This window comes from Gordonia sp. CPCC 206044 (assembly GCF_048537895.1).
GTDB lineage: Bacteria > Actinomycetota > Actinomycetes > Mycobacteriales > Mycobacteriaceae > Gordonia.
On sequence record NZ_JBCLVL010000023.1, the window covers coordinates 1 to 57,671 of the forward strand.

The following is a 57,671-nucleotide window of genomic DNA, read 5'->3' on the forward strand; positions in this document are numbered from 1 at the left end:
GCCGTCACTGGCGCTCGCCACACCGCGGCGAACACCTGACCTCATTCTCACAGTCTCGATACGCGTCGGGCTCGCTGCGCTCGCGCGGCGCTACTCGACCGGCGGGTGGTGGCGGTGTTTGTTGGTGGTGGGTTGGGCGGGTCTCGATACGCGTCGGGCTCGCTGCGCTCGCGCGGCGCTACTCGACCGGCGAGAGATGGCAGTGTCTGCTGCTGATCGGCGAGTGGTGGCAGTGTCTGCTGCTGATCGAGTAGCCCGGAGCGCCAGCGGAGGGCGTATCGAGATCCGGTGACCCTCTGCTGATCGAGTAGCCCGGAGCGCCAGCGGAGGGCGTATCGAGATCCGGTGACCCGACTCAGAACAACGTGTCCGGCCGCACGTAGTTGGCCAGATCGACGAGCATGAACCGATGGTCGCGGTTGGTGCGGGTCTGGCGCGCCAGCGCTCGCAGGGAACGCTCGGTGCCGACACGGAGACCCTTTTCGGTGAACGGGTAACCGAGCAGTGTCGTCGGCGTCAGCGTCGCGTCGGCGTCGGGGTGACTGTGCACCCAACCGAGCGCGCTGCCGAGCACGATGAGCAGGAGGCGCTGCTTGCGGGGTTCGCTGTCGGGCATCGCCTCGATGCGCCGCGCGGCCTCCACGACCTGCTCGCGGGTGACGTCGGCCAGGGGGCGGCCGTGCACCAGGGCGATCACCGCCGTCGCCCGGGCGGTGTTGAAATGCCTACTGGTCGGCGGCACCTCGTCGAGCGGCGCGATCGCCGCCGCCACATTGCCGTCGGCCACATGTAGACGGGCCAGACCGAACGCGGCGGTGACGATGCCGTGGTCGGTCAGCCACAGATCGTGGTAATGGTGTGCGGCGATGTCGAACAACGCGGTGATCCGCTCGTGGTGTTCGTCGGAAGACGGCTGTTCGTCGGACAGCCAGCGGCCGATCAGCTCCGCGGTTCCGGCGACGGCGAGCTTCGGCGCCACCTCACCGGGCATGGCCTGCAGGACGTCGCTGAACCGCTCGTAGGCGAGTTCGGGTTCGTCGTTCATCAGGGCGCAGATGGCCATGTACCACTGCACGCGCCACGAATCCCCGTGGTGCACCGACACATCGCGCAGCAACGTCAGCGCGGTGTCCACGTCGTCGAGTTCCAGATGCGCCCGCGCCTCGGCCAGATCGATCTCCAACGACGGGTGTTGGTCGGGAGTGGACTTGCCCAGCAGCGAGATGAACCCCTCGGCCCGGGCGGCGTGAATGGAATCCAGCGTTTGCCGTGGATCCGACAATGCGGCCGAGGTCAGCAGTCGCGCCGCCGGATCCTGCGGATTGACCAGCGGCAGTGGCAATGCGCGTGCGATGTCCACCGGATCGTAGAACGCGGCCTGTTCCGGGTCGAAGAATCCGTCGACCGGTGCCAGCATGAGATCCGTGCCGAAGGTGGACCGTTGGGGCGTGAACACCGTCGACATCGACGGACGTGGAACGCCGGTGTGCACCGCGACGATCTCACGCAGGACGTTGAGGACCTGGGTGGTCATCTCGTCCGTCGAGGCGAACCGATCCGCCGGATTCGGGGCGGTGGCCCGTTGCAGCAGAAGGTAATACGACGGATTGTCGCGGAACACCGGTGTGGTCTCCGGGTCCGGGAGGCCCTCGACGTAACGGCCGTCCTTCTTGGGCATGTCGACCGTGAGCGCGGCCAGTGTCCGGCCGATGCTGTAGATGTCGGTGACGATCTGAGGGCCGGTTCGGACGATCTCGGGAGCCTGGAATCCCGGGGTGCCGTACAGGTGGCCGTACCCGTTGATCGACGAGACGGCCCCGAGGTCGATGAGCTTCACCTCGTCGCTGCCGACCATGATGTTGTCCGGTTTGACATCGTTGTAGACCAACCCCACCGAATGCAGATAACCCACGGCGGGAAGAACTTCCAGCATGTAGGCCATCGCGTGTTCGACGGGCAGCAGGCCGGTGCCGGAGGTGTCGTCGGCGGTGATCTGTTTGAGTGTCCGGCCGCCGATGTACTCCATCACGATGTATCCGAACCGGTCGTCGTACTCGGTGACGTGTTCGACGAAGTTGTAGATCTTGACGATGCCGGGATGGTTCACCGAGGCGAGGAACTGGCGCTCGGCGACGGCGACGGCCTGTGCCTCCGCGTCCGACGAGTTGAGCAACCCTTTGAGAACCACCGGACGGTCGGAGACGTTGCGGTCGATGGCCAGGTAGATCCACCCCAGGCCGCCGTGTGCGATGGCGCCCGCGATCTCGTACTGGTCGGCGACCAGGGTTCCGCGCTTGAGGCCCGGCACAAACGAATACCGCGCACCACAGTTGGCGCACTCGCCGGTCAGGTCACCGTGTCCGGGGCCGACCGAGCGACCGACGGGCTTTCCGCACCGCCAGCAGTTCCGTTTGCCCTCGGGGATGATCGGATGTTCGAGTACGGCGTCGGCAGGCTCGATGTCGGTGATCTTGGGCAGTTCGACGAGACCGCTGCCGAGTCGACGATCGTGCACCATCGGTCGATTCCGCGGTACGAGCCGCCGTGACGTACCCAGCGATGCCATCGGATCGTTCGGGATCGTCGGGCCTGTCCTACCCGAGACATGATCGGTCGGTGCATCTCGATCGTCGGGTACGGCTGCCTGGGTGCCGATCTCGAGCTGGTCGAGGTCGGCTGCCTGGGTGCCGAGGTCGAGTTCGTCGCGGACAGCCGCTTGGGTGCCGAGGTCGAGTTCGTCGCGGCTGGCCGCTTGGGTGCCGACGTCGAGATCGTCCCGACTGTCCGCTCTCGTCGCGTCGGCGGGATCGTCACCGCACAGTTCGTCCCGGCTCACCGCCTCGGTGCCCACGTCGACCCCGCCTCGGTCAGTGGCCGGAGGCGTTGCGTCTGGGTCGTTCTCGTGATCGGTCATAGCTCGTCAATCGCGGTAGATCGGTTGCGGTGGTCCGTTGCCGGGGCCCAGGATCGAGAGCCACCGATCGTACATCTGCTGCCAGCCGCCGTCGGCTCGCAACTGTTCCAACACCCCGTTGACGAAGCGCACCATGTCGTCTTGGCCCTTCGGGAGCCCGACACCGTAGTACTCCTCGCCGAGGCCGGGACCGACGAGTTGCACCCACGGGTCCTGTTCGGCGAGACCGGCGAGGATCGCGTCGTCGGTGCTGACCACATCGACCTGGCCCTGCTGCATCATCACGAGGCAGTCCGCCCAGGTGGTCGTGGTGACGAGTCTGGCCCGGGGCGCGATGGACTGGAGACGTCCGATCGAGGTGGATCCGCGGGCGGCGCAGACCCGTTTGCCCGCCAGATCGTCGACGCCGTCGATGGACGAGTTGCGGGTCGCGAGAATGCGTTGGTAGGCCGTGTAATACGGGCTGGAGAAGGCCACGTCACGCAGCCGGTCGCAGGTGATGCTCATGGTCTTGATGACGACGTCGACCGAGTGGTCGCGGAGGGCCTGGGTGCGCTCGGCCGAGCTCAGCACCCGATACTCGATGCTGCTGGCGTCGTCGAAGAGCGCCTTGGCGATCGCCCGGGCGAGGTCGACGTCGAAACCCTGGATGTCGCCGGTGATCGGATCGCGGAAGCTGAACAGATTGCTGCCGATGTCCAGGCCGACGATCAATCGTCCTCGGTCGATGATGTCTGCCATCGTCGATCGGATCGGCATCTGGCCCGGGACCGGCATCGGGCCCGGCCGCAGACTCTGCGTCGCATTGCACGACTGCGAGTCCGGTACCGGTTCGCGGGGCACGTTGGTCTGTGCGCCCGGCGGGGTCGGGTTGGCGGCGAAGGCGATCGGCGGTGGCGATTCGGGTGCGGGGAAGCGGACGCATCCTGCACAGCAGATCACGATCAGTGCCGACAGCAGCGCGATGACCGGGCGGCGGCGTGGGCCGGTCGGGCGAGGATGCCTTCGCATGATGTGGTGGCCGCTCATCGGTACTCCCGGATTCGTGGGATCAACCCGATCACGACCGCCACACCCGCGAACACCGTCAACAGCAGGATGCCGGTCCCCGTGTAGCCGAGCACGCGTTGGGCGGTGTTGATGTCGTCGCGGAAGGACGCTCGCGTGGTGGTGATGGTGTCGGTGAGCGCCCGGTCGAGGTCTTCGTAGGCCTGCGCGGTCGATTCGTCGGCGTCGTCGCCGACGGTGAGGGTGCGCGCCGTGAGGAAGTCGCCCGCGGTCATCAGGTCGCGGACCCGCGCATCACGTTCCTTCCACCGCTCGAGAACGTAGTTGGCGTTGTAGAGCTGCGATTCCGACACGGCACTCGAGTCGGCCCGGTCGTCCCGGACCTGGTCGAGGATGGCGCCGATCTGGTTGGTGGTGTCGGCGAAGGTGCGGTCCAGGTCGCTCTGGTCTCCGCGGCGGGCCAGCGACAGGGTCTCGGCCGAGCGGGCCTGCTGGGTCAGGATGCGGGCCGTGGTCAGCGCCCGCAGCGGATCGGCGCCGTTGGTGCGGGCATCGGAGGTGGCGGCCACCGACAACAGACCGGAGGCCAGCAGCCACACCGTGCCGCCGACGACGGCCACCAGCGCCGCCAGGACACCGATGTTGAATCGGCGGCGCGTGCGTCGAGCGAGGTATCGCGTGGCCAGCGCCAATCCGATGATCAGCACGACCAGTGCCGTGTAGACACCCCAGGGCGGCACCGTGAGGGTGCGTTGGGGATCGGCGATGGCCGACGACCGGCGCTCGTAGAGGCGTTGCGCCGCCGGCAGGATGGTGTCCTGCATCAGCGCCGACGCCTGGCCCAGATACGCGGAGGCGACCGGGTTGCCGAGTCGATTGTTGGTGCGCGCCGTCTCCACCTGGCCGCTGTACACCGGAATGCTGGTCGCCAACGTGCGTAGGTCCTTGGCGACCTCGCGGGCCTCCGCCTGGGTCTCTTCGGATTCCTCGGAGTTGCCGGCGGCGATGATCAACGACGCGGACGCGGTGGCCAACGCGTCGGAGTACCGGGTGCGCAGATCGGACGACTCGAGTCCGCCGGAGATGAACGCTGAGTTCGCGGTCGCGTCGGCGATGGACAGCGAACTATAGAGGACCTGCGATGCCTCGGCGAGTGGCTCGGTGCGGTCGATCATCGCCCGCAGGGACTCGGTACGCCGTTCCAGCGTCGTCGACGCGTACAGACCGGTCGCCAGGCAGGCCGCCATCAGGGCGATGAGGATCAGAACCAGCTTGCCGGGGCTCGTGGTGGCATAGTGCCGCAGCGTCGACAGCGGAGACTGCGCGCGTTGACGCGCCGTGGTCATCAGGTCACGCCGGTCGGCGAGCACCTGCCGGATGGGCGGTGCCGAGGGACTGGAACGGAAGGTCCGGCCCGCGCGGTTGAGCGCGGTGCGCATGGGCGATACGTCGCCGGTCACCTCAGGATCCTTCCGAGTTCTCCATGGTGCCGACGTCACTTCCCTTGGTGGTCCTGCCATTCGTGGTGCAGCGTGGTGCCGGCTGTCACCGGCATCGATTTCACGTCCTCCACCTAGTCTGTCGCCGAGCGCGACTCGCCCGTTTCACCCGTCGCGGGATCACGCCGTCGGCGATCGCATCCCCGCGTTCGGCGGCTGCCGTGCCGGGTGGATCACCTACGGTCAACCCTAGTCCTCGGGGCCTCGAGGAGCGCGACTTGTGAAGGCCGTGTCCCCAGGTCGTCGTGAGGCTCTCGAAGGTGTGGAGAGCACAGCTATGAGTCGTCGTGGCCTGGCCACAGTGGCGTGACTCACCTACCGTGGAGGACGTTCGGGGCATTTTCGGGGTGGGAATGAGCTGCAGGAGGCAGTGTGCGCGGAGACGGTGACGGCTGGGTGATCGATCCGGATGGTTCGCGCTACTGGGGGCGCAACGGTGCAGCCGGTCTCCTGCTGCGGGCGCCGCTGCCCGACGACGACACCACCGCGATCCTGCTGCAGCACCGTGCGATCTGGTCGCATCAGGGTGGCACCTGGGGCCTGCCGGGCGGTGCACGCGATTCGCATGAGAGTGCCATCGACACCGCACTGCGGGAGGCCGACGAGGAGGCCGGGATCGGTGGCGAGGCAGTGCGGGTCATCGCCGCGCTGGTGACGCATCAGGCACCGAGCGGTTGGACCTACACGACCGTGATCGCCGAGGTCGACCAGCCGATCCGCACCATCGCCAACGGCGAATCCGCCGAATTGCGATGGGTACCCGAGTCCGAGGTGGCGACCCTGCCGTTGCATCCGGCATTCGAACGCGCCTGGCCGGGGTTGCGGGAACGGATCACGACGCTCGACCTGCAGACGGATCGCTGACGACCGGGCTCGTCGCTCGGGAGACCGTCAGCAGCTCAACAGCCGGTTGGCTCCCGCGATCAAGGCGTTGATGCCTGCCTCGTCTCCCGTCTGCCCATCGCCACACGCCCAACGTTGACGGCCGTCGCGCTCGCAGAGCAGGAACGTGGTGATCGTCCCGTCGACCTCGCGCTGATGAAGGCTGACGATCTGCACCGGTGCGCCGAGGTCGTGGAGCATCGATGTCATCGCACCGATCGGGCCGGCAGCCTGCGCCTGCAACGACATGACGCGGCCGGCGAACGCGATGGTCGCGTGACAGACGACCATGTCCTGGCGGCCGGGCGCGACGCTCCAGGAACCCAGACGGATGGAGCCGGCGGGCGCGTAGGTGTCGGTGAAGCCCTGCCAGGTCATGCCTGCGGCTTCGGCGCGCATGCCCTTCGGCAGGGCACACCCGAAACGGGTGGCGAAGGGATCACGGGGGCGGCCCGACGACGTCGTGTCACCGGGGCGTGGATTCGGAGAATGGTGAAGGCGGTGCATCTCGAGTCTTCTTCGGTCGAAAGGATTGCGACCGACGAGACGAGAACGCGACGACCCCGCAGCGGGGGGTCGGTCAGATCAGACCCCGCTGCGGCGGGTTACGAGCGCGCTCTGCATGCACAACATGATGGCGACCAGGATAGACCCGCCTCCAGCGCGTCGGCAAACGGATTTCCGTGCCGACCCGGCCGACAGTGTTCGGCCGACTCTCCGGCCGATCGAATCGGTGTTACCCCGCCAGTCGAGTTACGTCGAGTTCAGCGAGCCGTCGTATCGAGATCAGCTGTGGTGCACCAGGTCTCGATACGCCTCGCCTAGCGGCTCGGCTACTCGACCGGCAGGGGGTCGTCGGCGGCTCGGCTACTCGACCGGCGGGGGGTCGTCGGCGGTTCGGCTACTCGACCGGCGGGGGACCGTCGGCGGTTCGGCTACTCGACCGGCGGGGGACCGTCGGCGGTTCGGCTACTCGACCGGCAGGGGGCGTCGGCGGTTCGGCTACGCGACCGGCGCGGCGGGGCCCTTACCCGGCGGCGGACGCCAGAGGCTCGCGCAATGCGTTCGCCGCGGCGGCGGGATCGTCGGCGGCGGTGACCGCGCGCACCACGACCACGCGCTGCGCGCCGGCGGACTGCACCTGCGGCAGCCGCTCGGCGTCGATGCCGCCGATCGCGAACCACGGCTTGCCCGGGGCGGCCGCCGCGGCCGCTCGCACCAGGTCGAGTCCGGGAGCGGTGCGGCCGGGTTTGGTCGGGGTCGGCCAGCATGGCCCGGTGCAGAAATAGTCGACGTCGTCGTCTGCGACCGCGGCCCGCATCTGCGACTCGTCGTGCGTGGACATCCCGACAATGACGTCCGGGCCGGCGATCCGTCGTGCCAGGTGTGCAGGCAGATCACCCTGCCCGACGTGCAGTACGTCCGCGTCGGCGAGCACCGCGATGTCGGCGCGGTCGTTCACCGACAGCAGGGCACCGTGGCGTGCGGTGAGCTCGCGCAGCCGGCCGAGTATCTCGAGTTCCTCACGCGCCTCCAGCACTCCGAAGGTCGCTTCGCCCGGTGAACCCTTGTCTCGTAGCTGCACGATGTCGACGCCACCGGCGAGCGCCGCGTCCACGAACTCGACGAGATCGCCGCGTTCACGGCGAGCATCCGTGCACAGGTACAGCCGTGCTGATGACAGACGGGCGATTCGCGGGGCACGCAACTCGGTCACGACGGCAACGGTAGGCTAGGCGGCACGACACGGGAGCCCGGGGTACGCCGGGCTGAGAGTGCGGGTGGAGCCCCCGCTGACCGTTTGACCTGATCCGGGTAATGCCGGCGAAGGAAGGATGTCATCGATGGGTGATCCGATCAAACAGCAGACGAGTCGACCGACGCTGGCCGTCGTCGGCGGCGGTGTCATCGGCCTGACCTGCGCCTTGGCCGCGGCGGATGCCGGCCGACGGGTGCAGGTGTTCGACGCCGGTGCGCGGGATCGTGCCGCCTGGGTGGCCGCTGGGATGCTCGGATCACTCGGAGAGGGACATCCCGGCGAAGACGAACTGCTGCGGCGCACCGTCGAGTCCGTGCGTCGGTGGCCCGCACTCGTCGAACGGCTCGCCGACCCGTCGATCATGGCCGCCCACGATTCGCTTTTCGTCGCGGCGTCGTCGGCAGACGCCGAGCACCTGAGGAACCTTGCCGACTTCGTGTGGTCGCAACAGCCACGCGTCGCCGACGATCTGCGGCCGGTGAACGCGGGTGACATCAGACGCCTGGAACCGGTCCTCGGGTCCCGCCTGCACAGCGGATACCTCGTCCGCGGAGAGGGCGCCGTGGACAACCGGCGGCTACTGGATCGTCTGCGCGAGGCGTTGCTGGCGGCGGGCGGTTCGGTCGTCGATCGCCGGGTCGGCGACCTCAGCGAGGTCGACGCCGACGACGTCGTGGTGGCCGCGGGCCTCGGCACGCGTGCGTTGCTGCCCGACATCGGGTTGCACGCCGCGAAGGGAGAGATCCTGCGACTGCGACGTACCCGGTGGTCGGTGCCGCCGCCGACCCACGTGGTCCGGGCACGGATGCGCGCCCGCTCGGTCTACCTGGTGCCACGTGACGACGGAATCGTCGTCGGTGCAACACAATACGAGCCTTTCGAGGAGTCGAGTGCGGCTCCGGAGGTGGGTGGCGTGGCGGATCTGCTCGCCGATGCCGTCGACCTGATGCCCGGTCTGCGAACGTACGAACTCGTCGAGGCCGGTGCGGGTATGCGTCCGTGCTCGGCCGATGGGCTGCCGATCATCGATCGCGTCGACGAGCGTGTCGTCGTGGCGACCGGACACGGGCGCAACGGAATCCTGTTGGCGCCCTACACCGCCGAACGGGTCATGGAACTGCTGGACGAACAACGACCGACCGCGTCTGCGAGTGCGTCGGCCGGAGGGGAGAACCGATGCTGACCGTCCTCGTCAACGGTGAGACGACCACCGTGCGACCGCAGTCGTCGGTGGGTGATCTCGTGGCGCAGATGGGCCTGCCGGACCGTGGTATCGCGGTGGCCGTCGACGGTGAGGTGGTGCCCAGGGGTGGCTGGGATCGTCTGTTGCGCAGTGATGCCCAGATCGAGATCGTCACGGCGGTGCAGGGTGGCTAGCCCCGTCGAATCAGACCTGGACGCTCCGCTGCGGATCGCGGACCGGGAGTTGACTTCCCGGTTGATCATGGGTACCGGCGGCGCGAGCAATCTGGCCGTTCTCGAACGTGCGCTGAGGGCGTCGGGGACCGAGTTGACCACGGTCGCACTGCGTCGGGTCAGCCCGGAGTCCAGGACCGGCCTCGTCGAGCTCCTGCGCCGCCTCGACATCGCGATCCTGCCCAACACGGCCGGTTGCCACACGACCGCCGAGGCGGTCCTCACCGCGCAGCTGGCGCGCGAGGCCGTCGAAACGCACTGGGTGAAACTGGAAGTCGTGGCCGACGAGCGCACCCTACTGCCCGACCCGATCGAATTGGTCGAGGCGGCAAGAGCATTGGTCGACGACGGGTTCGCGGTCCTGGCCTACACGAACGACGACCCGGTGCTGGCAGCGCGTCTGCAGGACCTCGGTGTCGCAGCGGTGATGCCGCTCGGGTCGCCGATCGGCACCGGCCTGGGAATCGCGAATCCGCACAACATCGAGATGATCGTCGCCGATGCGCACGTGCCGGTGGTGCTCGACGCCGGCATCGGGACTGCCAGCGACGCCGCGCTCGCCATGGAACTCGGCTGCGACGCAGTCCTTCTCGCATCTGCTGTTACACGGGCCGACGATCCGGAACGGATGGCGGCGGCGATGCGCCACGCGGTGACGGCCGGGCGGTACGCTGCCGGGGCGGGGCGGATTCCCAAGCGGTTCTGGGCCCAGGCGTCGTCGCCCGCGAGGTGAATGGCGCATACCGTGGTCGCGCCCCAGGCCTCAGACCCGCCCCCAACTCGTCTCAGCTCACCGCCGCCGGAGCGTTGTCCACCAGTTCGTGCGACACACCGTAGGCGCGCCGCATCCGGTCCATCTCGTGATCGCGTGACCGATAGCCGCGCCGCGACAATCGATCCCGGCCGCCGACGATGATGCGGGCGCGGCCTGCCGCGGCCATTACCGGGGCGGCCAGGCGCAGCACGTGTTTGGTCCGGCCGTCGGGGATGTGCAGTGCGTCTGCGTCGTCGTCGCTCAGAAAGACCCGCTGCAGGCCGTGGATTGCGCGGCCGGCCACCGCCCGGCGTACACGTCGTGGCCCGGGCAGGGCATCGGCCAGTTCTGGGATCAGATAGTCATCGGTCAGCGCGACGACGAACTCGCGGTCGGCGTCGTCGGGGCCGGGGGAGGTGAGTCGATACAGCTCCTCGATGCGAATGTGGTCGGCGGCGCAGGTCGGATTCAGCCGCGGGTCCATCCCGACGACGTGTCCGACGTAGCGCCACAGGTGGTAGATCGCCGTGAGTTCGTCGTCGTCGAATCGCACGCCGAGGTCGTACATGCCGTCGAGGGCGATGTGCCCGAACTCTGCCATCGTGAACGCCATGTAGGGCTGGGGAATCGGGACGCCCCAGGCGGTTTCGTCCCAGGTGCCGAGGCGATACATCGCTCGGCGGACGTGAGCGTGGATCAGCCGGACCCGCACCGTGTACGCGAAACCGTCGCCGTCGCGGCGCATCCCGCCCGGAGCGATCACGTGGCGCAGCCACTCGCCGACCTCCACCGAACGCACGGCGGGCATGGTCGCGTATCTCCCGGTGAGCACTAGAGGCTTTCCGGCGATGCTGTTGCCGGCGCCGCGCAGCAACGATGCCGCGCCCAACACGATGCCGAGGGCCGCGGTGTGCCGGACGAGGGCGTCGGCAGCACGGTCGAGCCGGTCGTGGTCCACCCATGCCGGTTCGGCGTCGAGTGCGGTGAACAGTGCGCGCAGTGAATCCGGGGCGTCGTCGACGGTGTCGATACCGCCCTCGAGCGCCTTTCGCACGGCGTCGGTCGCCGACGATCCTCCGAACTCGTCGCTCACCACCGCATCGGCGAGCGGGTCGGCCGACCACATGCTGTCCAACCAGATCCGGCCGGCATCGCCGTATCGGTCGACCGCGACGTCGGTGTTCACCAGTGCTTGGGGCGGCTGTCGATCCACGAGATCAGTCAAACACGAGGAATCCTCACTTACTATTCACTTTGTGGCAGCTACCGGAAAGCGTCCCGCACGAGGGTCCGCGCGGGCACGACCTCAGCAGGATCGCAGTGCTGGCATGCGGCGACGACTCCTCGACGGCACCGTGTCGCTGCTGAGGAATCACCCCGGGCGGCGACCGACGACCCAGCAGCTGGCCGACCACGCTCACGTCAGCATCGGCACCGTGTATCGCTACTTCGCCGACATCGACGCAATCATCGAGGAACTGCGCGCCACCGCGATCGGGGACATCACGATGTCGCTCGCCGCCGGCGTCGGCCGGGCGATGGACGCCGATCCGATGGCGGCGATGGTGACCATCGTGGAGACCCTGACCGCGGCGTTCGAGAAACACGACGCGGTGTTGCGCGTGTCCTACTCGTCGGCCGAGGCCGAGTTCGGACAGGCGTGGGCCGAGGTGGAGGAACCACTCCTACCGCTGGCCCGCATCCTGCCCAACCGGCTGCGGCCGGATCTCGACGCCGACGCCCTCGACGATCTCGTCTTCTTGACCATGGGTGCGACCGCCAACCTGTGCCTGCGCATCGCATTGCTCCGCCCGCCGCAGGCGGATCGCGCCGCACTGATCGCCACCGCGGCCCGCATGTTGCTGGCCGCCTTCGACGTGTGACTGCTCGGAAAGCGGAGTCCTAGGCGGTCTCGACCCGCCACAACCGGGTGCGGGAGATGCAGGCGTCCCGACGATCGGCCATCGCCACCCGCCGCGGATCGGACATGTACGCGTCGAAGGCTGATTCGTCGGCGAACTCGATGATCTGGGTCTCGGACGGATCGTCGGAGTCGGTGTCCACTCGGCGCACCCGGGAGACGATCCGACCGCGATGTTCGGCGACGAGCCGCAGCACGTCGTCCTCGTAGGAGTGCAATTGCGCGTCCCGTCCGTCGACGGACCACAGCAGTACGGCACAGGTGATCGACACGCTGTGCAGCGTACGACGCGCCACGACCGCCCGCGCTCGCTACTGTCTGTCTGTGCTGAGAGTCGAGAACCTGACCAAGGACTTCGGAAAGGTGCGCGCCGTCGACAACCTCACCTTCGAGATCCGGCCCGGTCTGGTGACCGGGTTCCTGGGTCCGAACGGCGCGGGAAAGTCGACGACGATGCGCATGATGCTCGGTCTGGACCGGCCCACGGCAGGCCGGGCGACGATCAACGGACAGGCGTATCGGGATCTCGACCATCCGCTTCGGCAGGTGGGCGCTCTGCTCGACGCGCGATGGGTGCACCCCAATCGCAGCGCTCGCTCGCATCTGCGCTGGATGGCAGCCGCCAACGGTATTCCCGCCCGGCGGGTCGACGAGGTTATCGGGCTCGTCGGCCTGTCCTCGGTCGCCTCCAAGCGTGCGGGCGGATTCTCGCTCGGTATGTCGCAGCGACTCGGCCTGGCCGGAGCGCTGCTCGGCGATCCGCACACCCTGCTGTTCGACGAGCCGGTCAACGGTCTCGACCCCGAGGGCATTGTCTGGATCCGCGGGTTCATGCGGCACCTGGCCTCCGAGGGCCGCACCGTCCTGGTGTCGAGTCACCTGCTCACCGAGATGTCCCTGACCGCCGACCATCTGGTGGTCATCGGTCAAGGCAGGCTCATCGCCGACGCCTCGGTCGCCGAGTTCACCAGCCACGCGGCGCGCAGCGTGCGTGTCCGCAGCCCACAGTTGCCCGATCTGCACCGGGTGCTCGCCGAAGCGCGTCTGGCGGTCACTCCCGGAACGGGCTCCGACGGCCGACCGTTCCTCTCCGTCGCCGACATCACCACCGACCAGGTGGGTGACATCGCGGCCCGGGCCGGTATCGCACTGCACGAGTTGACCGGGACCAGTGCCTCTCTCGAAGAAGTCTTCATGTCCATGACGGCCGGCGCGGTGCAGTACCAAGGTGGGGCGCCGACCCCTGGTTTCCCGGAGGGACCGCGATGATCGCCGCGATGAATGCCGAACGGATCAAACTGCTTTCGACCCGCTCTCCGTACTGGTGCATCGCGATCGTCGTGGTCTTCGCGATCGCGATCGCGACGATCATGGGCATCACCGTGAACGGGGCCATCGCCTCGACGCCGGAGGAATCCGCGTGGACGGCGCTGATCGGGATCAACAACATCGGTGTGCTGGTGCTGATGATCATGGCGGTGCTCGCGGTGACGAGTGAATACCGCTTCGGCACGATCCGCATCAGCTTCCAGGCGATTCCCGTCCGCTCGACGGTGCTGCTGGCCAAGGCCGCGGTGTTCGCATTCCTGTCCTTCGCGGTCACCCTGGTCCTGTCGGTGCTGGCGCTCGCCCTGGTGCGAGGCTTCGCCGGTGCGGACAGCATGATCGAGTTCGGCGATTCCGGGGTCATCCGACAGATCTGGGGTACACCGATCCTCGCGGCACTCTATGTCGTGATCGGACTCGGGGTGGGCGCCATCGTGCGCCAGACCGCGGGCGCGATCGTGATCGTATTGATCTGGAATCTGGCGTTCGAGTCGATCCTGTCCATCCTGCCGAAGGTCGGGGAGCACATCGCGCCGTTCCTGCCGTTCGCCAACGGAAACCGTTTCCTGCACGGTGGTGCCACCGACACCGATTACCCGTGGAACGAATACGGTTCGCTGATCTACTTCGCGGTGTTCGCCGCGATCGTGTTCGCGATCGGCGTCGTCATGACCGAACGTCGCGACGCCTGACCGGATCCGACGGATCGTCGGTGCGCAAGAGCCACCTGGCCCATATCGGCCAAATGGGTCGGGCACTAGACTCTGTCCATGTCGTCGAATTGGCCCCTCGTCGAGCGTGAGAAAGAGTTCCGCATCATCCAGGCTGCGCTGCGCGGCGAGACGGCCGCGTGTGGCGTTGTCCTGACCGGTGATTCGGGTGTGGGTAAGACGACGCTCGCGCGGCACGTGACCTCTGGACTCGATGCAGGCGTGCGGTGGGTCGCGGGCACCGAATCGGCGCGCAGCATTCCTCTCGGCGTCTTCGCCCATCTCGTCGGACCGGCGACCTCGAGCGACCCGGTGACCTATCTCGCCGCGGCGCGCGAGTCCCTGCTCGCCGACGGCAATGTGGTGATCGGCGTCGACGACGCGCATCTGCTCGACGAGTTGTCGGCGACCCTATTGCACCAACTGGCCATCGACCGGGCGGTGCACATCGTCGCGACGGTGCGCAGCGGCGAATCGGTGCCCGATGCGGTGACGTCACTGTGGAAGGACAATCACCTCACCCGGATCACCCTGTCACCGTTCACCAAGGAGCAGAGCGTCGAGCTGATCGAGTCGGTGCTCGGCGGACAGCTCGAAGGACTCTCGGCCGACCTGATGTGGGAGGCGTCCGGCGGAAACGCGTTGTTCCTGCGGCATCTGGTGGAGGGCGCGCGCCAGGCCAGCACGCTGCGGCAGGTCAACGGTGTCTGGCAGTTGCGCGGCCGTGCGGCCATCACGTCGGAACTCGCCTCGCTGCTGGAGAGTCGTATCGAGCAGCTCGACGACGCGGTGCTCGCGGTGTTGAAGTATCTGGCGCTGTGCGAGCCGCTGGACATCGACATCCTCGCCGATCTGGCCGGTGAGGAGGCCGTCGAGGAAGCCGAGATCGCCGGACTGGTCCGCATCGTGCGCGACGGTCGTCGGCTCAACGTCCAGTACAACCATCCGCTGTTCGGTGAGGTCATCCGACATCGCCTGGGGCTGGCGTCCTCGCGGCGCCTGCGTGGCCAACTCGTCACCTCGCTGCAGGCTCGGGGGACCGAGAGCGCTGCCGAACGCATCCGGCTGGCCGACCTCGCGCTGGAGAGCGACGTCGCGATTGACACCGCACTCATGTCCGCTGCGGCCCGAGACGCCCTCGGGTTCGCCAATGCGCCATTGGGAGAGCGGTTTGCGCGTGCGGCGGTGGCGGAGGGCGACGGTGGTCTCGCCGCTGCCGAACCACTCGCGCGGTCGCTGATGTGGCAGGGTTACGCAGCCGAGGCCGACAAGGTACTCGCCGAGTTCGACCCCGACGATCTCAACGAGCTCGAACTGATCCTGTGGGGCGGCTTGCGATTCGCGACCTTGTTCTGGGCGATCGGAGATGCCGACCGCGCCGACGAGGTGCTGGCCATGTTGCAGGACAAGATCACCGATCCCAACCTGCGTCTGGTCGTGAAGGGGTTCGCGTCGGCCTGCGCGATCTTCGAGAACCGCGTCGACGATGCCGTTGCGCTCTCCGACGAGGTACTCGAATCGCCGAATCCGTCACCGTGGGCGGTGGAATGGGCGGTCTTCGGTGGCAGTCTGGCACGGGCACTGTCGGGTCGGGGCCAGTCGGTGGCCGCACTCGCCGGGCGTGCCCGCGTCGCCGAAGCCGCCACCGACGGATTGCTGCGATTCCCCACGGGACTCGGCGAGATCCTCGCCCTCACGTTGACCGGCCGGCTCGACGAGGCAGCCGACCGCGCTGATCGCTACGTCCGCTTCTCCAACGTCGGCCAGTACCTCGGCTGGGCGATGGCCGGCATCCTGGTCTCCGTCGTCGATATGGCCAAGGGCAACAGCACGGCCGTGGCCAAGCAGATGGAGCAGACCCTGGCCACCCTCGACAGCGGCCGCGCCGCCGAGTCGTGGAACTATCCCGCCCGGTTCTATCTGGTCGCAGCGCTCAGCGCCGTCGGCAGTACCGCGTCCGCCGAAGCCGCACTGCGTAAGGCGCAGGACCGGTTCGGTCGACACATCGCCGTGTTCGGTCCGATGCTCGACATCAGCCGATCGTGGCAGGAGGCATCGGCCGGTACGGTCTCGCTCGCCGTCCAGACGGCCGCGGTGGCAGCCGACGCCGCACGCGAATCGGGTCAATTCGCGATCGAAGCCGAAGCTCTGCACACCGCAGCCAGGTTCGGTGATGCCACTGGGGCGCAGCGGCTCCGGGAACTGGCCGATCGGATCGACGGACCGTTGCCTGCGCTGTACGCACGGCATGCCCAGGCGCTCGTCGATCGCGATGCGGTCGAACTCGATCTCTGCGCAGCGGAATTCGAGGGCCTCGGGTTCGCGATGTCGGCGGCGGATGCTGCCGCGCAGGCGAGTGTGCTGCACGAGGCGGCCGGTGGTCGATCGGCGACGGTGGCGTCGGCTGCGGTCGCGAATCGTCTTGCCGCCCAATGTGGTGGCCTTCAGACCCCGGCCCTCGTCGAAGCGGCTCAGCCGCTTCCGCTGACCACCCGTGAGCGGGAGATCGCCAACCTGGTGGCCGCCGGTCTGTCGAACAAGGAGATCGCCCAACGTCTGACGGTGTCGGTGCGGACCGTCGAGGGTCACATCTATCGGGCGTGCACGAAACTCGACGTCACCGATCGTGCAGAGATCGCAGCGCTGTTGCTCAAGTCGAACCCAGGCACCGCCTGACCTCGTCGTCGTCGACCTGGCGGAAATCTTCGTAGGACTGCCCCACCGCGTGGAAGGGTTCCGGTGTGCTGACCACCACGACCGCGGTGACAGCGGGGTCGGATCGGAAGCGTGCCAACACATCCGACGGTGCCGTCGGCGCGGCGACGATGACGCTGCCGGCGCCTGCCGCCCGCACGGCCCGGATGGCCACCGCCATCGTCGACCCGGTGGCCAGACCGTCGTCCACCAGGATTGCCAGGCGACCGCCGAGTGCGATCGCCGGGCGGCCAGCGCGGTAGCGCGCCTCCCGCTCCATCCGTATCTCGTTCTCGCGGTCCACGATCGCTTGAAAATCCTTGTCCGACACACCGAGTCGGCGCGGGATGTCGTCATTGACGATGATCTCGCCCGCCGCGATCGCGCCCATCGCGAACTCCGGCTGACCCGGTGCGCCGATCTTGCGAACCACCAGGGCGTCGAGCGGCGCACCGAGGGCGTCGGCCACCGGACGCGCCACCGGTACGCCGCCACGGGCGAGGCCGAGCACCGCCACCCGCTGCGGCACGGTGTCCGGAGCCAGGGCGGTGACCGACGGTTCACGCGAGAGGCGCTCGGCGAGCACTCGTCCGGCCGCAGCACGGTCGGCGAACAGCTCACCGCGACGCCACGTCATGTCAGATCCGTACGGCGGGGCCGACGTCGAGCGAGAAGCTCGGCAGATCGGCCAGACTGAGCTTCGCCTCGTAGGTGCGGTCGTAGCCGGTGCCACTGATCCGCCACCCGTCGTCGGTGCGGCGGTACCGGTCGGCGTAGAACGCCGCACCGAAGAGCATGAACGAGAAGTCCGGCACGATCACCCGGTCCTGCAGATACCAGCGTCCGGTCGCGTCCTCACCGTCGACCTGGATCTCCGGGTGATCGACACGGTGTTCGGTGATCACGGCCGGTCCCACCGAACTGCGCATGTAGTCCACGAGTTCGTCACGGTTCGTGAAGCGCAGGCTGGCGCCGTAGTCGCCGGTGACGTCCGGTGTCAGGGTGTCGGCAAAGGCGGCCCAGTCCTTGGTGTCGAGGGCTCGCAGATAGCGGTATTTGAGGTTCTTGATCGCCTCGAGGTCATCCATGGTTCAACATGTACCGGCTCGTCCGCCGTCGCGGATCAAAACTCGCCGACAGTGCCGCCGCCATGTGGGGATCGGTTCGTCTGCGCCTGCCAGTATGGAGCCATGACCTCGACCGCGGACACTGCCGCTTCTCAGATCGCACGCCGGGCCTACGAGACGCTCGAGCCGTTCCATGTGCTCGCATACTTCAATCCGGGTCTGGGCGCCGCCCAGGAAGACACCGGCCTCGACCCGCACGGGTTCTATGTCGGGGCGCGTGCGGCGCCCATGGGCGAATGCCACCCCGCGCTGGTCACCTCCGCGTTCTACAACTTCGCGCCGGACCTGATCGCCACCGCATGGTCGGCGGCGCGTGAGGTTGGCCTCGACCGGGTCGCCGCCCGGCGCAACCAGATGCTCGACGAGCAATTGCGGGCCATCCTGGCCGAACGGGTCGAGGACCCCGAGGTCGTCGAGCTCGCACAGCGGTATCACGCGATGGCCGAGTCGGTACCGTTCGGTGGTCGGCCGCTCGCTGCGGCGTGGGCCGCGGACGCGTCTCCGGAAGAACCGCATCTGGCACTGTGGCACGCCATCGCGATCCTGCGAGAATGGCGCGGCGACAACCACATCGCCGCTCTCGTGCACCACGGCCTCGACGGGCTCGACGCCGTCGCCTTCCATGAGGCACAAATCGATGACCCGACTATCCGCCGCCGCGTCCTGGGCCGCAAACTCGTGCAGCTCACCCGTGGTTGGTCCGACGACGCCTGGGACGCCTCGGTCGAGCGACTCGTCGCCCGCGGGCTCGCCGCCGGCGACGGCAGCGGACATCGGTTGACCGATGCGGGGCTGGACCTTTACCAGGTTGTCGAGGACGAGACCGATGCGATCACCGGTCAGGCGTGGTCGGGGAGCGGGGTCGACGATCTGCTGACGCGGATGCGTCCCTACGTCAAGGCCGTCATCGACGCCGGCGTCCTGCCCGGCACTCGAAAGAAGGACTGACCAGACGCCGACATCGGTTTGCGTGCGGGGCGGTCGTGACACATCGCCCCGGGGGCGTCATGCTCGCCGGGACGATGCGTGGCCCGGCAGGAGCACACATGTCAGGGCAGCCAAGAGGAAAGCGACTGCACCTGCGCACAGCAGTGCGCCCACGTGTTGAGTGAACGAGGTGTCTGCCTGCGTTCCCGCGATCGCGCCGAAAAGCGCCACACCGATCGCTCCGCCCGCCTGCCGAGAGGTGTTGCCGGCGCCTGCGGCCATGCCGGGCGACTCCGGTACCGCGTGCATGGCAGATGACACGATTCCCGGTGTCAGGACGCCGATTCCACAACCCCAGACCAACAAGGAGCACACCAGCATCGGGTGGTTCGGCGAGCTGCTCGCGGAGCTGAGGCTCAACGACACCCAGACGAAGCCGATGGCCGCGATCAGCAGACCCAACGCACTGGTTCGCCAGTGACCGATCCTGGTGATGAGCCGGGCCGACGGGGCACCGAGCAGCGGGAGCGGCGCCATCGCCGGCAACATCACCAGGCCCGCGGCCAGTGGGCTGAGCCCATGAACGGTCTGGAAGGCGCGTGTGAGCACGAACAACGCACCCTGGACGCACAGGTTCATCACGGCGGCGACCCCGCAGGCCAGCGCGAGCGGGCGGCGTGCCACGGCGGCAACTCGCAGCAGTGGCTCCGACGAGTGTCGCTCGAGCCACCAGAGGGTGCAGCTGGTCAGGGCGGCGGCTGCCACCAGGGCAACCGCGAGCGCGGTGTTGTCGGTGCCCTGGATCAGCGCGGTGACCGCGCATCCCAACGAGATGGCGAGCAGGGCCGCGCCCGGCCAATCGACCGAGCTCAGTTCTGCGCGGACCAACGTCGGTGAACTCGGCGGGTCCAGCGCCGGCGACCTCGACATGAGCACTGTTGTCAGGGCGACAACGATGACCGGAACACCGATCCAGAACACCGATCGCCATCCACCGATCTGGACGAGTAGACCGCCCACAACCGGCCCTGCGGGCAGGGCCGCTCCGCCGACCGCGGCCCACAGGCCGACCGCCCGGGTGCGCGCCCTCTCATCGGGGGCCGCCCGCATCAGCAGCGCCAACGTTCCCGGCAGCATCAACGCTGCGGCGGTGCCCTGAAGAACCCTGCCGGCGACGAGCACTCCCAGGGTGGGCGCTACCGCGCACACCGCCGATGCGGCCCCGAATCCGGTAAATCCCGCCAAGACGATGCCGCGGTGTCCGATCCGATCGCCCACCGCTCCGACGGCGAGCAGTAGGGCTGCCAGCGGGACCGTGTATGCATCGACGACCCAGGCGAGCCCGCCGCCGGCACGAAAATGCGTGTCGAGTTGCGGCAGAGCTACATTGACCACCGTCACGTCGAGCAGGACGAGGAAGTACCCCGCACACAAACCGGCGGTCAGGAGCCGATTCATGTCGGTTCCGAGTCGGTTGTCGTCGCGCTGATCGGACGTCAGCTCATGATCGGGCTGCACACATCGATCCTTGCCGCGAAATGTTTCAGGGTGCGTCGAAGTGAATCGGACCTACGATCGGGACATGGGCAGCGACCCGTCACTGGGCAGAGGTGACCCGGACATCGCACGCACGGCGAGTGCGTTCGCCGATCCCAGACGTGTCCGTGTGCTGATGGCGCTCATCGACGGTCGAGCGCTTCCGGCCGGGCGCCTGGCCGAAGAAGCCGGCGTGGCCGCATCGACGATCAGCAACCACCTGGCGACCTTGCTCGAACACGGCCTCGTGATCGTCGAGCAGCAGGGACGCCATCGGTACTACCGACTGGCCAGTGTCGAGGTCGAACGGGTACTCGAAGCCCTAGCACCTCTCGCGCCGCGCATGCCGATCACTTCGTTGCGCCAACACACCAAGGCTGCGGCTCTCCGCAATGCGCGGACCTGTTATCGGCATCTCGCAGGGCACCTTGGTGTGCACGTCTTCGGCCAGATGATTCGCGCCGAGTGGGTCACCGGCGGCGACGGTCGCCACGATCCCACCATTGCCGGCGACCGGCTCTCGGCACCGGGCACAGGCGCCCAGTACCGGTTGACGGACCGGGGCGCAGAAGCGTTGAGCTGTTGGGGTATCCCCGTCCGCGTGCTCGATCGGGAACGACCACTGCGCTATTGCGTCGACTGGACCGAGGAAGCCCACCACCTCGCCGGACCGCTCGGGAGCGCCGTGACCGACCGCTTCTTCGAACTGGGGTGGATCATGCGGGGGAACATCCCACGCAGCATTCGACTCACCCCGTCAGGCGAGAGCGAGATCGCCGCCATCCATCCCGATGTCGACGACGGCATGGGCTCAGACGGTCAGCGAGAGTCCTCGGAGCCGATGTCGTCGGAGGATCGTTCCTTCGGAGGCGTGGACGGGCCGCGACCGAACAGTCCGACCCCGAACAAGTCGATCCCGTAGCCGGGTGCTTCGATCTCCCCGCTCGCCATGGAATCCGACGAGGACGAATTGACCCGGCCGCGACGCCAACCGCCCTTTTGCGGGGGTGCTTCACCGAAGTGGTCGGGGTCGCCCGATCCGTACCAGGCGACCAGCACGGCGCCGACGACGGCACCGATGAAACCGACGATCGCCAGCCATCCCAGGCCGGGCTTGGCGGTGTCGTTGAGGAACAGGACCCCGACGAGACTGGGGCCTGCCGTCTCGCCGACGACGAGTACCGCGGTGACACCGTTGACCGCGCCGACCTGCAGCGCCACGGTCTGCACGAAGAAGCCGACCGCGCCCGCGAACGCGATGGTCCAGGCGGCGGGGTCGGTCAGCAGGGTGGCGAGGTGGAAGGGGGCGACACCGTCGAGGACGCGCACGGCGATCGCGATCATGCCGAACAGGAGCCCGGCGGCCGCACCGCCGACGATGGCAGCGTGCTTGCCGAGCCGGTACACACCGAACAGCGCGATCCCACACAGGGCCAGCGTCGCGACGAACAGTTCCCAGTGGAAAACAGCGCTCTCGCCGCCGCCGGTGTGATGCTCTGCGGACAGTCCCAGCAGGCACAGCGACAACACCACCAGCCAGATGGCGATCCAGTCACGGGTGTGCAGCGCGATGTTCAGCATGATGGTGCCGAGGAGCGCGGTGATCACGAGATTCGCTGAGACGATGGTCTGAGAGAGGAACAACGGCAGGAATCGTGCGGCCAACGCGCCGCCGGCGAAACCGACGACCACCATCGTCGTCCCGAGTATGAACGACGGGTCGACGAAGGTCGACATCGTCGACTTCAGGGACGGCCCGCCGACCGAGTTCGTGAACTCGGCCTCGCTGCCCTCTTCACGCGCGGTGGTCGCAACCCTGCGCGCACCGAGAGCACGCAGTACGGTCGACATACCGTAGGCGACAGCCGCGAGACACGCCGCGATCACACCGATCACGAACATCGCAACTACCTCCGCCACTCGATCCCGGGTCCCCGGGCGGCCGAGCCACCCGTCGTGGCGTCGGACAACGGCCCGGTCGGCGACCCCGGACCCCGCATGCCTGGTGGTCGGGCTCCGGTGGTGCCGGCAGTTCGACCAGGTCGCCGTATATCAGCATTGTGCAACGTCCGGAGAGGATCGCCTATTCCTTTTCCGGGTCGGTGAGTCAGCCTAAACACTCATCTCTAGACTCGGAAAAGTGGGGACACCCGGACGCAAACACGTATTGATCACCTTCGGACGCTCGTTCCTGACCCTCGAACTCGCGCGACTGATGTCGGCGGGCGGGCATCGCGTCACCATCGTCGACAGCATCCCGATCGGCATCACGCGCTACTCGCATGCGGCCGACGGATTCCATCGGGTGCCCGCGCCCAAGTTCGAACCGCGCGCGTACTGTCACGCGCTCGCCCGCATCGTCGCCGACGAAAAGGTCGACATGGTCATCCCGATCCACGAGGAGACCGACATCCTGTCGATGATGGTGGACATCTTCCCCCCGGAATGCGAGCTGTTCCTCTCGAACTTCGAACTCGAGAACCAGCTGCACAACAAGTACGAGTTCTCCGAACTGCTGGTGGAAATGGGCCGGCCGCACCTGAAGTTCGCGCGCCTGCGTTCGCGCGAGGACGTGGCGGACCTCGATTTCGACAAACCGTTCGCGCTCAAGGAGAGCTACTCGCGTGGCTCGCAGAAGGTGCACAAGGTCCAGCCGGGGGATCCGCTCGACTGGCTCGAGTTCGACCCCACCAACCCGTGGCTCGCGCAGGAGTGGGCGTCGGGAAACAAGTACTGCACGTATTCGATCGTGCGGGAAGGCAAGATCTTCGCGCACGCCACGTATCCGGTCGACTACGCCATCGACGGCAGTTCCTGCCTGAATTTCCGATCCGTCGATCACCCCGGCATCTTCGACCGGGTGTCGTCGTTCGTGCGTGAGGTGAACTTCACCGGACAGATCGGCGTCGACTTCATCGAAGACCCCGATCGGGGATTGGTTGCGATCGAATGCAACCCGCGTGCCACCAGCGGCATCATGATGTTCGGGCCGGACGACGGCGTGGACCGGGCATTCTTCGGGGAGAACGAGGAGATCATCACCCCGGATCCCGACACACATCGGATGATCGGACTCGGCATGCTGCTCTACGGGTGGCGTAAACCATCGCGTGGGAATCGCAGCATCCGGCAGTTCATCCGCGACTTCCGTGCGTCCGACGATGTCATCTCGTGCCGGGGTGACCAGCGGCCGGCGATCATGTTGCCGTTCGCCTACATGTGGATTCTGCGCAGCTGTTTCAAGTACAAGGTGGGTCTCGCCGAGGGCTTCATGCACGATCACGAGTGGGACGGTCTGCGTATCTCGGAGTGACCGGCTGACCCTTCAAGTCGGGCCTTGTCGCTGGATATTTGGGGCCGGTCCTTGTCGCTGACTGTTTGTTGTCGTCCTTCGTCGATGGTTGTCCGATGCCCGCCCTTGTCGCTATCTGTTCAGCGTCGGTCCTTGTCGCTGTCTGTTCGATGCCGAGCTTTGTCGTCGATCGAGTAGGCGCCGAGGCGCCAGCCGAGGAGCCGTATCGAGATCCACGCCGCTGAAACCGATTGCGGAGATGATGATCTCGGCGCCCAGGTGAGGTCTCGCCGCTACTCGACTACCCCTGCTCCCGTGTATCGAACGTGACGAGCATTCCGGCCTGTCGGCAGGTGGTTTTCGGACGTCGCGATATGGCCGCCGTTCGGGTGCCCGCCGTGTCGCTGGTTGGCGGGCACCTGAACGGGGTTTCCGATTCACACTGTGGAGTTTTCAAGGGTCGTGCACGTCCCGGGGCTGTCCTGGGTCGTTGGTTGAGGTGTTGGTGAGAGTTGTGGTGGGTCAGCCTGTTTTGGCTTTGTGGATGTGCTCGGTATCGAGTCCGTGCCCGGGATGCTCACCCGCCGCCGATCGAGTAGCGCGCGAGGCGCAGCCGAGCGAGCGTATCGAGATCAACCTCCTGACTGTGCTTTCACTGCGGGCGGTGGCCCTGTGCCGCAGGGACCGGGGCAGGCCGGCGCTCGGTCGGGGGTGGTCAGGCGGCCAGTGTCATGGTGCGTCGGTTGTAGGCCGGTAGCGGTGTGCGTGTGGGGTCGACGTCGGCGGGTGGGATCAGCCAGGGGTGTCGGTCGGCACCCATGATGATCTCCCAGTCGGACGCGTGGATCTGGGCGTGGCAGGCGGTGCACAACAAGCAGCCGTTGTCGATGACGGTCGCACCACCGTGTGACCAGTAGATGATGTGGTGACACTGCGTATATCCGGCGGCGGCTCCGCATTTCACACAGCATTGGTCACGCACGATGAGTGCTTTACGCTGCTGGACGGTGAACAACCTCGTCCCGTTGCTCACGCCGAGGGGTGCTCCGTGCTCGTCGAGGTCGAACACGGTGACGCTGGCATCACAGGCAACCAAATGTGCGGTGGTTTGGGAGACCGGTCCCAACCATTCCAGGGTTGCCCGATCCGGATGGTCGGCGGGCACGGTCAGATTCACCTGTGTTTTCGGGGCGACCACCATGTCGGCGTCACCTGTTCTGGTGGCTTTGGCCGCGGCGTCGAGGATCATTTCCAACGCATCAGCGCGCCGCTGCCCGGCTGATCGGGCGTCTTCGGATCCGTCGGGTTCTGGCCGTTTGCGGGACAGGGATTCGACGGCGGACACGAGTTTTTCGCCGGTGACGATGTCGAGGTTGGCGAACACCTCCAACCGACCATCACCGGCCACGGTCGTGGAGACCTCGTTGATCGTCCGGTCTTCGGCGGCCGGCACACCGTCCTGGTCGTCGGCGATCTGATTGCCCCGCGCGCGTGCCACCGCCAACACCTCACGCGGGGTGGCACCGGAGAACGCCTGGGCGATCAACGCCAACTCGTGTTCGATCACCGACCCCGCCGACAGTGGTTCCGGTGCCCGTTGGTCGATGTGGGCCATCCCCCGGACCAGGGCGTCGACGTGTTCGCCGGAGAACACGCCGTCCGCAGAGTAGGCAGCGACGCGTTCCAACCGGTCCAGGGCGGCTCCGATGCGTAGCCACCGGTCGGCCACGGCGGGTGCGGCTCCCATCTCGATCAACAAGCTGCGGGTGCGGCCGCCGGTGCGTTGCGCCACCCCGAGACGGTCAAGGTTCGCGGCGTGCACGGCCAGTTGGTGGTCGACGAGGTTACGCAGACTCATCAAAGTCTTCGTGGTGTCGAAGACGTGGCGACCGGACGCATCGGCGTCGATCGTCACCTCACGCAGCAGGGGTATCAGGGTGTCCAACGGCATGACTCGATTGTAGTCGAACATACGTGCCCATGGAAGAGTCTATCCATAGTTATTTGACTGTGCGGCAACGTCTTTCACCACCACAGTCGTCACCCAATTGCCATTGTAAAGGCACCCTCCGACAGGTTCAGCGCGGTGAGTCCTGGTGGTGCACAGTGGTATTCCCGCACTTGCTGATCGAGTAGCGTTCGAGCGTGGCGAGGCAGTGTTTAATCGCTGATCGAGTAGCGTCCGAGCGCTAGCGAGGCCGCGTATCGAGATCCCGTACGAGAGCGTTGGTCTCGATACGGTGCCTCGGCTGGCGCCTCGGCGCCTACTCGACCAGCAGTGTGTGTGCCTGCCTGTGCCTGTCGAATCCAGTGGCGTTCGAGCGGAGCGAGGTGTGTTTGCTGTCTGTTGATTGAGTGGCGTCCGAGCGTGGCGAGGCAGTGTTTAATCGCTGATCGAGTGGCGTCCGAGCGTAGCGGGGCCGCGTATCGAGATCCCGTGCGAGGGCGTTGGTCTAGATCCGGCATCCTGGCGGCGGAACGGGTGGCGCCGTCACGCGCCTGCCCTGCACGTGGACCTCGGCGATCGCGGGTTCCCGCAGTCCCATCAACAGTCCGAACAGGATCTGATCGCGGGCAAGGGTTTCGTCGTCGGCTCGGACGCCGTGAGCGAGTATCGATTCCAGCGGTGCCCAGCGGCCCGCGTCGATCACCAGGAAGTCGGCCTGCTTGCCGACGTCGAAATTGCCGATGCGGTCTTCGAGATCGAGCGCCCGAGCACCCGCCAGCGTGCCGGTGAACAGCATCTCGGCCGGGTGCATCGCGACCCCTGCATCGCCGGGCTCGGACAGATGGACCTTGTAGGCGTCGGAAAGCACGCGGGAGATCAGCCATTCATCGCCTGCGCCGACATCGGTGCCGGCGGCCACGGTCACCCCGGCCGCTACGGTCCGCCGCCAAGGCATGGTCCCGGACCCGAGGAAGAGTTGGGAGACCGGGCAGTGCGCGATCGATGACCCGGTCTCGGCCATCCGAGACAGCTCGTCGTCGTTGCAATGCACCGCATGAGCCAGGATGGTTCGTCTGCCGAGGAGACTCGAACCGCCGGTGCGACTTCCACGCTGGAAGCGGCCGTCGAAGACGTCGAGGTATCCGTCGACACCGAACGATTCACGCACCAGGTCGATCTCGTGGATGTTCTCGCTCAGGTGGGTGTGCATGTACACCCCGCGGTCGCGTGTCGAGTCATACAGTTCGCCGAGCGCCGCGAGCGTCGTTGTGGTCACCGACAACCCGAATCGCGGCACGATCGCCACGTGTCGCAGTGACGATCGTGGATCGTCGGAATCGGTGCCGTGCCAACGACGTATCTCGTCGTCGGCGAGCTCGATCGCAGCGCGCTCGGTGGTCATCAACGGTGCGGCCGATGCCGGGCCTGCCGTCTGGATGCCGCGCCCGCTGACGATTCGCAGACCGGCCCGCTCGGTGGCGGTGAACAAGGCCTCCTGTGCATGTGGGAACGCCGAACCGAAGACCATCGCGGCGGTGGTACCTGCCGCGATGCGGCGGGCGGTGAAGTTCCGCGCTGTTCGTGCCGCGAATTCCGGGTCGGCGAGTCGGGCCTCGGCCGGGAAGACACACGAGTCGAGCCAGTTCAACAGATGCCCACCGCCGTACGCATCGGTCGAGTACGTCTGCGGGAAATGCAGGTGGGTGTCGACGAAGCCGGGGATGAGGAATCCGCTGCCGTGATCGTGGATCGCCTCGGCTCCGGGAGCCGCCGGTCGTGGTCGCGAATCCCGGGGGCCGCAGTAGATGATGTCACCGGCATCGTCGACGACCAACGCGCCATCGGGCAGCCACACGAGCGCCCGGGACGCGTCCGTCACCGTCGGCTGCCCGGCGACATGGAAGATCTGGCCGAGATGAGTGGTGGTCACTCCGACCAGGTAAGCACACGTCGGGACTTTCGGTCGGTTGAGAACATCAGGGCGCAGCCCTTCCACGCTGATTCCGGGTGGGAGCATGACGTCTGCACACATGGCGTGCCGCGAGCAGGTAGCTTCGCAATCAGAGGAAGTGCGACGGAAGCGGTTCGATGGGTGCGGTGATCGGTGATCTACTCCCGTTTGCGGTTGGCGTGGCCATCTCACCCATACCCATCATCGGCGCGATTCTCATGCTGCTGGGTAAACGGGCTCGTACCACCAGCATCGGGTTCGCGATCGGCTGGCTGGCCGGAATCGTCATCGCCACCACGATTTTCGTGTTTCTCGGCGGAGCGTTCGGCGACTCGACGTCGACCGCGACCGCATGGATCAAACTGGCTCTGGGCGTGGCGCTGCTGGCCGAGGGCATCCGGGAGTGGCGGGTGCGAGGTGTTGACCACGGCACCCCCAAGTGGATGACTGCGATCGACGACATGAAGCCGGTGACTGCTCTGGGGCTCGGTTTCGCTCTGGCCGCGATCAATCCGAAGAACCTGATGATGTGCATCGGCGCAGGTGTGACGGTCGGTGGGGCGGCGCTGTCGGTCGGTTCGGATGTCGTTGCGGTGGCGGTGTTCTCGATCCTCGCCGCGACCACGGTCGTGATCCCGGTGGTGGCCTATCAGGTGGCTGCCGATCGGCTTCGCGGACCGCTCGACCGCCTGAAGGCGTGGCTCGAGGCGAACAACAAGTCCGTGATGGCCACACTCATCCTGGTCATCGCGGTCGTTTTGATCGGTAAGGGCATCTCCGGCCTGGCCTGAGGTGTGCCGCCGCCGAATGTCGATGTAACCCCGCCGGGGTGGTGCTTTTCTGCAGGGAACCGGGCTACGGTCGTGACCAGGGGCCCGCACGATCTCGTTGATGAAGGGAAGCGCGTCGATGTCGGCATTCGCCAACGCAAAGATGACCGCAGAGTACGCCCGCACGATCGGTCGTACCGCCTATCTCTGGGGTTGGCCGCTGGTCAACATGCACAACCGGCGTGTGTTCATGGAACAACTGCCGGCTCCCGGCCTGCTCACAGGTATCGTCCCTGCCGGTCCCCCTGGGACCATCGGCATGCTGCGAGACTACATACGTCCGGAAGAGCGTGTGGTCGCCTGCCCGAACCAGGACGTGGTCTACGGCTTCGGTGTGTTGGACGCCGAACTCGGACCGTCGGTCGTCCAGGTGCCCGACTTCGGTGACCGGTTCTGGGTGTACCAAGTCGTCGATCAGCGTACCGATTCTTTCGTCCAGCTCGGAAAGATGTATGGCACCGAACCAGGCTTCTACCTTCTGGCTCATCAGGATTGGAGCGGGGAGGTGCCGAAGGGCATCACCGGGGAGTTCCGCTACGACACTCGCTGCGGCGTGGTCATCCCGCGGGTCTTCCTCGACGACACACCGGAAGATCGTGAAGCCGTCGCGCCGATCGTCGACCAGATCAGTATGTACCCGTTGTCGGAGTTCGACGGTTCGATGAAGACCACCGATTGGTCGGCGGTGCCCTCATACGGCAGCAGCGAAGCCACCGGGGATCAGCAAGAAACACAATGGGTTGACCCGAAGCAGTACTTCGCGGCCTTGTCAGAGGTCCTCGACGAGGTGCCGGCCCGTCCCGGTGAGGAAGCGCTCTACACGTGGTTTCGCGCCGTACTCGAGGCCGCAGAAGGAGATCCGCAGGTGGGGGCTGCGCTCGACAATGCGGCCATCGAGGCCGACTTCGTGGTCAAGGAGATGTTCGAGTTCCGGAACATCGGTATTCCGGTGTCACACAACTGGACCACCCAACGCAACGGCGCGTCGTTCGGCCTCGATTACATGTCACGCACCGCGATGGACAAGGCCAACATCTTCGTCAACACACCCAACGAGACCGCCTACTACTACCAGGATCTCGACGAGGCCGGTGATCGGCTCCATGGTTCGACGTGCTACCAACTCCATTTCGCCGCCGACAAACTTCCACCTGTTCAGGGATTCTGGTCGTTGACCGTCTACAACAAGCATCACTTCTTCCACCCGAACGATCTGGATCGTTATTCCTTGGGCACCAAGAACAAGAACCTCACGTTCGGTGACGACGAGTCTCTGACCTTGACCATCGGAGGTCCACGCCCCACCGAACCGGAACTGCTGGCCAACTGGTTACCGGCTCCCGACGACGAGTTCTCCGTCTATCTCCGTGCCTACTGGCCGGACGACGCCATCCTCGGCGGCTCGTGGGAGCCACCCGCCGTGACGGTGAGGGCGTGACGAGCACATTCGCATGAGTGTGCTGGTGGGCGTGCGGCCCAGTGTTTCCGTTCACTCCTCCCGCATCCACCGCTGCGCTTCGGCGTAGGCGTCGTCGAGCGCACCGAAGACACGGTCGGACGCCGGGAACACGTTGTGCGGTCCGAGCGCGTCGGCCAGACCGACACGCCGGATGGTCGTCATCATGGGTGGCCGCACACCGGCCAGGATGAGGCGCCCACCGGTCTGCTGGAGATCCTTGGCACGGTCACGCAACAACTTCTGCAGTGTCGCCGACGGGACGTCGGGTAGGCCGCGGACACTCAGGATGATGACGTGGTGGCCCGGTTCCGACGGCATCGCAGGCCAGGTCTCGGCGATGCGCGGGACTTCGGCAAACAGCGCCACACCCGAATAGTTCAGAACGGTGATGTCGTTGGTGGGCAGGGTCTTCGGGGGAGCCGTGACGTGCCAGCCGTCGTCGTCGGGGACCAGGGCCGTCAAACGGGCCGAGCGTGCGGCTTGCACACAGTAGAGGACCAGCGAGATCGCCGCGCCCGCCAGGATCGCGTCCTGGAGCGGAAACTGCGTGGTGGCGACGAACGTCGCGATCATCGCGACCGCGCTGAGCCGCGCGGTGCGCAGCACGAGAACGATGTCGGCCCAACGACCCTCGATCAGTTCGAAACCGATCACGAACAGCAATCCGCCGATCACGGCCATCGGGATGATCTCGGCGACCGAACCCAGCAGCAGGACGGCCACCACGAGCCAGGCCCCGGCGAAGATTCCCGCCCATCGCGTCTGCGCACCTGCCGACACGGCGACACCGGTCCGTGACAACGACCCTCCGGTGGGCAGCGAGCCGAAGAAGCCGCCGACGATGTTGGCCGCACCCTGGGCGGAGAAATCTCCGGATGCGCTCGGCCGTGACTTGTCGGGGTTCGGCACCGCCGCCGAGATACCGGCGGCCTGGGCCAACGCAACCAGTGCGATGGCGAAGGCCCCGAGGATCAGATCGGGGAAGGCCGTGATGTCGGGAACTGTGAACGGGGGAAGACTATTGGGCACCTGTGCGATGTCTCCGACGGTCTTGATGTCCGTGCCGATCGCGGCGGAGATCGCGGTCACGACGATCAGTGCGATCAACGTGGCGTACGACTTCAGCGGCTTGATGAACCGGAACACCGCCCACACTGCGATCGTGGCCAGCGCGACGGTCACCGCTGGGACGGACCATCGGGAGATGTGCGCGCCGGCGTCCACGAACTTCAGCACGGTGTTGTGCGCATCGGGGTCGTAGCCGGTCACATCTCCGAGGACGCCCGCGACGATCTGGACTGCGATACCGACGGTGAAGCCGGTCATCACCGCGCTGGAGACGAAATCCATGATCGCGCCGATCTTCAGGAGACCGAAGACCAGCATCACCGCACCTACGGCGACGGTGAGCATCGCGATGTTGCCGACGTCGTGGGGATCGAGACCGGCCGAACTGAGAACGCTCTGCGACGACAACGCGATGGCACTGGTCAACGTGGTGACCATAAGGACGGTGCGCGCGAAGACCGAGCCGACCAGTGTCGAGACCATGCCGGAGTACAGGCCATTGACCGGGTTGAATCCGCCGATCGAGGCGTATGCCATGCCCTCGGGAATCGAGAACAGGGCGGTTACGAGCCCCGAGACCGCGTCCGCCGGTCGCGGACGGGACAACCGACCGCCCCACTGCCGCAGCGAGTACCGAATGTCATTCACCTCCGGGTCGATGACCTGATGTCTGCGGGACGGGGGTCGCGCGGAACTCGGGAGCATTCGCCACCACCAGCCATGCGGCCAGTGTTGCGAACAGCAGCGGCACCAGCAGGTCGAACTGCGGCACCACCGCGAGGCCGAGGAACAGGCTCACCCACCCGTTACGGGTTGCGACGACCACGATCCCGATGGTTGCCGCACCGACCGTGATCGTCAGCGGTAAGTCGGTCAGCCACATATGGATTCCGATCCCGAATGCCACGCCGGCGAAGACCGCGGGAAAGATCCGTCCGCCTCGGAAACCGGACGCGCTGGCGAGCATCAGGGCCAACAGTTTGATCCCCGCGAAGGCCAGGAATCCCAGGGCCGTCGTGGTGGCCATCCGGTCCGGTAGCTCTTTCATCTGCTCCAGACCCTTGAACAGTGTGATGGTTCCGCCGACCGCCCCGAGGAGACCGAGGAACGCCCCGGCCGCGGTCAGCAGAATCACGGGATTCTTGATCGCCACGTGAAGCACTCGGTGCAGCGGATCGAACAACGCTGCGGCGACGACCCCGACGACGGCGGCCACCACCGCGACACCGATCGCGATCAGCACATCGACGACCCCACCGACCTTTTCGGCGGGCAGCCCGATCGACAGGTCGAGATCGGTGAAATGGAGGATCACGAACGATCCTGTCGCCGCTGCCACCAGTGGGACATACAGGCGATTCCACAGCGGGATGCGTGGGTCGCCCGCGTTGGCCTCCGACAGCATCAGCGCGGCCGCCACCGGTGTGCCGAACAGGGCGCCGATCGTCGCGGCCGTCGACAGCCCCATCCACTCCTTCGTGGCGACCCGAGGGACGATGCGTGCTCCCAACGCCACGATGATCGCTGCGTTGATCGCCATGATCGGATTCTCCGGACCGAGGCTCACGCCGCCTGCGAGCGACAGGATCGCCGCGACAGCGAGACCGGGGACGACGCGTGGTGGCAGTGGCGTCGAGATCAGATCGATGGTGGCCGGATCGTCACCCGCGTGGCCCGGGAAGTACTTCACCACCAGGCCGACGAGCAGGCCCGTTGCGGTGAGAACCGCGACGATCCACCACCATTCGTCTGGGGACACACCCAGGGCAGACGTCAGATCGGCCCAGACGAGGCGCTCGATGAGTCCGGCGAGCTCCGAGATACCCCAGAGACCGAGCGCGCACAGCGTTCCGACCGCGATGCCCACCGGGGTCATCGCGATCAGTTTCCCCACCGGGACGCGGGATTCGCCCTCGTCGCCGGGTGATTCATCGCTCATCGTCGATGCCTCCTTGTCGGCTCGGAATGCGGCCGGTGCGTCCGGCGGGTGGGTCGGAGGGGCCGGTCCGTCAGGGCGTGACGATCGCGAAATCCGGATCGGGATCATCGAGGTGGCCGGCGAGTTGTGCCAATGCACCCGGATCGCCGGTCACCGTGACCGCGCCGTTGTCGACTGCCTCTCGGAGATCTTGGCCGCCGAGCAGGATTCCGAGCAGCGCGGGTTTGGTGAGGGTGAAGACAGTTGCCGCGGGCCCCTCGTCGGCGGGGACGTCGAAATGAATGAGAACGCCGTTGCGGAGTTCCGTGCGAATCCTGCGGCTTTCGTCGGTGATGTCCCAGTCGATGACGATGTGCGCATCCCAACTGGCCGGTCCGTCCACGCGGAGAGCCACCGCATCGAAGATCTGATCGATGGCAAGGGCGGCGACGATGTCGGGAGCTGCGGTGGTCGTCGGTGTGCCCACGGACCCGTTGCGCAGTTCGTATGCGCCCATGAGATAGAAGTTGCGCCACGTGCCGTTCTCGGAGCCGTAACCGAGCTGCTCGTACGTGTCGGCGAGGAGCTCTTTGGCGGCCGTGTTGCCCGGATCGGCGAACACCACGTAGTTCACCACTTGGGCCGTCCAGCGGAAGTCGCCGTCGTCAAACGTCTTTCGTGCCTTGGATAGCACCTCGTCGGCGCCTCCCGTGAACCCGACGTGCCGCTTGGCGGATTCGACCGGTGGATGTTCCCACAGGTGGGCCGGGTTGCCGTCGAACCAGCCCATGTAGCGCTGGTAGATGGCCTTCACGTTGTGACTGACCGATCCGTAGTAGCCGTGGGTGTGCCAGGCGTTGTCCAGAGCCGGTGGCAGCTGGATGTCTTCGGCGATCTCGAGGCCGGTCTTGCCCTGGTTGAGTGCACGCAGTGTCTGGTCGTGCAGATAGCCGTAGAGGTCGCGCTGCTGTGCAAGGAACTCGGTGAGTTCCTCGGTGCCCCAGGTGGGCCAGTGATGGGAGGCGAACAACACGTCGGACCGGCCGGCGAACATGGTGATCGCCTCGGTCAGGTACTTCGACCACACATGCGGATCACGAACGAGCGCACCCCGCAGGGTCAAGAGGTTGTGCAGGGTGTGGGTGGCGTTCTCCGCCATGCACAGCGCGCGCAATTGCGGGAAGTAGAAGTTCATCTCTGCGGGTGCCTCGGTACCCGGGGTCATCTGGAACTCGATGGTGACGCCGTCGACCGTCTCGGTGTGTCCGGTCGTGGAGATGTCGATGGTCGGCACGATGAGCGTCGCCGTGCCCGTGGACGTCGACTGGCCGAGGCCGGCGCCCACCGCGCCCTGTGGCCCGCGCGGAAGCGCCGCACCGTACATGTATGCCGCTCGGCGGCCCATCGCCGTGCCCGCGTACACGTTCTCCGACACGGCATGCTCCACCATCCCGGCCGGTGCGATGATCGAGCACTCACCGGCGTCCACGGCGTCCTGCGTGGTCACGCCTTTCACGCCACCGAAATGGTCGATGTGAGAATGCGTGTAGATCACCGACTTCACCGGGCGTTCGCCCCGGTGTTTCCGGTACAGGGCCAGACCGGCGGCCGCCGTCTCCTCGGAGATCAATGGGTCGATGATGATGACACCGGAATCTCCCTCGATGATCGTCATGTTCGACAGGTCCAGTCCACGGATCTGGTAGACGCGTTCGGAGACCTCGTACAGGCCGTGCTTGGCCACCAGCGCGGACTGACGCCACAGGCTGGGGTTGGCGGTCGGCGGGCAATCGTCGCCGAGGAAGTCGAACTCCTCGCAATTCCATACCGGAGTGCCCGCGGTGTCGGTGACCACCGGTGAGTCCAGCGCGGCGATGAAGCCACGCTCGGCCGCGTCGCCATCGCGGGTGTCGGCGAACGGGAGACTGTCCCGCAGTTCGGTGTTGGACTCGACGATTGCGGTGGACGCCTCACGTGGGTTGGCCATGGAGATCACCTTTCGATTCGAATACCTCGCGACACACGTCGTCGCCTCTCAACCCTGTCGATCCGAGTGTGCCGGTCCATCACCCCGCAGAGGTGAGAATCACGAAAGCCTGAGTGAGCTCAAGCCGGTTCCCGACCGCCGACGGTGTGGAGCACCTCGACCTGCGGGTCCCACGGCAACACATCGTCGATCATCTGCTGTAGATCGGCGACGGGCGGCAGGTCTGCAGGTGCGAGCACATTCACGGTCACCTTGTCCCCGCTCCACGAGACGCCGGTGACCTCACCGGTGGTCACACCGGCGTCGGTGAGCCAGGTGTCCGTGGTGGTGCTGATCTGGCGAGACCACAACGACGTCAGGGAGAACAGGACCATCGGGATCGCCACGGCGACGAGCGCGATCGCCAGGACCAGGTAGGCGCGGCGACGGTTCAGCCCGGAATCCTCGCGCTTGCGTGCGGCTTCTCGGCCGTAGCCGCCGATCGTCAACACGACGACACTCGTGATGATCATCGCCACGACGTTGGACGCGAACAGCACGAACGCACCCAGGGCGAGGGCCGGTGCCCCGGAACCCAGGCACACCCCGACGACACCGAGGGGAGGCACCAGGGAGATCGCGATGGCCACGCCGGGAAGGACGTCGCCCACGTCGCGGCGGGTGATGGCGATCGCGCCGACCAGACCGGTGGCCAGCGCCGCCAGCAGGTCGACCAGGGTGGGCGACGTCCGACCAAGGACCTGCGAATTGGCGAGAACGTTGGTGGGATTCGGCAACAGTTGCGCGACAACCGCACCCAACGCCACCACGATCACCACACCGGCGAGGATCAGACCGAGACTCGCCAACACCAGCCGTCCGCGACCGCTGACGATACCCAGGCCGACGCCGAGGATCGGGGTCGACAGCGGGGCGACGATCATCGCGCCGATGACGGTGGCCGTACTGTCGGCGACCACACCGGAGACCGCGATCACCCCGGACAGGACGAGCATGACCCAGAACGCCGACAGCTTGGCCCGGGAGTCGCCGATGCGGAGGTCCAGCCGATCGTCGAGTTCGTCGATGGTGCGTCGCTGAGAGGTCGGGATGAGTTCGAGCATCGCGGCAACTCCTCACGCTGGATGAGACAACCTAACACCCCTCACCGCTCGACGGTCCGGTTTCGCGGGTCAGACGCAGCACCCAGCCGAGGCCGGACTCGGAGATTCGCACCGCCTCACGACGACTCGTGACTCCGAGCTTTCGATGGGCCGCCCGACAGTCTCAGGGAGTAACGATCGAGAAATCCTTGTCGCCCGGATCGAGGAGCGCCGCGAGCCGGCCCAGTACGGATGTGTCCCCGGTCAGTTCGATACCGGCGGCCGACAATGCCTCGGCAGTCAGTGCGCCGGTTGCGATGGTGGGCAGCGCGCGTCGCGTGGTCGACAGCGTGACGTCAGCCTCACCGGATTGTGCTGCGGCGCTGTAGCTGAGGGCGCCGTTCTGCACGCGGATCCGGTAGCGCGTATCGGCGTCCGTGATGACGATGTCGATCGAGAACTTCTCGTCCCACGCTCGTGGTCCATCGATCTGGATGGCGATCGCGTCGAACAACATCTCCGGCGTGAGTTGGGCGATCACGTCGGCCGACGCAGACACCGTGGGGGTACCGAATTTGCCGCTGCGCAGTTCGGTGGTGCCGGAGAGGAAGAAATTGCGCCAGATGCCGTTCTCGGCGCCGTAGCCGAGCTGTTCGAGCGTGTCGGCGAGCAACTCGCGTGCCGAAGTGTTGTCGGGTTCGGCGAAAACGACGTGGCTGATGATCTCGGCCACCCAGCGGAAATCGCCTTCGTCGAATGACTTTCGTGCCTTCTCGATGATGACGTCGGCACCACCGACCAACTCGACATAGCGTTTGCCCTGCTCGACCGGGGGATGCTGCCACAGATGGGCCGGATTGCCGTCGAACCAGCCCATATAGCGCTGGTAGATGGCCTTGATGTCATGACTGACCGACCCGTAGTAGCCGCGGGCATGCCACGCGCGATCGAGTGCGGGAGGCAGTGTGAGTTCCTCTGCGATCTCGATGCCGGTGTAGCCCTTGTTGATCAGACGGAGAGTCTGATCGTGCAGGTACGCATAGAGGTCTCGCTGCTCGGAAATGTAGGAGACCGCTCGCTCGCGTCCCCACGTCGGCCAGTGATGCGATGCGAACACCACTTCGAGATCGTCGCCGAACAGATCGATGGTCTCGGTGAGGTAATGGGTCCACGCGTGAGGGTTTCGGACGAGTGCGCCGCGCAAGGTCAGCAGGTTGTGCAGGGTGTGCGTGGCATCCTCTGCCGCACACAGGGCCTTGTGATCCGGGAAGTACACGAGGAACTCGGCGGGAGCCTCGGTTTCCGGTGCCATCTGGAACACCATCCGGACACCGTCGACGGTCTCCGTCTGTCCGGTCGTGGTGATGTCGAGGGTCGGGGCGATGAGAGTGATGTTGCCGGTCGAAACCGTCTGCCCGAGTCCGGCGCCGACTGCGCCGTGAGGCCCGCGGGGCAGCGCTGCTCCGAACATGTAGGCCGAGCGGCGGGCCATTGCTGTTCCTGCATAGACGTTCTCGGACGCGGCATGCTCGGTGAATCCTTCGGGAGCGATCACCGGAACACGTCCCGCGTCGACGTCCTCCTGTGTGGTGACACCCTTGACGCCGCCGAAATGATCGACGTGCGGATGGGTGTACAGCACGCCGGTGACCGGGCGGTCGCCGCGATGCTCACGATAGAGCTGAAGGGCTGCTGCCGCAGTCTCTTCAGTGACCAGCGGATCCAAGACGAGAACGCCGGTATCACCCTCGATGAGAGTCATGTTGGCGAGATCGAAGCCGCGCACCTGGTAGATGCCCTCGACGACCTCGTACAGGCCTTGCTCGGCGACCAGACGGGACTGACGCCAGAGACTGGGATTCACGGAATCCGGCGCGTCACCGGTGAGGAAGTCGTAGGTGTCGTTGTCCCACACCACGGTGCCGTCGGCGGCTTTGATGGCATTGGGAAGTCGTTTGCCGATCAGGCCGCGTGTTGCATCGTCGAAGTCTTGGACATCGTCGAACGGCAAGGTTCGCAGAACGTTCTTCTGGTGCTCCACGATGGTCTGGGTGACAGGCTTGGATTCGATGTGATCAGTCATAGAGACATCTCCGTTTCGTGGTCTGTGTGCATGCCCGGCATACCCCTGCCGCAAGCCTACGGATTATGGAAGTCTGCGACTCACCCTTTCGGTATCAATTCTGAGCGTGCAGTACTTGCGTGACGGCGTGATGCGACCGGATCACTCTCATTGACCCACGACGTGCAGGACCCGGAGATCCGGATCGACGGCACGACGCCGTCCATCGTCTTGTGCAAGCCTTCGACCTGCGGAAACGGGATGATTTGAGAGTCGTGGCAACTCGCGCTGGACGAGACGCCTGGGCTCATGGGCAAGGCGTAGGACCACTGCCGACGCCGGATTCGGAGATCCGCACCGCCTCACGACGACTCGTGACACCAAGCTTTCGATAGGCCGACCGACAGTGCGACTTGAGGGTGTTGGTCGACACGAACATGGACGCGGCGATCTCCGCCATGGTCAGCGGTGTGCGCAGATACTCGAGCACTTCGCGCTCGCGACGGGTCAGCGGAGTCGCCGTGGTGTCGGCACGCCGGACGAGGGGTTCTCGCAGGGCCAGGCAGTCGCCGATGAAGGCAGCCCGAGTGCTGCGCGGCAGATGTGCTTCGAGGAGGGTGGTGGTGGCGTGGTCGGGGTTGTCGACGAACGGCAATGCGATCCGTTCGGGCGCGGCGAGCATCACCGATCGCTCTAGGACCCGGTGCGCACGTTCACGATCCCCGGTCTGCCACGCGATCGCGGCACTGGTCAGCAGTGCGTAGGCTTCGACATATTGCGGCACCTGTATGCCGTCCAGCGACGACAGCATGCGCTGTGCGGCTCCCAGATCCCCGATCCGCCTGAGTATTCCGGCGAAGAGTGCGAGTGACACCGGAATACTTTCGGCGTCTTGGCATTCCGCGATCATTTGACGTACCGTGGCCGTCTCGCCGCGTGTTTCGGCCGCACGTGCCCGGGCGAGCCGGAGATACACCGGCCAAGGAATCCCGTGCAGGTATTCGTCACGTACCAGGCCGATCCCAGGCTCGGCATCCATGACAGCACCGAGGTCACCGAGGGTGGCCGCCGAGATCACGCGATACAGACGCGACAACGGCGGGAACCCGTCCATCGACGGAGGCAGATCAGCCGTCTGCGTGAAGGATTTGAGTGCGGCGTGCACATCGCCGCGCCAGAACTGCACCCAACCGCGGGTGAAGTGCTCGATGCCGCTGTCGTAGTAGTCCCAGGCATTGTCGTCGGAGCCGGCGGGGCTGGTGTCGAGGACATCGAGGACCTCGGTGAACTGTCCCGCGAAGGCCAACGCGAATGTGTAGTTGACCTCGGCGCGCTGCGCGATGCCGGTGAGCCCGGCATCGCGGCAATCATGCATGGCCGTGCGTAACCAGATCACCCCGCGGTCGGAGTTCAGGCGTAGGCGGGCATCGATCCACCCCGCCATGAAGGTGGCACCGGCCCTCACGATCGGGCTGAGCGTGGTCGCCACCTCTGGGTCATCGAGGGACGCAACGATTTCCGAACGTGCCGCGAGGATGTCGTCGCGACCGTCGGCATGCAAGAGCAGCCCCAGCGCGCGGGTCAACGAGGCGGTGTCAGCGGCCGGTAGGTCGGCGGCGAGGTGATCTGCTTCGCGGAAGATCCGGTCTGCCCCGAGTCGGTCGCCGCGGATGCCGCGACAACATGCACGGATGTACTCCAGTTCGACGCGTTGGCGCTTCTCGACGCGCTCTGCCAGTGCACTGGCCACGAGTTCCAGACGTGCCGCGTCGGATTCGATCACCAGACCGATCCAGGTGTCGGTGACGACCGACGTCGCGAGCATCGGATCATCGATCGCAAGTGCGAGGTCGACCGCGATGAACGGACGAGTGTGGCGTAGATGTTCGACGGCACATCGGTGTAGCTGGCGCTGCCGCTGCGGATCTCGCTGTTGAAGGATCCGGCGACAATGCTTGGCGAACAGGGAATGCCATGCGTACACACGTGTGCCGTCACTGTCTCCGGCGAACTCGCCTAGGAAGAGGTTGCGGTGTGTGCACTGGTCGAGAAGTGCTGGAGCATCGTGCCGTTCACTCAACGCGGCTGCCAGTGCGGAATCAACGCGGGTGGTGGTGGTCGAGGCCAGGATGAAATCGGCGAGCTCGGGCTCCAACTGGCCGAGGACCTCGTCGGCGATGTAGTCGGTGAGCAGGTCGTCGTGATCGGGGCGGACCCGTGACGGGACTCCGGCTCGCGCACCGGCCAGGTACAGGCGAACGGCGATCGGCCAGCCCTCGGTGGCTCCGTGGATCACCGTGGGGTCGTGATGGTCGAGATCGCGCGGCGCGGCGTGGCGGATCTCCTGCTCGGTGAAGGCGAGTTCGGGTGCCCCGATCAGTGCCGCGTCTCCGTGCAATGTCAGTCGACTGAGGGCGCCGGCGAGCCGGCCGTGCCCTACCAGGACGAATCGGATGTCGACGGGACCGTCTGTCAGGAAGCTCGACACCTCGGGGTGGCCGAGGACCGACGCCGCCCGGTGCGCGTCGTCGATGACCAGGACCAGTGGTCGGCCCATCTGGTCGATGGCTTGGCCGAGCTGGGCGAATGCGTTCGACGGGCTGCCTGGTGCGGCGCGCACCGCGGAAAGGTTCTCCTGCTGGTCGGCGTATCCCCGCGCGTTCTGTACGGCACTGACGATGCCGCGCAGCAACTCCGCGGGGTCGTCGTTCCTGCGGGTCATCGACAACCAGGCGACGGGCGCATCGGTGTGATGCGTCCAGTCCGCGACGGCAACCGTCTTGCCGTATCCGGACGGCGCACTGACGAGGGTCACCCGGTGGTTGGAGATCAACGTGTCCAGGCGGTTTCGGACGCGAGGTCGCTCCACGATGTCGGCACGTGGGTGTGGTGGGGTGGTGAGATACCACGGGACGGGCTGCCAGACGAATGGCGCACTCAGTGGTACCGCCCCCTTTGCTCTCTGATCTCCAACCGGACCTGTCGTCCGGTTTCGTGTCATGCACGTCGGATCACGTTTCGTGAATCCTATGTGGAATAGTGCGTCGATTTCTCGCCAAGCGCCGCGGGGTATGTGACTACGCGGGGAGTCTGATCCGTTAGCTGGATGTGATCCATATCTCACACCCGAAGGGTGATGCCCGAGATGTCGAGGTCGTGGAGGTTTAGGTCTGGGGTCGAAGGTTCCGGTGGGCGATGTGTTGGCAGTCGACGCAGACGTCGAACCGTCCAATTCGAGCAATCGGGAGGCGTCAATGCGGGTCTTGGTGTTGGGTGGAGACGGATTTTGTGGCTGGCCGAGTGCGCTGCACTTGTCTGAGCATGGCCACGACGTGACGATCGTCGACAATCTGGTCCGGCGGCGGGCCGACGATGAGTTGGGTGTGCAGTCCCTGACTCCGATCGCGACGATGTCAGAGCGTATCCAGGCGTGGTACGAGGTATCCGGCCGCCAGATCGGGTTTGCCGACATCGACGTGGCCCATGATTACGACTCGCTTGTGCGTCTACTCGATTCGGCGCGCCCGGACAGCGTCGTGCATTTTGCCGAGCAACGGTCGGCGCCCTATTCGATGAAGGACCCGGCCCATAAGCGCTATACGATCGACAACAATCTGAATGCGACCAACAATCTGATCGTTGCGATCATCGCGTTGGGGCTCGACACGCACGTGGTGCACCTTGGGAGCATGGGTGTCTACGGCTATGAAACGGTGCCGGTAGATCTTCCTGAGGGCTACCTGACGGTCAGTTACCCCGATCGCGAGGGTGAGATGCACAGCCGCGACATTCTGTATCCGACGTTACCGGGGAGTGTTTATCACTTGTCGAAGTCGTTGGATCAGTTGCTCTTTCAGTTCTATGCGCGCAACGATGGGGTGCGCGTCACCGATTTGCATCAGGGGATTGTCTGGGGCACGCAGACCGAAGAGACCGAACGTGACCCACGTCTGATGAATCGATTCGACTACGACGGTGACTACGGAACCGTCCTGAATCGCTTTGTAGTGGAAGCCGCTGTCGGCTACCCCCTGACGGTGCACGGCAGCGGAGGCCAGACAAGAGCTTTCATCAATGTTCGTGACACGGTGCGCTGTATCCGTCTGGCTGTGGAATCCGGCGACGAAGTGTCCGGGCAGGTGCGGGTCATGAACCAGATGACCGAAACTCACCGTGTGTCCACTCTCGCTCGACTGGTGGCAGACACGTTGGGTGCGGAGGTCAACACGGTGGCCAATCCGCGACAGGAGGCCGACCAGAACGAGCTCTCGGCACGCAACGACAGGCTGCTGGGATTGGGCCTCGAACCGATCACGCTGCGTTCGGGATTGTTGGAAGCAGAAGCGGAACTGGCTCGCCAGTTTGCCGATAGGGTGGACACGAAGCGCATTCCTGCCAAGTCGTACTGGAACAAGAACCGTAGGACGGCGGTGGAGGGGGACTCTGTGTGAGCGACGACCACACACCGTCAGAAGAGCCACGAGGCGCGGGCTCGGAGTCGGAACCTCTGGACGCTCGACGCCCCGAACCGTCGACCTACTTCTCCGGTGAGCGTGGACGTTCGGTGCCCAAGGCGGCGTGGGTGGTACTGGGCCTTGCTCTGGTTGTGCTTCTCGTGGTTTTTGTGGCTCGGCCGACCTGGTTCACCGAGGACGCCGACGATCACAGTCTCGGAGTGCCGGCGGACCGGATCTTCTCCAAAACGCTGGCCGGTGCAGGGCATCCGGACGGGGTGTGGTTGACCGACGACTCTCCGTCGACGAGTTATCGCGTTGCGCTGCCCGTTGATTCGCGGCGTGGTGAAACTCGGCTCCATCTGTCGGGAACCACGCAGGTCCCCGACGACAGTACGGTCTTCCTCAGCGTATTGATGGACGGCCAGCAGGTCTACAAGCAGGAACTGGCCTCCGGCGACAATGACATCGAGGGCTACATCGCAGTGCCCAGTCAGGCCTCCGACGATGGTCAGGTGCGGGTTCAGATTCGGGTTGACGGGACACGTGGCGACCAGACGTGCACGCCCGACCACACCGCCGGAATGCAGATCCATCTCGACCCGGATACGACGTTGGAAGCCGCACTGGACGAGCCGGTACACACCGTGCGCGACGCCGTGGTCTCGTGGGATCGTGACCTCACCGTGGTGCTCGCCGACCAGGCGTATCAGTGGCGCACCGCGGCGGCGCAGTTGGGCATGGTGTTGACCCGTGCCGGACACCGGGTGACGTTCGCCGGTCAGCTACCGGATTCAGATGTCGGCAACGCGATCCTCGTGGGCCCGGCAGACACATTGAACGGTGAGGATGGTTGGTCGCAGCCGCAAGATGCGGCGCCCGGTGTGGTTGCAGGAACGGTCGACGGCACCACCGTGGTGGGGGTGACTGCTCCGGATGGTGGGCTGGTCTCGACGTACTTGACCGAGCCGACGGTGTCCACCGCGGACTCGACCGCGAGCGCGCCGAAGACGGTCACCACTGCGCCGGCGAGCGGCGGCGAGGTGCCGTTGGAGCAGTTGGGCGCAGACTTGTCGAACGGACAGATCACGGAGACAAGGCGTTGGCGCGTCGGTTACTCGCTCGCCGATCTGCCCGGTGGTCGCCTCCCACAGGTGCTGCGGGCGAGTTTCCAACTCCCGGCATCACCACCCGACCTGAGGTGGATACTCAACGCCGATCTCAACGGCGATCTGCTCGGCAGTCGTGTACTGAACCAGACCGGTGGGAAGGTCGAAATCGACCTGCCGCCGCAAGATCAGCGGCTGAACAACATGCTGACTCTCACAGTGCAGCGTGACCGGGACCTCGGCGGCTGTGACGTCAGGGTGTCCAGCTATCCGATTCAGCTCCAATCCGATTCGGCGTTGCAGCTCGGCAATGCCCAAGGCTCTGGGTTCACCGCTGTGCCACGAGGATTGGCACCCGGATTCGCGATCTATGTGCCCAACACCGAGGGTGTCAACGCGGTCGACGAACTGAACGCGATCATCCCGACATTGACCGACTTCGTTCCTGCCCAGGTCAATCCAGACTTCCGGTGGAAAACGCAACCGATGTCCGGCAAGCCGTTCATCGTGGTCGGTCCCACGCCCACCGTTGACCCGGTCGTCCGGCTCGAGGACGGACGGATCACCTCGGGATCTGATGGGGCGACCGTGGACATTCCCGCCTTCGACAACGGTCTGCTGGTGGAGGCCGCTACGAGCACGAGTCGGGCACTGGGCCTCTACATTCAGTACCAGGGCACCATTGGTGCGGCGGAACTCCCGGACTTCGGGACCGAATCGGCTCAGATCGTCACCACCCAGGGAAGTGTCGCGATCAACGCTGATGGCAGCGTCGTTCCGAACACACCGGCACGCCAAGTCCCGCCGGGATGACCACCGCCGAGACCGGCGATACCACGCCCTCGTCGCACGGCGCGGCAATCGCCGACCATTTCCGGTCCGTCGACAGCGCGCCGGCAGGATACGCCGTCAATCGACCTGCCAGCGGCACGAATGGGTTCCTGATCGTCTTCGTTGCGATCTCCATCGTGCTGATGTGCGTGCGGGCATTTCTGGCACACACCGATATCGTGCATTTGCCGACCGATCTCATGATCCTGACGGCATCACGTGGCGATGTGGAGTTCCCCCTCCGGATGTTCTTGGTGGTGTTCTTCCTGACCTACGGACTGTGTGCCTACTCCAACATCTGGCGGCGTCTGTTCATCGCCGGTTCGTTGTTGGGGAAGTACCTCGCATTCTGTTTCACCCTGGACGCCTTGGCCTGGCTCCTGCAGCACGCCGGAGTGGTCTCGATCTCGTCGTTCGGTGCACAGATGGTGTCGGGCATGGTGGCGCTGGCGATATTCCCGCACACAGTGATGCGTCAAGCCCAACTGCCTGAACAGGGGCCCTTACCGCTCGCACCGAGAATTCCGCCCGCTGCGTTCGCCAAGCTGGCCACGTGCCTGCTCCTGGCCGTCACCGTGGCCGTCATCGCGGTTCATCTCCTCGAACCGGTGGTAGACGTGTTGAAGAACTGGGCCATCCTCGGGGGCTTGGGAGCGGGTGTGTTTCTCATGCAGCAGGTCTTGGCGGCATCTACAGCCGGGTTCGGTGTCCGTGCGCTCAACAAATCGCGAGAGCATGCATTCAGCCCGCCGGTGGCGGTCTTGGTGCCCGCCCATAACGAAGCACACAGCATCGCGGCAACGATCGAATCTGTCGATCGCGGAGCCGAAACCTACCCAGGGCGCATCCATCTCTACGTGGTGAACAACGCGTCATCGGATGACACGCATGCTGTCGCCCAGGAGGCGATCGACGCGTGCACGCACATCACCGGGGAGATCCTGGAATGCCCGACACCGGGTAAGGCGATCGCGCTGAACATGGGCCTCGAACGCATCGTCGAGGAGTACGTCGTCCGGATCGACGCGGATACGGCGATCGGCCCAGGTTGCCTCGATACCGCGATGCGACACTTTGCCAATCCAGATGTCGGCTGCGTCGGCGGAATCCCCATGCCCGCAGAGGAGAAGACCTGGATCGACAAGTGTCGGTTGATCGAGGTCTACATGCGTCACGGGTTCTTTCAGGTGTCCCTCGACGGCTATGACGGTGTCATGGGGATACCGGGTATGTTCGCCATCTACCGCCGCAGCCAGGTCATCCGCGTCGGTGGGATGGTGCAGGGCATGAACGGTGAGGACACCGATATCTGCATGCGGCTCGCCGCTGCTGGATACCGAAGTGTCGCCGACCCAAAAGCGGTGTACTACAGCGAAACCCCCGCCTCCTATGAGCATCTGCGCGAGCAGCGAACTCGATGGTTCCGCAGCATCTACCATCTAACCGCCCGTAACAGGGCCATCTTGTTCGATAGACAGACCATGATCGGTACCTTCGTGCTGCCGTTCAACCTGGTCAACGCCGCACGACGAGCGATGCTCGCACCGCTGATCATGTACGCAGTGCTGGCAGGCATCGTCTTTCAGTCGACATTCACCACCATGCGATGGCAGCCCATCGTGGCCACACTATTGGGTATGTCGATGATCATGACCGTCATCGTCTGCCTGATCTGGCGGCCGAGCTCGGTGAAGTACATCCCCATGTATCTCGCATTTCGATTGCTGCGCAGCTACTTCACCCTGGCCGCTGTTCTCACGCTGATCTATCCGCCGATGCAACCACGAAAACCTCAGTGGCCGAACAGTTTCCGGGTTCGCCGAACGAGGCAGGCCCACCTGACGAGCCGCGCCGATCCTGATTCATCGAAGGAGGCACCCCATGTCGACAGTGCCGATCACATTGCTCATCGATGAGCACCCTCGACAATGGAATGCCTGGCGCGATGCCCATCGAGACCACGCGATCGAACTCGACGGCGTGGACCTCTCCGGGAAGTCGCTGTTCGGTGTCAACCTCTCCGGAGCCAACCTCGTCGGAGCAACACTGATCGGTGCTGACCTGACCGACGCCGACCTCTACCGCGCTTACCTGTCCGGCGCGGACCTCAGTGACGTCACTTTCTCCGGCGCCACCCTGACCGGCGCCAACCTCGGCGCTGCCACCGCAATCGGCGCCAACTTCACCGACGCCACCCTCACGCGAGCCACCCTGAACAGCGCCGATCTGGCCAGAGCAGACTTCACCGGAGCCAACCTCACCGAAGCCAGCCTGTTCGGGACAAAAGCACCCCGCGCGACGTTCGCCAACGCCAACCTGACGGGAGCGAACCTCGTGGGGGTCGTCGGCGATCACACAGTTCTGGACGGCGCCAACCTCACCGGAGCGCACTGCACCGGCGCCAACCTGGCTCACGCCAACCTGACACACGGCGACCTCACCGACGCGAACCTCACACGCGTGGACCTCACGGACGCCAACCTGACCCGGGCGGTCCTCTTCGGCACGACCCTCGACGGCGCCGTCCTCACCGGCGCGACGCTGGACGGCACGAATCTCACCCACACAGACACGACGCACGTCGACCTATCCGATGCACTCTCCACGCGCGCTGTCGGGATATCCGATCCCATCGTGGAACCACTCGTGCTTCCCGACGGGGCCCTCGGCGCGATCCGCTTCACCATTGATGTGTCATCGGCCGCATCGCCAGAGGATTTGGCTGCCGTGATCGCGGCATGCGGTCAATTGTGCGACTTTGCTACCCGATCCATGGCGCCACCTTGTCGCGGCGCACTGCGGGTGACGGCTGCGAGTATTCGGTACCAAGCCTCGTTACGGGTGGATCTGATCGAGCATCACCAGCTCGACGGGGATTCGGGCCCACGCGATGAGCGCCCGAGCGCACCAGGGTCCGGCACCACCGGGGAGCATTCGAGTCACGTCATCCACTTGCTGAAGAACCTCATCGATGCCGATGAGAACGCGGGTGTACACGAGGCAACCGTGTCAGCGGCTCCTGGGATGGGCGCTCGTCGCGACACACGCGTTCGGCATCGCTTCGAGATCCCACGACTTATCGGTCCCACAGATGGTCCAGGGGTCGGTGACGACCCCGGCGACGCGTTGCATCATCTGGTGGCAAGTCTTCCGCAGATAGTGCCGCTGTTCAGCCACCGCATCTCCATAGACGCCGTAGAGCGATTGACGACGATCAACTGAGCGGTCGACCCGTGGGAATCGCCGTCGGCAGGCCCGTTTCGGTGGGCAGACCCGTTTCGGTGGGAAACACGGTGGGGAAACCGGTCTCGGTCGGTGGACCCGGATTCGAGGAGATCTTCTCCAAGAACTCGACCGCGACATCGTATTGCGGCTCACCGCAATTGGGGCACTCTGCGCCGCCGCCAGGAATGTTGAGCCAGTAACCCGTGGCCCCTGCCGTCTTTGCGGCGTTGTAGACGGTGACCATGTCGTCGGCGCTCACCTGCCGCCCGTTGGGGTTGGTGCTGACTCCCGCCAGCACCGGTGCACCGGGCGGGTGGACGGCATAAGCGGCCTGCACCGCAGCCTTGACGAACGACGTCGCATACTCGGTCGCCTCGGTGCGCTGCGACTGGATCTCGAAGCCGTCGGCGATCGCTGCACCCGGCGTAACCAAACGATCGATGAATGCCTTGTACAGCGCATCCCCGGACAACCCGGGTTCCAGCACATTCATCAGATCGACAGCGGGTGCGAAGATCAACTGCTTGCTGTGTCGATGGGCCACCGCCAACGCGCCGCGCAGCGCGCCGATCGGATCGCGCTGCTCGCCCTCCGGGGTCAGCGACGAAGCCTCCAGATCCAGCATCAACCATGGCATGGAATCAGGGACCTGACCGGTTCGCAGCGCCCGCGTCAAGTCGACGGTGCTGCGGTAGTTGAAGGTCGGGGTGCCGTTCGGCAGGTAGCTGTTGGTGTAGACATGCTGGACCAACAGGAGCGTGGAGGGATTGTTGGCCTGGTCGAGGATGGATTGGGGTAACCCGGCTTCCACCAGGCCGGGCACCGACCCCGAGACGACGATCCAGCGTGGAGCGGGCACCGACGACCGCGACGGTGCCGCGTCTGCGTGAGCCCAGACCGCGGTGATGGCAAAGGTCGCGGCGAATACAGCCAGGACCAAGCGCCTTTTGAGAACCACCTCGAACCCCTGACAATGTCTGGCGGGAATTGTGAATCAAATAGAAAGCTGCGTATCTGCGGATGCTAATGATCATGCGAGCTTTCGGCGCGATCCTCGGTGGCATTGTTATGTGCTTGTTGTCGAACCCATTTCGTGATCGGACTGGGACCTGTCCGAAAGGTAATCGCAGGTCAGGAGCGTAGGTCAGTCGGCGAACACCTCGCGGAGTCTAGCTTCCTCCTTGTGTGACAGGTTGGTCGAGATGAGTTCAGGGCTCTGGCCGAGGAAACCTTCATGAACGCGATCGAGTACGGCATCCGAGCTCAGAACGAAGAGAGCGGACGTTCCAGGCGTGACCTGTTCGCGGACTTTCTTGATGAAATCGTCGTTGATCCCGACATCGGTCATCACTCCCGTGATGGCGCCGATGCCTGCGCCGACTGCGGCCCCGATCAGGGGGATGAAGAAGAGCAGTCCGAACAGCAGTCCCCAGAAGGTCCCGCCGAGAGTGCCGCGAGCGGTGATGTTGTGCAGCTGTTGGGTTTTCGGCTTGTGTGCGCCGTCCTCCCAGGAGGCGACGGCTGCATCGAGCACGACGATGAGGTGTTGCTTCTGCAGGTCCTTGAGTGTTTCGACGGCGGTGTCCGCGCCTGTGGCGGTGGGGAATCGCCACACCGTGAGTGTCCCGGCCATGCAGTGTCCTCTCGTGCAGTTCGCGTGCCGATGGATTGCCTGCTTGTGAGCCTATCGGTTCTGCACATGTATCAGGCTGAACCGAGGACCGTGGTTGCCGGTGCCGGACGGCGTGCGTGATCCCGCCCGGTGGCCCATCGGAAGGGACCCCGGCGGGTCTGCCTGCCCCGGCGATTTGTCCGAATCTGGGACGAGCGACCCACGGCGATTATCTGGACGGTCGACCCAACAATGCTTGTGACCTCCACAAACAGCTTGACACGGCTGTAAGGACGGGGCTACTTTTCGAGTGGTCCAGATCACATACCCGGATCTCGGGCTTCAGGGTCGCCGCCGGCGATCCGGTGCGTAACCCCTGTAATCGAGAGCCCTCCCGGGCTGATCCGTCGTGCCCGGAGACCGGTGGGAAAGGCAAATGAGAATGCGAAGCAGAACAGGTCGGGTCGTCGCGGCAGCGATCGCCGCGGCGTGCATTTTCTCGGTTGTCTCGTGTAGCGACGATGACAGCTCAAGCGGTGACAGCTCTGCGGTGGAGGAGAGCGGAACCAAGGCGACCGGCGATCCGGTCAAGATCGGACTGTTCAACCCGTCGAAGGGGCCGGCCACGCAGGGTGGTGTCACCACCGGTAAGGACGCGGCCGTCAACTACATCAACAACTCGCTCGGCGGTCTGAACGGACGGCCGATCGAGGTTGTCGACTGCGGGATCGACCAGACCGCACCCGAGTCGACGATCGCCTGCGCCAACCAGTTCGTGCAGGCAGGCGTGGTTGCGGCACTCGACGGCTACAACTCGGAATCCCAGTCGGCGGTACCGATTCTGACCTCGGCGGGCATACCGCTGGTCGGTCAGATCCCGTTCAACACCGCGACCGGCGCGAAGGCCGAGAACCGGGTCTACTTCGGCCCGCCGCCGGCGGCCTTCCTGGTGGGCTTCATGCAGTCGCTCAAGGCGGCGGGCAAGACGTCGCTGACCCTGGCGAATGCTGATCTGCCGCAGGCTCATCAGGTCTTCGACGGCCTTCTCGCACCGCTGGGCAAGCAACTCGGTATCGAGGTCAAGAGCGTCTACTACCCGCCGACCGGTCCCAACTTCACCGCGCTGGCCACCACGCTGGCCGAGGGAAATCCGGATGCTGCCGGACTGATGACCGCGCCGAACGACAACACCTGCACCAAGCTGTCGCAATCGCTGCGCTCGGTGGGTTACCGCGGCACGATGTTCATGGCCGCCTGCACCGAGTTCATCGACACGATGGGCGCGCAAGCCGTGGGTGCCGAGACCTATTCGCCCGGTTGGCAACCCCCGGCCATCGACTCCACGCCGGAGCCGGCGAAGGCGAATCTCCAGCTCGCCGAGAAGTACATCGATGACGCCGGTGGCGTCGGTGGCTTCTATGCGTACGGCACCTTCTCGATCTTCGTGGACTTCGTGAACGGTCTCAACCAGGCCAAGGTCGCCGACTTCACCGGTGCCAATGTCCTGAACGGACTCAAGGGGCTCACCGATTTCCAGAGCTTCCTCGGGCCCAAGCTCACCTGCGGTAAGGCGAGCACCCCGAACTGCACCACCCAGATGCTGCTGTTCGAGGTGACCGGAGACAAGACCACCAAGCCGGTCGGGGACGGTTTCATCACGCCCAATCCGGCTGTGCTCCAGCTGATCCCCGGCGCCGCGTAGACACTACGGCGACGCCGACCGTTCGACGGGTCGGCCGGGTGCATCACCCGGCCGACCCGTACCCACCAACTCCCGCTACTCGAAGCGTCACCGGTGCACCGGCATCGGGCGCACGGAATGATTGGTTGCCCGCATGGGTCAGTTCCTGCAGTTCGTCTTCCTCGGCCTGTCCGCGGGCGCCGTGTACGCCGTGATGGCCTCCTCGCTGGTCGGCGTCTACGCGGCCACCGGCATCATCAACTTCGCCCAGGGCGCCATCGGGCTCTGGGCCGTCTACCAAGTGGCAGCATTGCGCACCGACGGTGGGCTCGTCCTCCCGATCGGGACGATCTCGTTGGGGAGCGCCGACGATCCGATGCCGATGCTGCCCGCCATCGCGCTCGGGGTCGCCTCCGCGATCGTGTGGGCGCTCCTCGCGCATCTACTCATCTTCCGGCCACTGCGTCGAGCGCCGGTGCTCGCCCAGGTGGTCGCATCGGTGGGCCTGATGCTGTTCATCCAGGCCCTGGTCCAGCTTCGATTCGACACCGAGGGGCTGCTCGCCCTCGCGACGCTGCCCGACTCGACCGTCGAGTTCGCCGGCGCCGTGATCAACGTCTCCGACCTGATCCTGGCCGGCATTGCGATAGCGATCGCAGCGATCCTGTGGGCCTACTTCCGGTTGACAAGGCTCGGTGTGGCGACACGCGCCGGCGCCGAAGACGAACTCGCCGCGCGACTCGTCGGCTACTCACCCGACCGTCTCGCTGCAGTCGTCTGGGTGTTGACGGGTGCGGCCACGGGCCTGATCGTCATCCTCGCCGCCTTCACCATCGGGCTGAACGTCACCAGCTACACCTTTTACGTCATCCCGGCACTCGCGGTCGCACTGCTGGGACGGTTGACCTCGTTCGGGATCGCCTGTGGTGCAGGTCTTCTGCTCGGATCCTTCCAGGCGGTCATCACGTGGCTCACCACCAAGGACTGGTGGCCCGAGTGGGCGCAGGCCGGGCTCGGTGATGCGGTCCCGTTCGTCGTCATCGTGGTCGCACTGTTCCTCATGGGCGGTCGGATTCCTTCGCGTGGCGCGCTCGGTGAGGTCAAGATGCCTGCCGTCCGTATCCCCCGAATTCGTCCGCTACCCACCATCGGGGTCATCGCCGTCGTCCTCGTGGCCATCGTCACCACCTCGGGCACATGGAGATTCGGGATCGTCACCTCGGTGATCCTCGCGCTCATCGCACTCTCGCTCGTCTTGCTGACCGGTTACCTGGGGCAGATCTCCTTGGCGTCCATGGCGTTCGCCGGAGCTGCAGGCTTCGCGTTGTCGAAGCTCACCGAGAACTGGCATGTGCCATTTCCGTTCAGCATCGTGATCGCGGCCCTGATCTCCACCGCCTTGGGCGTCCTTGTCGGAATCCCTGCGCTGCGTATCCGCGGTGCCCAGCTGGCCGTGGTCACGCTGGCGGCCGCGATCGCCATCCAGGGTTTCGTCTTCAACAACCCGGAGATCACCGCCTACGAGGGCAACATGATCGTCGATCCGTCGTTGTTCGGTATCGATCTCGGCGTCCGCGACGGCACCAATCTCGTCACCCTCCGGTTCGCGGTGATGGTGCTGATCGTGGTCACGATCGCCACCCTCGTGGTGATGCGATTCATGGCCGGCTCCACCGGACGTGCCTTTCTCGCGGTCCGCTCCAACGAGCGAGCCGCGGCGTCGGTCGGGATCAACGTTGCCGCCACCAAGTTGTTCGGGTTCGCGTTGTCGGCGTTCCTCGCAGGCGTCGGCGGCTGCCTCATCGGCTACAGCCGCGGCCAGCTGTCGGCCGGATCGTTCACCGTGATGATCGGCCTGGTGCTGCTCGCGATGACCTACGTCGGCGGCATCACCTCGGTATGGGGTGCGTTCATCGCCGGCGTCATCGGACCGCTGGGGGTGGGATATGTGTTCCTCAACCAGACGCTCGACCTGGGGGAGTACTACGACCTCATCGCGGCCGGCGGTCTGCTGCTGATGGCCGTGATGAACCCGGTCGGTCTCTCCGGGGCGCTTGCCGAACTGGCCGAACGCTTTCCGCTGCGACGTCCTCGGCCACCGAAGGATGCGTCGTTCTCCGGAGTGATGTCCTCGAATGCGAAGGCGGGATTCAATGTCTGACCTCCTCACGGCTCCTGCGTCGGCCACACCGTTGCTGTCCACCCACGCGTTGTCGGTGCGCTACGGCGGCGTGAGCGCCAACGCCGACATCGATCTCACCGTCGACGCAGGCGAGATCGTCGGCCTGATCGGGCCGAACGGTGCCGGCAAGACGACGTTCGTCGACGCGGTCACCGGGTTCACCCGGGCCAAGGGGCAGGTGCTGCTCGACGGCACCCGGGTCGACCGGTCGAGCCCGCACAAACGCCGCAACGCGGGCATGGCCCGCACCTGGCAGGCGGGGGAGCTCTTCGCGGACCTGACCGTCGCCCAGAACCTGGCGGTGGCCGTGCAGCGAGTCGGTTTGCGCGCGTTGTTCTTCGACGTCGTCACCGGATCGAAACCACCCGCCGGGGTCGTCGAGCAGGCCCTCGATCTCGTGGGTTTGCGTGATGTCGCAGATCGCCGACCCGACGAGCTCACGCTCGGTCAGCAGAAACTGGTCGGCGTGGCGCGGGCGCTCGTCGGCGGCACCCGACTGGTGCTCCTCGACGAGCCGGCGGCAGGCCTCGACACCCACGAGAGCCGACTGTTCGGAACCGAACTGCGGCGCATCGCGTCGACCGGTATCGGAATCCTGCTGATCGATCACGACATGTCGCTCGTGCTCGACGTGTGCGACAGGTTGTACGTCCTCGACTTCGGGCGGGTCATCGCGTCCGGATCGCCTGCCGAGATACAGGATGATCCCGCGGTGGTGGCTGCCTACCTGGGAAGTGCCGAGGTCGAGGCCGACGAGGAAGCGCTGGCCGTGGTCGAGGAATCTCTCGGCGTGGAAGTGAGATCCCCCGGTGTGGAATCCCCCAGCGTGGAGTCCCCCGGTGTGGAGTCGCCCAGTGCGAAATCCTCTGGCGAGGAATCGTCTGGCGAGGAACCTCACAGCGACACAACGGAATCGACGAGATACGACACGGCGCGCGACGGGTCTGAACCTGATTCGTCCGGAAAGGCTGAACAGGCATGAGTACGTCAACAGATTCCGGGAGCGCCGCCGACGGCGCGGTGCTGACCTTCGCCGGTGTCACGGTTGGGTACGGAGGTGTGCCGGCGGTCCGCGATCTGTCCGTCGAGGTCCGGCCCGGGGAGATCCTGGCACTGCTGGGACCCAACGGTGCGGGCAAGACGACCACGCTTCTGGCCGCAGTCGGTGCCCTGCCGGTGATGTCGGGGTCGATCACGGCGCTCGGTGCGCCGATCGATCACCACGTCGAGCGCAACGCCAAGCGAGGCGTGACGTTGGTACCCGACAATCGCGGACTGTTCCACCGCTTGTCGGTCACCGACAATCTGCGTCTGGCAAAACGCAAGGGTGGCGGCAGTCTCGACGTCGTCTACGAGAGCTTTCCCAAGCTGCAGAGCCTGCGGGGCCGACGATGCGGCAATCTGTCCGGCGGTGAGCAGCAGATGCTCGCGTTGGCCAAGGCGCTGCTGACCAAGCCGTCCGTGCTGCTCATCGACGAACTCAGCCTGGGATTGTCGCCGATCGCCGTGCAAGACCTGCTGCCCCGGTTGCGGAATCTGGCCGACGAGCAGCAGATGGCGGTCATCCTGGTGGAACAGCACATCGATCTGGCCCTCGGGATCGCGGATTCGGCGATCGTGCTGCACCACGGGCGGGTGGCGTTGCGGGGCTCGGCGCGCGAGCTGCGCGAGCGCCGCGATACGGTCGAGGACGCCTACTTCGGTCGGTTGTCCACCTCGGACAGCGCACGCTGAGGCGTCGGGGGAGGAATCGACCATCGCCGGGCCTCGCCCGCCAGGCGATCGACGCGACACATCAGGAGACCTTATCGTGGCCACCTCCGGACGAGCCGAGTCCTCGCGCGGCCGTCGGCGACCGCGCAGCACCCGCAACCGCCCGACCGACGACGATCTTCTGGATGCCGCGCGGGCGGTGATCGCCGAGGTCGGTGTGGAGCGATCCACCATGGACATGATCGCAGCACGCGGCCAGACCACCCGCGTCACACTGTATGCCCACTTCGGATCGCGAGACTCGCTGGTGGACAAGGTCGTCGAACGGGAACTCGACGAATTCACCGAGTGGATGTACGCCGCGTACGACGAGATCGCCGACCTGCCATACGGCGCCCGCGCCCGGCATTCGGTGGAGGCGACCTTCGAGTACGCGCGGCGCAATCCCGAGGGTCTGCGGATCCTGCTCGGTCACCGACAGGAGGCCGAGGACCCGGGTCGTCGTCTCTATCAGACCCTCGAGCCGCGTGTGGCTGCACGACTTCGGGAGAACTACACGGCACGGGGAGCCGAGATAGCTGCCAGCGCAGACACTCTCGCCTCGCTGCTGATCGGCATGAGCCTCGATGTGGCGTATCGCGCGGTCATTGTGGACGGCGCCGACATCGACGCGGCGTGTGACCTCGCGGTGACCGCGACCATGGCCGTCCTTCGCGATGTCCGGCCAGATCAACTGCAGGCCATCGACGCATCGCTGGAACGCCCCGCAATGCCCGGCGCGTGACCGTGGGTGGTGGTGCCGATCGTGGGCGTCGGGGCCGGTGGTGTACCGGGGCTGGTCGGTGTGATCTCGATACGCGGCCTCGCTGCGCTCGGTCGCTACTCGATCGGCGGTGGGAATCGGCGGTGTCGGGCCGGTGGTGTTCCGGGGCTGGTGGGTGTGATCTCGATACGCGGCCTCGCTGCGCTCGGTCGCTACTCGATCGGCGGTGGGAATCGGCGGTGTTGGTTCTGCGAGTGGCCGGTGGCTGGCGGTGGGAATCGGCGGTGTCGGTTCTGCGAGTGGCTGGCGGCTGGCGGTGGGAATCGGTGGTTCAGCAGCGCTTCTCGACCAGGTAGAGATGTTCGGTGACGTGCGTGCTGCGGCCCCGAAGGTTTCGACTCCCGCGGAACGTGTTGTAGCGCATGCGGAATTCGGTGATCGTGCCGACGGATGAGAGGATGTCGGTCATCGTGTCGGGCGTGATGAATCCTTCGTCGTTGAACGACACGAGCAGGTACTTCGCGTCCAGTGAGTGCGCCAGATCGTGGAGTAGCTCTGCCGAACTGCTACGCGTGTTGTAGGCAGATCGGTTCCAGTCCACCGGAATCCCCGATACCCGACTGACCTCCTCGGGCCGGCGGTACCGGGTCAGCAGGTTGAGCATGAAGTAGTTGGATCCGTAGGGATGCTGGTTGTACGGCGGATCGAGATAGGCGATGTCGACCGGACCGACGTGGCCGGGTAGATCGTTGGCATCCATCTGCAGCACACGTTTCTCGGCGCTGTGGCGGCTGAGCACCGGTGCCGCGAGTCGAATGGTGCCCAGGATCCGGATGAGGGCGTGCTCGCCCGCGCCGCCGAAGCGTCCGAGGCCGGTGTTCTTGTCCTTGTGGAAACCCTTGAACAGGCCCGAGGTGTTGGCGTGCACCGACGCCTCGGACAGCAGCGGCGCGAGCAGGAAAGGGACGAGACGGGGCTCCGATCCGTGGATGAGAGTTGCGTAGGCGTCGAGCCGACGGGCGTTGTCGCGAGTGTAGAAGACGCGTTCGCCGGGCTTGATGTCGTGATCGTCGTCGGGTGCGTACAACTCCTCGATGAACCCTTCGACGTGGTGCCCGGCATCGACCTGGGCGTTGAATTCGTCCACGAGCGAGCCGATCTCGGACAGGTCGATGTCGTCACGATTGGTCAGGTGACAGTCGCTCATCACCCGGGCATACGATTCCAGATCGTTCGCCATCACCACCCGGGCCCGAGACTTGAGTAGTCGTGAGACCACACCGCTGCCGGAGAAGGCGTCGAGGACGGTCAGCTTGCGTCCCACCCGGTCCTGCACTTGCGCTGCGGCGCGATCGATCAGCGGTAGCAGAGCACGCTTGTTGCCGAGGTAGGTGAGCAGTTGCGAACCGAGGAACTCGGGCTCGTCGGTGCACAGAGGAGCGAATCCATCGTCGAGCGCGATCGGGGTATGGCGTACGGGGTTGCCGCTCATGGGTTCGCCACCTCGGGTCGATTCGGTCGCGCTCATGGTCTCACAGTGCAGCGCCCCAGATCAGCGGTCTCGCATCATGATGCGAGTGCCGACGGTGCCGCGACGGGGACCTCGATGCGCTCTCGCGTCGGGCGCAGCGCGTACCACGCCACGAGTCCACCGGCGGCGACGAGTATCCCGGCGATCAGCACTGCTACGCGGAACCCGTCCAGGAACGCATCCATCGGCGGTGCACCGGTTCGCAGCGACGATTGTTGCTGTGCGGTCAGGATGGCGCCGAGCACCGTGATCCCGAGGAGTGCTGCGACCTCTCGGCTCGCGTTGAAGATGCCCGACCCGATGCCCGACTGCTCGGCAGGCATGTGCGAGAGCACGGACGCGGTCAGTGAGATGGTCAGTCCGCCACCCATTCCCACGACGACGAAGCTGGGCATCAGTCCGATGAAATCGGTGTCCGCGCCCAACAGCGATACGGACGCGATCCCGGAGCCCATCAGCAGCAGGGCGGTCGAGACCGAGCGATGCGGTCCGAATCGCTC

The 57,671-nt window shown here is 65.7% G+C and carries 45 protein-coding genes and 1 riboswitch (1 of these 46 running past the window's edge); of the genes, 22 read left to right on the forward strand and 23 right to left on the reverse strand.

Annotated features, from left to right (window positions below; genetic code table 11):
- Positions 1 to 355 precede the first annotated feature (355 nt).
- From AAFP35_RS24835 to AAFP35_RS24845, 3 genes are read right to left on the reverse strand one after another with little or no spacing between them, the layout of a single operon-like run.
- Positions 356 to 2,914, reverse strand: coding sequence for a tetratricopeptide repeat protein (locus AAFP35_RS24835; protein WP_419224354.1), 2,559 nt, complete (start codon positions 2,912 to 2,914; stop codon positions 356 to 358).
- A 6-nt stretch (positions 2,915 to 2,920) separates the two neighbouring features.
- Positions 2,921 to 3,943: a glutamate ABC transporter substrate-binding protein gene (locus AAFP35_RS24840; protein ID WP_419224355.1), complete on the reverse strand. Its 1,023-nt coding sequence runs from the start codon at positions 3,941 to 3,943 to the stop codon at positions 2,921 to 2,923.
- Entirely contained in the window at positions 3,940 to 5,382 is a 1,443-nt protein-coding gene (locus AAFP35_RS24845) for a hypothetical protein (RefSeq protein ID WP_419224356.1), read from the reverse strand. Before AAFP35_RS24845 ends, AAFP35_RS24840 begins: the two co-directional genes overlap by 4 nt.
- A gap of 411 nt (positions 5,383 to 5,793) precedes the next feature.
- Here AAFP35_RS24845 and AAFP35_RS24850 point away from each other — a divergent pair, with 411 nt between their 5' ends.
- On the forward strand, positions 5,794 to 6,285 hold the full coding sequence (locus AAFP35_RS24850) for an NUDIX hydrolase (protein ID WP_419224357.1): 492 nt from the start codon (positions 5,794 to 5,796) through the stop codon (positions 6,283 to 6,285).
- A 27-nt stretch (positions 6,286 to 6,312) separates the two neighbouring features.
- On the opposite strand, the gene AAFP35_RS24855 is transcribed toward AAFP35_RS24850, so the two are convergent.
- Both AAFP35_RS24855 and thiE read right to left on the reverse strand, forming a co-directional pair.
- Positions 6,313 to 6,681: a hypothetical protein gene (locus AAFP35_RS24855; protein ID WP_419224398.1), complete on the reverse strand. Its 369-nt coding sequence runs from the start codon at positions 6,679 to 6,681 to the stop codon at positions 6,313 to 6,315.
- A 649-nt stretch (positions 6,682 to 7,330) separates the two neighbouring features.
- Positions 7,331 to 8,020: a thiamine phosphate synthase gene (gene thiE / locus AAFP35_RS24860; RefSeq protein WP_419224358.1), complete on the reverse strand. Its 690-nt coding sequence runs from the start codon at positions 8,018 to 8,020 to the stop codon at positions 7,331 to 7,333.
- Positions 8,021 to 8,039: 19 nt separating this feature from the next.
- A riboswitch (TPP riboswitch) is annotated at positions 8,040 to 8,154 on the forward strand.
- Here thiE and thiO point away from each other — a divergent pair.
- From thiO to AAFP35_RS24875, 3 genes are all read left to right on the forward strand, one after another.
- Positions 8,148 to 9,245: a glycine oxidase ThiO gene (thiO, locus tag AAFP35_RS24865; protein WP_419224359.1), complete on the forward strand. Its 1,098-nt coding sequence runs from the start codon at positions 8,148 to 8,150 to the stop codon at positions 9,243 to 9,245. (Overlaps the previous riboswitch by 7 nt.)
- Positions 9,242 to 9,439: a sulfur carrier protein ThiS gene (gene thiS, locus AAFP35_RS24870; protein ID WP_419224399.1), complete on the forward strand. Its 198-nt coding sequence runs from the start codon at positions 9,242 to 9,244 to the stop codon at positions 9,437 to 9,439. The genes thiO and thiS overlap by 4 nt, the downstream gene beginning before the upstream one ends.
- Complete coding sequence (locus AAFP35_RS24875) at positions 9,432 to 10,211, forward strand: thiazole synthase (RefSeq protein WP_419224360.1); 780 nt, start codon at positions 9,432 to 9,434, stop codon at positions 10,209 to 10,211. Before thiS ends, AAFP35_RS24875 begins: the two co-directional genes overlap by 8 nt.
- A 52-nt stretch (positions 10,212 to 10,263) precedes the next feature.
- On the opposite strand, the gene AAFP35_RS24880 is transcribed toward AAFP35_RS24875, so the two are convergent.
- Positions 10,264 to 11,445, reverse strand: a complete 1,182-nt coding sequence (locus AAFP35_RS24880; RefSeq protein ID WP_419224361.1) for an oxygenase MpaB family protein — start codon at positions 11,443 to 11,445, stop codon at positions 10,264 to 10,266.
- Between the two features lie 115 nt (positions 11,446 to 11,560).
- Between AAFP35_RS24880 and AAFP35_RS24885 the strand changes: the two genes are divergently transcribed.
- Entirely contained in the window at positions 11,561 to 12,115 is a 555-nt protein-coding gene (locus tag AAFP35_RS24885) for a TetR/AcrR family transcriptional regulator (RefSeq protein ID WP_419224400.1), read from the forward strand.
- 19 nt (positions 12,116 to 12,134) lie between these two features.
- Here the strand turns inward: AAFP35_RS24885 and AAFP35_RS24890 are convergent, their stop codons facing one another.
- Positions 12,135 to 12,425, reverse strand: a complete 291-nt coding sequence (locus AAFP35_RS24890) for a DUF1330 domain-containing protein (RefSeq protein ID WP_419224362.1) — start codon at positions 12,423 to 12,425, stop codon at positions 12,135 to 12,137.
- A gap of 52 nt (positions 12,426 to 12,477) precedes the next feature.
- On the opposite strand from AAFP35_RS24890, the gene AAFP35_RS24895 reads away from it, so the two are divergent.
- The 3 genes from AAFP35_RS24895 (at position 12,478) to AAFP35_RS24905 (ending at position 16,865) form a co-directional block, all read left to right on the forward strand.
- Complete coding sequence (locus AAFP35_RS24895) at positions 12,478 to 13,422, forward strand: ABC transporter ATP-binding protein (protein ID WP_419224363.1); 945 nt, start codon at positions 12,478 to 12,480, stop codon at positions 13,420 to 13,422.
- An 8-nt stretch (positions 13,423 to 13,430) separates the two neighbouring features.
- A complete protein-coding gene (locus tag AAFP35_RS24900; RefSeq protein ID WP_419224364.1) occupies positions 13,431 to 14,171 on the forward strand; it encodes an ABC transporter permease in 741 nt (246 codons plus the stop codon).
- Positions 14,172 to 14,249: 78 nt separating this feature from the next.
- A complete protein-coding gene (locus AAFP35_RS24905; protein ID WP_419224365.1) occupies positions 14,250 to 16,865 on the forward strand; it encodes a LuxR C-terminal-related transcriptional regulator in 2,616 nt (871 codons plus the stop codon).
- Here the strand turns inward: AAFP35_RS24905 and AAFP35_RS24910 are convergent.
- The gene (locus tag AAFP35_RS24910; protein ID WP_419224366.1) at positions 16,840 to 17,520 is read right to left on the reverse strand and encodes a phosphoribosyltransferase; all 681 of its coding nucleotides are present in this window, start codon (positions 17,518 to 17,520) and stop codon (positions 16,840 to 16,842) included. The genes AAFP35_RS24905 and AAFP35_RS24910 overlap by 26 nt on opposite strands.
- Position 17,521: 1 nt before the next feature.
- Positions 17,522 to 17,971: a nuclear transport factor 2 family protein gene (locus AAFP35_RS24915; protein WP_419224367.1), complete on the reverse strand. Its 450-nt coding sequence runs from the start codon at positions 17,969 to 17,971 to the stop codon at positions 17,522 to 17,524.
- A 102-nt stretch (positions 17,972 to 18,073) separates the two neighbouring features.
- On the opposite strand from AAFP35_RS24915, the gene AAFP35_RS24920 reads away from it, so the two are divergent.
- Positions 18,074 to 18,958, forward strand: coding sequence for an SCO6745 family protein (locus AAFP35_RS24920; RefSeq protein ID WP_419224368.1), 885 nt, complete (start codon positions 18,074 to 18,076; stop codon positions 18,956 to 18,958).
- A gap of 57 nt (positions 18,959 to 19,015) precedes the next feature.
- Here the strand turns inward: AAFP35_RS24920 and AAFP35_RS24925 are convergent, their stop codons facing one another.
- Complete coding sequence (locus AAFP35_RS24925; protein ID WP_419224369.1) at positions 19,016 to 20,455, reverse strand: MFS transporter; 1,440 nt, start codon at positions 20,453 to 20,455, stop codon at positions 19,016 to 19,018.
- A gap of 64 nt (positions 20,456 to 20,519) precedes the next feature.
- Here AAFP35_RS24925 and AAFP35_RS24930 point away from each other — a divergent pair, with 64 nt between their 5' ends.
- Entirely contained in the window at positions 20,520 to 21,395 is an 876-nt protein-coding gene (locus AAFP35_RS24930) for an ArsR/SmtB family transcription factor (RefSeq protein ID WP_419224370.1), read from the forward strand.
- On the opposite strand, the gene AAFP35_RS24935 is transcribed toward AAFP35_RS24930, so the two are convergent.
- Entirely contained in the window at positions 21,293 to 22,375 is a 1,083-nt protein-coding gene (locus AAFP35_RS24935) for an EamA/RhaT family transporter (RefSeq protein WP_419224371.1), read from the reverse strand. The genes AAFP35_RS24930 and AAFP35_RS24935 overlap by 103 nt on opposite strands.
- Positions 22,376 to 22,613: 238 nt before the next feature.
- Between AAFP35_RS24935 and AAFP35_RS24940 the strand changes: the two genes are divergently transcribed.
- Positions 22,614 to 23,786 (forward strand): carboxylate--amine ligase, encoded by a 1,173-nt coding sequence (locus tag AAFP35_RS24940; RefSeq protein ID WP_419224372.1) that lies wholly within the window; start codon positions 22,614 to 22,616, stop codon positions 23,784 to 23,786.
- Between the two features lie 694 nt (positions 23,787 to 24,480).
- On the opposite strand, the gene AAFP35_RS24945 is transcribed toward AAFP35_RS24940, so the two are convergent.
- Positions 24,481 to 25,737: a DUF222 domain-containing protein gene (locus AAFP35_RS24945; protein WP_419224373.1), complete on the reverse strand. Its 1,257-nt coding sequence runs from the start codon at positions 25,735 to 25,737 to the stop codon at positions 24,481 to 24,483.
- A 481-nt stretch (positions 25,738 to 26,218) separates the two neighbouring features.
- A complete protein-coding gene (locus AAFP35_RS24950; protein WP_419224374.1) occupies positions 26,219 to 27,643 on the reverse strand; it encodes an amidohydrolase family protein in 1,425 nt (474 codons plus the stop codon).
- A 158-nt stretch (positions 27,644 to 27,801) separates the two neighbouring features.
- On the opposite strand from AAFP35_RS24950, the gene AAFP35_RS24955 reads away from it, so the two are divergent.
- Together AAFP35_RS24955 and AAFP35_RS24960 are read left to right on the forward strand one after the other, a co-directional pair.
- Positions 27,802 to 28,455 carry a GAP family protein gene (locus AAFP35_RS24955; RefSeq protein WP_419224375.1) on the forward strand — a complete coding sequence of 218 codons (654 nt, stop codon included), beginning with the start codon at positions 27,802 to 27,804 and terminating at the stop codon, positions 28,453 to 28,455.
- Positions 28,456 to 28,555: 100 nt separating this feature from the next.
- On the forward strand, positions 28,556 to 29,932 hold the full coding sequence (locus AAFP35_RS24960) for a DUF1254 domain-containing protein (protein ID WP_419224376.1): 1,377 nt from the start codon (positions 28,556 to 28,558) through the stop codon (positions 29,930 to 29,932).
- A 51-nt stretch (positions 29,933 to 29,983) separates the two neighbouring features.
- Here the strand turns inward: AAFP35_RS24960 and AAFP35_RS24965 are convergent, their stop codons facing one another.
- The 6 genes from AAFP35_RS24965 to AAFP35_RS24990 all read right to left on the reverse strand — a co-directional run bounded on the left by AAFP35_RS24965 (position 29,984) and on the right by AAFP35_RS24990 (position 40,939).
- Positions 29,984 to 31,669: a SulP family inorganic anion transporter gene (locus tag AAFP35_RS24965; protein ID WP_419224377.1), complete on the reverse strand. Its 1,686-nt coding sequence runs from the start codon at positions 31,667 to 31,669 to the stop codon at positions 29,984 to 29,986.
- On the reverse strand, positions 31,662 to 32,960 hold the full coding sequence (locus AAFP35_RS24970; protein ID WP_419224378.1) for an ion channel protein: 1,299 nt from the start codon (positions 32,958 to 32,960) through the stop codon (positions 31,662 to 31,664). Before AAFP35_RS24970 ends, AAFP35_RS24965 begins: the two co-directional genes overlap by 8 nt.
- 70 nt (positions 32,961 to 33,030) lie before the next feature.
- Positions 33,031 to 34,926 carry an alkyl/aryl-sulfatase gene (locus tag AAFP35_RS24975; protein WP_419224379.1) on the reverse strand — a complete coding sequence of 632 codons (1,896 nt, stop codon included), beginning with the start codon at positions 34,924 to 34,926 and terminating at the stop codon, positions 33,031 to 33,033.
- A gap of 119 nt (positions 34,927 to 35,045) precedes the next feature.
- Positions 35,046 to 36,029 (reverse strand): TIGR00341 family protein, encoded by a 984-nt coding sequence (locus AAFP35_RS24980; RefSeq protein WP_419224380.1) that lies wholly within the window; start codon positions 36,027 to 36,029, stop codon positions 35,046 to 35,048.
- 163 nt (positions 36,030 to 36,192) lie between these two features.
- On the reverse strand, positions 36,193 to 38,091 hold the full coding sequence (locus tag AAFP35_RS24985) for an alkyl/aryl-sulfatase (protein WP_419224381.1): 1,899 nt from the start codon (positions 38,089 to 38,091) through the stop codon (positions 36,193 to 36,195).
- A 286-nt stretch (positions 38,092 to 38,377) separates the two neighbouring features.
- Positions 38,378 to 40,939, reverse strand: a complete 2,562-nt coding sequence (locus AAFP35_RS24990) for a LuxR C-terminal-related transcriptional regulator (RefSeq protein ID WP_419224382.1) — start codon at positions 40,937 to 40,939, stop codon at positions 38,378 to 38,380.
- A gap of 385 nt (positions 40,940 to 41,324) precedes the next feature.
- Between AAFP35_RS24990 and AAFP35_RS24995 the strand changes: the two genes are divergently transcribed.
- Genes AAFP35_RS24995 through AAFP35_RS25010 form a run of 4 tightly spaced genes read left to right on the forward strand, consistent with a single transcriptional unit; the run spans position 41,325 to position 47,686 of the window.
- Positions 41,325 to 42,521, forward strand: a complete 1,197-nt coding sequence (locus AAFP35_RS24995; protein ID WP_419224401.1) for an NAD-dependent epimerase/dehydratase family protein — start codon at positions 41,325 to 41,327, stop codon at positions 42,519 to 42,521.
- Positions 42,518 to 44,446, forward strand: a complete 1,929-nt coding sequence (locus AAFP35_RS25000; RefSeq protein ID WP_419224383.1) for a hypothetical protein — start codon at positions 42,518 to 42,520, stop codon at positions 44,444 to 44,446. Before AAFP35_RS24995 ends, AAFP35_RS25000 begins: the two co-directional genes overlap by 4 nt.
- Complete coding sequence (locus tag AAFP35_RS25005; RefSeq protein ID WP_419224384.1) at positions 44,443 to 46,380, forward strand: glycosyltransferase; 1,938 nt, start codon at positions 44,443 to 44,445, stop codon at positions 46,378 to 46,380. The genes AAFP35_RS25000 and AAFP35_RS25005 overlap by 4 nt, the downstream gene beginning before the upstream one ends.
- Complete coding sequence (locus AAFP35_RS25010) at positions 46,346 to 47,686, forward strand: pentapeptide repeat-containing protein (RefSeq protein ID WP_419224385.1); 1,341 nt, start codon at positions 46,346 to 46,348, stop codon at positions 47,684 to 47,686. The genes AAFP35_RS25005 and AAFP35_RS25010 overlap by 35 nt, the downstream gene beginning before the upstream one ends.
- Here the strand turns inward: AAFP35_RS25010 and AAFP35_RS25015 are convergent.
- Positions 47,679 to 48,629, reverse strand: coding sequence for a hypothetical protein (locus tag AAFP35_RS25015; RefSeq protein WP_419224386.1), 951 nt, complete (start codon positions 48,627 to 48,629; stop codon positions 47,679 to 47,681). The two genes, AAFP35_RS25010 and AAFP35_RS25015, sit on opposite strands and share 8 nt — an antisense overlap.
- A gap of 204 nt (positions 48,630 to 48,833) precedes the next feature.
- Positions 48,834 to 49,322 carry a DUF1269 domain-containing protein gene (locus AAFP35_RS25020; protein WP_419224387.1) on the reverse strand — a complete coding sequence of 163 codons (489 nt, stop codon included), beginning with the start codon at positions 49,320 to 49,322 and terminating at the stop codon, positions 48,834 to 48,836.
- Between the two features lie 421 nt (positions 49,323 to 49,743).
- On the opposite strand from AAFP35_RS25020, the gene AAFP35_RS25025 reads away from it, so the two are divergent.
- The 5 genes from AAFP35_RS25025 (at position 49,744) to AAFP35_RS25045 (ending at position 55,661) form a co-directional block, all read left to right on the forward strand.
- Positions 49,744 to 51,003, forward strand: coding sequence for an ABC transporter substrate-binding protein (locus AAFP35_RS25025; protein WP_419224388.1), 1,260 nt, complete (start codon positions 49,744 to 49,746; stop codon positions 51,001 to 51,003).
- Between the two features lie 133 nt (positions 51,004 to 51,136).
- Positions 51,137 to 53,143, forward strand: coding sequence for an ABC transporter permease (locus AAFP35_RS25030; protein ID WP_419224389.1), 2,007 nt, complete (start codon positions 51,137 to 51,139; stop codon positions 53,141 to 53,143).
- Positions 53,136 to 54,146 carry an ABC transporter ATP-binding protein gene (locus AAFP35_RS25035; protein ID WP_419224390.1) on the forward strand — a complete coding sequence of 337 codons (1,011 nt, stop codon included), beginning with the start codon at positions 53,136 to 53,138 and terminating at the stop codon, positions 54,144 to 54,146. The genes AAFP35_RS25030 and AAFP35_RS25035 overlap by 8 nt, the downstream gene beginning before the upstream one ends.
- Entirely contained in the window at positions 54,143 to 54,898 is a 756-nt protein-coding gene (locus tag AAFP35_RS25040) for an ABC transporter ATP-binding protein (protein WP_419224391.1), read from the forward strand. Before AAFP35_RS25035 ends, AAFP35_RS25040 begins: the two co-directional genes overlap by 4 nt.
- 76 nt (positions 54,899 to 54,974) lie before the next feature.
- Entirely contained in the window at positions 54,975 to 55,661 is a 687-nt protein-coding gene (locus tag AAFP35_RS25045; protein WP_419224392.1) for a TetR/AcrR family transcriptional regulator, read from the forward strand.
- A 310-nt stretch (positions 55,662 to 55,971) separates the two neighbouring features.
- Here AAFP35_RS25045 and AAFP35_RS25050 read toward each other — a convergent pair whose 3' ends face one another.
- Positions 55,972 to 57,168, reverse strand: coding sequence for a DNA adenine methylase (locus AAFP35_RS25050; RefSeq protein WP_419224393.1), 1,197 nt, complete (start codon positions 57,166 to 57,168; stop codon positions 55,972 to 55,974).
- A 38-nt stretch (positions 57,169 to 57,206) separates the two neighbouring features.
- A protein-coding gene (locus AAFP35_RS25055; protein WP_419224394.1) for an MFS transporter crosses the window boundary here: on the reverse strand, positions 57,207 to 57,671 show its end. It continues 978 nt past the right edge of the window; 465 of the gene's 1,443 nt are visible here — the last part of the coding sequence; the start codon falls outside the window, past its right edge; its stop codon occupies positions 57,207 to 57,209.

Excerpts from the sequence above, each read along its gene's own strand:
- AAFP35_RS24930 (WP_419224370.1), top strand. The coding sequence starts at position 20,520 with ATGGGCAGCGACCCGTCACTGGGCAGAGGTGACCCGGACATCGCACGC.
- AAFP35_RS24915 (WP_419224367.1), bottom strand. The coding sequence starts at position 17,971 with ATGGATGACCTCGAGGCGATCAAGAACCTCAAATACCGCTATCTGCGA.
- AAFP35_RS24885 (WP_419224400.1), top strand. The coding sequence starts at position 11,561 with ATGCGGCGACGACTCCTCGACGGCACCGTGTCGCTGCTGAGGAATCAC.
- AAFP35_RS24905 (WP_419224365.1), top strand. The coding sequence starts at position 14,250 with ATGTCGTCGAATTGGCCCCTCGTCGAGCGTGAGAAAGAGTTCCGCATC.
- AAFP35_RS24910 (WP_419224366.1), bottom strand. The coding sequence starts at position 17,520 with ATGACGTGGCGTCGCGGTGAGCTGTTCGCCGACCGTGCTGCGGCCGGA.
- AAFP35_RS24970 (WP_419224378.1), bottom strand. The coding sequence starts at position 32,960 with ATGAGCGATGAATCACCCGGCGACGAGGGCGAATCCCGCGTCCCGGTG.
- AAFP35_RS24980 (WP_419224380.1), bottom strand. The coding sequence starts at position 36,029 with ATGCTCGAACTCATCCCGACCTCTCAGCGACGCACCATCGACGAACTC.
- AAFP35_RS24995 (WP_419224401.1), top strand. The coding sequence starts at position 41,325 with ATGCGGGTCTTGGTGTTGGGTGGAGACGGATTTTGTGGCTGGCCGAGT.
- AAFP35_RS25035 (WP_419224390.1), top strand. The coding sequence starts at position 53,136 with ATGTCTGACCTCCTCACGGCTCCTGCGTCGGCCACACCGTTGCTGTCC.
- AAFP35_RS24955 (WP_419224375.1), top strand. The coding sequence starts at position 27,802 with ATGGGTGCGGTGATCGGTGATCTACTCCCGTTTGCGGTTGGCGTGGCC.
- AAFP35_RS24920 (WP_419224368.1), top strand. The coding sequence starts at position 18,074 with ATGACCTCGACCGCGGACACTGCCGCTTCTCAGATCGCACGCCGGGCC.
- AAFP35_RS24840 (WP_419224355.1), bottom strand. The coding sequence starts at position 3,943 with ATGAGCGGCCACCACATCATGCGAAGGCATCCTCGCCCGACCGGCCCA.
- AAFP35_RS24835 (WP_419224354.1), bottom strand. The coding sequence starts at position 2,914 with ATGACCGATCACGAGAACGACCCAGACGCAACGCCTCCGGCCACTGAC.
- AAFP35_RS25040 (WP_419224391.1), top strand. The coding sequence starts at position 54,143 with ATGAGTACGTCAACAGATTCCGGGAGCGCCGCCGACGGCGCGGTGCTG.
- AAFP35_RS25025 (WP_419224388.1), top strand. The coding sequence starts at position 49,744 with ATGCGAAGCAGAACAGGTCGGGTCGTCGCGGCAGCGATCGCCGCGGCG.
- AAFP35_RS24975 (WP_419224379.1), bottom strand. The coding sequence starts at position 34,926 with ATGGCCAACCCACGTGAGGCGTCCACCGCAATCGTCGAGTCCAACACC.
- AAFP35_RS24945 (WP_419224373.1), bottom strand. The coding sequence starts at position 25,737 with ATGTTCGACTACAATCGAGTCATGCCGTTGGACACCCTGATACCCCTG.
- AAFP35_RS25050 (WP_419224393.1), bottom strand. The coding sequence starts at position 57,168 with ATGAGCGCGACCGAATCGACCCGAGGTGGCGAACCCATGAGCGGCAAC.
- AAFP35_RS25005 (WP_419224384.1), top strand. The coding sequence starts at position 44,443 with ATGACCACCGCCGAGACCGGCGATACCACGCCCTCGTCGCACGGCGCG.
- AAFP35_RS24960 (WP_419224376.1), top strand. The coding sequence starts at position 28,556 with ATGAAGGGAAGCGCGTCGATGTCGGCATTCGCCAACGCAAAGATGACC.
- AAFP35_RS24855 (WP_419224398.1), bottom strand. The coding sequence starts at position 6,681 with ATGACCTGGCAGGGCTTCACCGACACCTACGCGCCCGCCGGCTCCATC.
- thiO (WP_419224359.1), top strand. The coding sequence starts at position 8,148 with ATGGGTGATCCGATCAAACAGCAGACGAGTCGACCGACGCTGGCCGTC.
- AAFP35_RS24985 (WP_419224381.1), bottom strand. The coding sequence starts at position 38,091 with ATGACTGATCACATCGAATCCAAGCCTGTCACCCAGACCATCGTGGAG.
- AAFP35_RS25010 (WP_419224385.1), top strand. The coding sequence starts at position 46,346 with ATGTCGACAGTGCCGATCACATTGCTCATCGATGAGCACCCTCGACAA.
- AAFP35_RS25020 (WP_419224387.1), bottom strand. The coding sequence starts at position 49,322 with ATGGCCGGGACACTCACGGTGTGGCGATTCCCCACCGCCACAGGCGCG.
- AAFP35_RS24900 (WP_419224364.1), top strand. The coding sequence starts at position 13,431 with ATGAATGCCGAACGGATCAAACTGCTTTCGACCCGCTCTCCGTACTGG.
- AAFP35_RS25030 (WP_419224389.1), top strand. The coding sequence starts at position 51,137 with ATGGGTCAGTTCCTGCAGTTCGTCTTCCTCGGCCTGTCCGCGGGCGCC.
- AAFP35_RS24935 (WP_419224371.1), bottom strand. The coding sequence starts at position 22,375 with ATGTTCGTGATCGGTGTGATCGCGGCGTGTCTCGCGGCTGTCGCCTAC.